The organism is Xanthomonas hyacinthi (assembly GCF_009769165.1).
Taxonomy (GTDB): domain Bacteria; phylum Pseudomonadota; class Gammaproteobacteria; order Xanthomonadales; family Xanthomonadaceae; genus Xanthomonas_A; species Xanthomonas_A hyacinthi.
The window spans coordinates 4662180-4717888 of record NZ_CP043476.1 but is presented as its reverse complement, the minus strand read 5'-3'; the positions used below and the strand labels follow the sequence as shown (position 1 = coordinate 4717888).

The following is a 55709-nucleotide window of genomic DNA, read 5'->3' as shown; positions in this document are numbered from 1 at the left end:
GATGTCGCCCTTGGCGACTACCGGGCCGGTGGCGACGCCGCCGGGCGCGCCGCCCGGCGGTTCCATCGTCACCGCCAGCACCGCGGCATCGCTGAGCAATGGCATCAGCGCATCGGGTATGCGCGCCGCGCGCGCCTGCGCGGCGTCGAACACGCCCATCGAGCGCGCCTTGCCGTCGGCCGGAATCAGCCACAGCTCCGGCACACGCGCGGCATCGCGGCTGCCGGCCAGCGGGGTCAGGGTGATGCGCTGCTTGTCGGCGTCCATCAGCACCACATAGCCAGGCTTGCCGTCGTTCCGCATCAGCGTCGAGGTCATCGCGATGCCGCTGTCGGCGGGCGCTGTCGCGACCGGCGGCGTGGGGGGCTGCGGCGGCAGCGGCTGACGCGCCACCATCAGCGTGAGCATGCAGGCCGCTGCGGTGGCGAAGCCGCCGGCGCTCAACCAACGCCAGGTGCGCACGCTTTCCCAGAAGCCAGGCGACGCGGTCGGCGCACGTGGCGCCGGCGCGTCCAGGCCGAGCGATGCGCGGATGCGCACCCACACACGCTCGGGGACTGCGACCGGCGCGATCTCGTCGGCCAGCGGCATCAGCTGCTGCTGCCATTGCGTCACCGCCGCGGCGAACTCGGCGTCGGCGGCGATGCGTTGTTCGGCGGCGCGGCGCTCGGGCGCATCGAGCACGCCGAGCACGTATTCGCCGGCCAGCACGTCGCGCGGCGGCGGGGTTTCCTGCGGATCGGGCACGGAGGCGTTCATCGTTCCAGGCACGCCTTCAGCTTGGCCAGACCGCGCCGGATCCAGCTCTTGACCGTGCCCAGTGGGGTTCCGCTGCGCTTGGCCAGTTCCTCGTAGGTGATGCCTTCGAAGAACGCCGTGCGGATCAGCTCGCCGCGCGGCGGTTCCAGTTCGCCCATGCACACGTCCAGGCGCCGCCCGGCGACGCGCCATTCGGTCTCGGCCAGGGGATCGCGGCCGTCGTCGTGCAGTTCGCCGACGTCGTCCAGCGCCACCGATTGCCGCGCCGGCGCACGCGCGCGCAGGTGATCGATGGCCTTGTTGCGCGCGATCATGGTCAGCCAGGTCAGGCCGCGCGCGCGCTGCGGATCGAACTGCGCGGCCTTGCGCCAGACCGAGGTGAACACCTCCTGCAGCACGTCTTCGGCTTCGCCGCGCTGCGGCACGATGCGCAGGCACACGCCGAACAGGCGCGGCGACGTGGTCCGGTACAGGCGTTCGAACGCGGCGCTGTCGCCGGCCGCGGTGGCGACCAGCAATTGGCCTGCTTCGTCGTGATCGGGCGTCTCGGTCATGCCGGGGAGCGGTGGCGAAGGTGGCGGCGATGCTACAGGCTTTCGCCGCGCGCGTCGCTCAACGGCGCTGGCCGCGGCAGAGCGCGAGCGCGGCGAGCAGCAGCAGGATTTCGACCGCGGCCAGGCCGGTCGTGGTCGGCCCCACCGGCCATAGCCGCAGCAGGCTGGCGCTGCGGTAGAGCACGATCGGTACATAGAAGGCGAGTGCCAGCAGCAAGCCGCTACGAATCTGCCCGCTGCGCGCGAAATAGCCGAACAGGAACGCCATGCCCAATTGCAGGCCGCCGTAGATGACCAGGTATTCGGACTGCCCGGAGCGGTCCAGGCCGATATAGCCGACCGCGGCGGCGGTCTGCGCCGGCAGCAGCGTGCACCACAGCGCCAGGATCGCGTACAGCGCGGCGTTGAACCACAGGTAGGCCTTGGCCATGGATGTTCCTTGTCGGGAGATGGGCGATGCGGTTGCATGGGTGTAGCGGCCGCGAGGGACGCGGGCGTGAAGACGGCGCCGGCGCGCTTCAGCGCGCGCCGCATTGCGCGACCAGGGGTTGCTGCAGCGCCTGGTTCCATGCGGTGTCGTCGGCCTGGCCGCGCAGCCGCTCAGGAAAATCGATACGCACCTGCGCGTAGCGGCCGCGCGCGTCGCGGACGTTGCCGATGCCGCGGAACTCGAGCAGGCGGCGATCGTCGCGCGTGTAGGCGACCGCGATATTCGGCAGCACGCTGCCGTAGCAGGCGTCCATCGACAGGGTGTAGCGCTGCACGCCGGCGTCGGCGGCCGCGGGCTTGATCTGGAACTCCAGCGTGCGCAACGCACTCGGCAACACGAAGGCGATGCGCTGCGGCGTGCCCTGGCGCAGCGCGTCCCCGTGCAGGCGCAGATAGGCATCGAACCCGGCATCGATCACCCGCGGTACCTCTGGCCGTCCGGCGCATAGGCCAGGCCGTCGTAGTGCAGCATTGCCTGCGTTGGGGCGGCCGTGCCGAGCACGGCGATGCACAGGGTCGCCACCAGCGGCAGGCGCGCGCGGGCGAGCGGGGCAGGGGTGATCGGCGTGGGCATGCGCAGCGCTTCCGCAGGACGGTGACAGCTAGCGATACGCGGCGGGCGCCGATCCGGATGCGCCTGCGGCCGTGCCTGGTCTGTGGCCCTAGGCCGGGCGCAGTTCGATGCAGTCCACCGGGCAGGCCGGCACGCACAGCTCGCAGCCGGTGCATAGCGGCGCCAGCACCGTGTGCATGTACTTGGCGCCGCCGACGATGGCGTCCACCGGGCAGGCCTGGATGCACTTGGTGCAGCCGATGCAGTCGGCCTCGATCACGAACGCCACCTGCGCCGGTTTGTGCGTGCCGCGGCCGCGGTCGTAGGGTCGCGGCACGCTGCCGAGCACGCGCGCCAGTGCCCGCGCACCGGCGTCGCCACCGGGCGGGCAGCGGTCCACCTGCGCCGCGCCGCGCGCCATCGCCGCGGCGTACGGACGGCAGCCGTCGAAGCCGCACTGGCCGCACTGGGTCTGCGGCAGCAGGCGATCGAGGCGTTCCAGCAGGTTGTCGTGGGTGGGCTTCATGGCGGATTCGGCGCGCCAGCTGCGGCGCGTGGCAATACCAGGGTCAGGCGACGCGGCGGCCGCCGTACCAGCGCTCGTGGGCCAGCGCCAGCATCGGCCGGTCTTCGCGGCTGTCGCCGTAGGCGTAGACGCGCGGATAGGCGGCCACATCGTAGCGCGCGCGGATCAGCCGCGCTTTGTGCGGCCCGCAATCGCCATCGGCATAGCGCCCGGTCAGCCGGCCGTCGCGCGCTTCCAGGCGGTTGCAGATCAGCCCCAGCCCGTGCTGTGCGCACCACGGTTGCAGATACAGGTCCAGCGACGCGGACACCAGCACCACGCTGTCGCCCTGCGCCCGGTGCCAGGCGATGCGCTGCATCATCTCCGGCCGCAGCAGCGTCGGCAGCACCTCGTGCGCATATGCCCGGGCGTGCGCGGCGATCTCCCCTGCGGCCCGGCCGGCGAACACGATCCGCGTGACCCGCCTGCGGATCGCCTGCGCCGACACCAGGCCCAGCCGATAGCCGGCCAACCACGGCCCCACCGACCACTTCGCCTGCGCCAGCTGCTGCGGTGTGGCCACGCGGCGCAGGAACCGCGAATAGGTATCGGTGGTGGTGACCGTGTGGTCGAAGTCGAAGAGGGCTAAGTGCATGGGAATGGGGAATGGAGAAACGGGAATGGTGGAAGCCGCTCTATCGGTGCGGACGAGGCTTTGCCTTTTCCCATTCTCGATTCCCGATTCTCCATTCCCAGCTTTTAACGCACTGGCATACCCGGCTGCGCGCCGCCGTCGGCGTCGAGCAGCGCCAGCGCACCGCCGTCGAAGCCGGCCGACAGGATCATGCCTTCGCTGAGGCCGAAGCGCATCTTGCGCGGGGCCAGGTTGGCGATGAACACCACGCTGCGGCCGACCAGTTTTTCCGGCTCGGCGTAGCTGCCGCGGATGCCGGAGAAGATCTGCCGCTTGCCCAGTTCGCCAGCGTCCAGCTCGAAGCGCAGCAGCTTGTCCGAGCCCTCGACGCATTCGCACACCAGCACCTTGCCGATGCGCAGGTCGAGCTTGGCGAAATCGTCGATGCCGATGAGGCCGGGAGTGGGGAGTGGGGATTCGGGAGTCGCAGCGGCCTTGGCTTCGGGCTTGGCCGGCGCCGGCTTGGCGGCGGCGGGTGCGGGTGCGAGGGTGTCCTTGGAGGCGTCGGTCATGGCGTCGATGAGTTTGGGGTCGATTCGGGTGAACAGCGGGGTGTAGGACTGGATGACGTGCGCCAGCAGCGGCGCATCGAGGTCGTCCCAGGCCGCCAGCGGCGCGGACAGGAAGGCTTCGGCTTCGGCGCTGGTGCGCGGCAGCACCGGCTTCAGCGCACCGGCCAGCACGCGGAACAGGTTCAGGCCCTGGGTGCAGACCGCCTGCAACTGCGCGTCGGCGCCGTCCTGCTTGGCGATCACCCAAGGCTTGTGTTCGTCGATGTACTTGTTGGCTTCGTCGGCCAGGGCCATGGTCTGGCGGATCGCGCTGGCCGCGTCGTTGCGTTCGTAGGCCTCGCGGATCGGCGCCAGCGCGGCGACGAAGCGCGCGTACTGCGCCGGGTCCGGCAGCGCTTCGGCGAGCCGGCCGCCGAAGCGCTTGTCGATGAAACCGGCGCAGCGGCTGGCCAGGTTGACGAACTTGCCGACCAGGTCGGCATTGACCCGCGCCACGAAGTCGCCCAGGTTCAAGTCCAGATCGTCGACGCCGCCGGAGGACTTGGCGGCGAAGTAGTAGCGCAGCGCTTCCGGCTCCAGGCCCACGTCCAGGTAAGTGCGCGCCATCACGAAGGTGCCGCGCGACTTGGACATCTTGGCGCCGTCCACCATCAGGTAGCCGTTGACGTGCAGCCGGGTCGGCGCGCGGTGGCCGGTGCCGTGCAGCACTGCCGGCCAGAACAGGCCGTGGAAGTTGACGATGTCCTTGCCGATGAAATGGTGCAGTTCGGTGGCGCTGCCGGCCGCCAGGTGCGGCTCGAACGCTTCGCCCAGGCTCGCGCACAGGTTCTGGAAGCTGCTCAGGTAGCCGATCGGCGCGTCCAGCCACACGTAGAAATACTTGCCCGGCTGGCCGGGGATCTCGAAGCCGAAGTACGGCGCATCGCGCGAGATGTCCCAGGCGCGCAGCCCGCCTTCGCTGTCCAACCACTCCATCAGCTTGGCCTTGACCCCGGGCAGGGCCACGTCGCCGGCCAGCCACTGCCGCAGGAAGCCGTCGAAGCGGCCGACTTCGAAGAAGAAGTGCTCGGAGTCGCGCAGTTCCGGGGTGGCGCCGGAGATCACCGACTTCGGCTCCTTCAGCTCGGTCGGCGCATAGGTGGCGCCGCAGACCTCGCAGTTGTCGCCGTACTGGTCGGCGCTGCCGCAGTTGGGGCAGATGCCCTTGATGTAGCGGTCGGGCAGGAACATGCGCTTGGCCGTATCGTAGAACTGCGCCACCGAGCGCCGCGCGATGTGGCCGCCAGCGTCGAGCCTGGCGTAGAACGCCTCGGTCAGCGCGCGGTTGGCGGCCGAGTTGGTCGAGTCGTAATGGTCGAAGGCCACGCCGAACGCGGCGAAATCGCGCTCGTGGCTGGCCTGGATGTTGGCGATGAAGTTCTCCGGGGTGACCCCGGCCTTCTCCGCGGCGAGCATGATCGGCGTGCCGTGGGTGTCGTCGGCGCAGACGAACCAGGTGCGGTCGCCGCGCAGCCGCCGCGCGCGCACCCAGATGTCGGCCTGGATGTAGCCGACCAGATGGCCCAGGTGCAGCGGGCCGTTGGCGTAGGGCAGGGCGGTGGTGACGAGAGCGGTGCGGGTCATGGCGAACGGCGATCCGGGGGGATCGCGATTATCGCATTACTCGGGAATGGGGAATCGGGAATGGGGAATCGGTCCAGGCAAGAGCAGGCCGCTGGCCGCCGCGCACGAAAAAGGCGCCCTCGCGGGCGCCCTGCTTTGTCGATTCCCGATTCCCGGTTCTCGATTCCCGGCTCCTACTCCCTGATCCAGGTCTGCGTCCGCCCCAGCGCCTCGATGCCGATGTAGCCGCGCAGCTGCAGCTTCTTGCCGCCATCGCTGAGGGTGACCTTGGCCTTGTAGGTCTTGCCTTTGGCCGGGTCCAGCACCGAACCGCCGCTCCACACCGCGCTGCCGTCCGGCTTCAGTCCCCACAGGATGGTCATGCCCTTGATCGGCTTGCCCTTCTGCGCGCCGTCGCACTTGGCGCACAGCGGATTGGCCCCCTTGTTCGATTGCAGGATCTCGATCACCTTGCCGCTCAGCGTGCCGTTGCCGGCCTGCTCGATCTGCACGATGGACTTGGGCTTGCCGGTGTCGTCGTCGATGGTCTGCCAGCGGCCGACCGGCGAGGTGTCGGCGGCCTGCGCGACGAGCGCAGCCACGCTCAGCGGCAGGGCCAGCAGCAGGGTCTTGAAGGTGGTGCGCATGTGTCCCCTCCCAGGGTGGGTGCGAAGCGGTCGGCGCGATGCCGACCTGGGGCCGACTGTATACCCAGGCGTATGGTGCTGGGAATCGGCAGCCCTTGCGCGGTTCAGCACGGCCCTGGCGAGCGGCAGCGACCGGGGCGTGCCCGCGCCGCTCAGCCGGTTTCGTACAGTTCCAGCGGCAGCGCGTCCGGGTCGGCGAAGAAGGTGAAGCGGCGCCCGGTGTAGTCGTCGATGCGGATCGGCTCGGTGACCACGCCGTGCGCCTGCAGGTGGGCGACGGCGGCGTCCAGGTCGTCCACGCGCAAGGCCAGGTGGCGCAGGCCGCAGGCTTCCGGGCGGCTGGGCCGCGGCGGCGGTGTGGGGAAGGAGAACAGTTCGATCTGGCTGCCGTCGGGCAGGGCCAGGTCCAGCTTCCAGGAGTCGCGCGTCTCGCGGTAGGCCTCGGCGACCACGCGCAGGCCGAGGATGCGGCAGTAGAAGTCCTTCGCGCGCGCGTAGTCGGAGGCGATGATCGCCACGTGGTGCAGGCCGCGCAGGGTCAGGCTCATCGGCACAGCGCCTGGCCGAACTGCAGCAGGTGACCGTCCGCATCGTGGATCGCGAACTCGCGCATGCCGTAGGCGAAGTCCTCGATCGGATAGGCGATGCGCGCATGCGGCTGCAGCCGCTGCCACCAGGCGTCGACGTCGTCGGTGCGGAAGTACAGCGAGCCGGGGAAACCGGAAACCGCGGCCCCGGCAGGTGCTTGCTGCGCGGCCAGCATCAGCGCCAGTGGGCCGTGCCGCAGCGACGCCCAGCCGGCGTCCACGCCGCCGCCATCGATGCGAAAATCCAGCGTGTCGGTGTAGAACGCCAGCGCTGCGGCAAGGTCGGCGCTGCGCAGCATCGGCGTCAACGCGGTGAAGCTCATGCGCTGCTCCGGGGCTAAGAAAGGGGGCGAGCCATGCGCGGAGCATAGCGCAGCGTCCGGCGTGAGTCTGAGCGATGCCTGGCGGATCGGCGTTCGCTGCGGCGACGCCATGCGCTCCGTGTGCACTACTGCATCGTCGTATGGCGGTGCGTGCGACCGCCCACATTCCGCGCGGCGGCCACTGCCTGACACAATGGCGGCATCGGGTTTCGCCGGCGAGGCCGCGACCATGCCGCGCAGCAACCCCTTGACCGCGCTGCTGGCCGCTGGCCGCTGCATCGTGCTCGACGGCGCGCTGGCCACCGAGCTGGAGGCGCGCGGCTGCGACCTCGGCGATGCGTTGTGGTCGGCGCGCGCATCGCCGCGTTGGTCGCGGCGGGCGTGGACCTGCTGGCCTGATCGACAATGCCGTTGTCAGGAGGGTTTCAACCCCGACCGGGCGTTACCGGCAACGCCCGGTCGGGGCTGAAGCCCCTCCCACGGAGACAGCGTGGGCGATCGCCGCGCTCAGCCCTTCTTGCTCGCCACCCAGCGCTCGATCTTCTCCTGCAGCACGTCCAGCGGCACCGAGCCGTCCTTCAGGATCTCGGCATGGAACTCGCGGATGTCGAACTTGGCGCCGAGCTGGGTGCGGGCGTAGTCGCGCAGTTGCAGGATCTTCATCTCGCCGATCTTGTAGGACAGCGCCTGCCCGGGGATGGCCATGTAGCGCTCGGCTTCGGCCTCGGCATCGGTGCGGCTGGTGGCCGAGTTCTCGAGCATGTAGTCGATCGCCTGCTCGCGGGTCCAGCCCTTGCTGTGCAGGCCGGTGTCCGCCACCAGGCGGATCGCGCGCCACAACTCGTTCTGCAGGTAGCCGAAGTAGTTGTACGGATCCTGGTACAGGCCCAGTTCCTTGCCCAGCGATTCGGAGTACAGGCCCCAGCCTTCGATGTAGGCGGTCTCGCCGCCGAAGCGGCGGAACTTGGGCAGGTTGCGCAGTTCCTGCTGCAGGCCGAGCTGGAAGTGATGGCCGGGAATGGCCTCGTGCAGGTACAGGTCTTCCGCGTCCCAGGTCTTGCGGCTGGGCAGGTCGTAGGTGTTGACGTAGAAGAGGCCCGGGCGCGCGCCGTCCTCGCTGGGCCGCATGTACGCGCCGGCGGCGGCCGATTGCGCGCGGTACGCTTCCACCGGGCGGATCTCGAACGCGGCCTTCGGCTTCAGCGCGAACAGGCGCGGCACCGCCGCGTCCACCCGCGTCTCCAGGCCGCGGTAGTAGTTCAGCAGTTCGTCTTCGCTCCTGAAGGTGAAGCGCTTGTCGGTCTGCATGAACTTGAAGAACTTCGGCATCGAGCCGCGGAACTTCACCTGCTTCATCACCACCTGGATCTGCGCCTGGATGCGCGCCACCTCGTCCAGGCCGATCTGGTGGATCTGCGCCGGGCCGAGGTCGGTGGTGGTGGTGCTCTGGCGCACGTTGTACGCGTACCAGTCTGCGCCGCCGGGCAGCGCGCCGACCCCGGCGGTGCTGCGCGTGGCCGGCAGGTATTCGGTGGCGATGAAGCCACGCAGCGCGCGGTAGGCCGGCATGATCCGGTATTCGATCAAGCGCTTGTAGTCGGCGCTGATGCGCTGCTTGTCGGCCTCGGGCATGTCCGCGGGCAGGTTGCGCACCGGACCCCAGAACAGGCTCTCCTCGGCGGTGGGCTTGATGATCGCGTCCAGCTGCGGCAGCACTTTTTCCATCAGCGCGCGCGGCTGCACCACGCCGGCCTTCATGCCCTCGCGCATGTTGGCGATGGCCTGGTCGAACAGCGCGGGAATGCCCAGCGCGCGCCGCGCCCAGTTGTCGTAGTCCTTGACCGTGCGGAACGGCTGCGCGCCGGTGCCCGAACCGAGCATCACCATGATGCTGCCGACGTTGTAGAACTGGTTCACCGGCTGCATCCAGCTCGGATACGTCTCCGCTTCCAGCGCGTTGCGCGCATCGCTGACGAAGATCTCGTAGCTGAGCAGGTCCTGTCCGCTCAGCCCGTCCTTGCCGATGGCCTCGGCCTTGCCCAGCCACAGCACGGTGAAAGCGTGCGACTGCTGGCGGAACGCGGGGGACAGAAAGTTGGGCAACTGGTCGTTGTAGCGGCTGTCGCCCTGGAACGTGGCCTGCAGCGGATTGAGCTTCAGCGAGGCTTCCCAGTAGTCGTCGTACAGGCGATTGAGCTGCTCGGCCCTGCTGAGCACCACCGGCGCCGGTGGCGGTCGCGGTTTCCTGGCCTTGCTGGCCTTGGTGCGGGTCTGCGCGGTCTGCTGCTTGGCGGTCTTCTTCTTGGCCGCGTCCGCCGGTGCGGCCAGCGACAGGCTCAGGACGGCGGCGACGGCGAGCGACAGCAGGCGGGGAAAGCTGGGCGGCATTGCGGGCTCCAACGACAAGCGAGCACGGGAGCTTGCCCGATCCGTACCGCGGAGGCCACCCACCGCTGCGCGCGCGGTCAGCAAAAGGACGGTACGGCGGATGGCCGCCGCCGCCGCGGCAGCGGCGCGCCGGGGGCGCGGGCCAGGCCGGGCGGTGGTCTGCGGCAGGTGCGCGGGCGCTCCCTGGGCGACCGCACGGCCGCATCGACAACGTCGCTGGCGTGCGGACAGCGCCTATGCCGAAATGCGCAGATCCGGCCGCTGCTGCGCCGGCGCGGCCGCTCCGCGCACTCAGTCGGCCGCGGCTTCCTCGCGCAGTTGCGCGGCGCGCTCGGGGCTGAGGTAGTCGGTGATCAGCCGCCGCATCAGGTACAGCAGCGGGATCAGCAGCACCGCCAGCAGCATCTTGCAGATGTAGTTGAGCGTGCTCACCGCCAGGAACAGCGGGATCGACCAGTGCTGCGGGCCGAGCACGAAGGCGATGTAGATGACCACGAAGCTGTCGATCAGCTGCGACACCGCGGTGGAGCCGGTGGCGCGCAGCCACACGTGCTTTTCGCCGGTGACGTTGCGGATGCGGTGGAACACCGCCACGTCGATCAGCTGCCCGGCCAGGAACGCGACCAGCGAGCCGGCGATGGTCCACAGGCCCTGGCCGAACACCGCTGCGAACGCGGCCTGGTAGTCCGGCACGCCCTGCGTCTGCGCCGCGCCGACCCAGAACCCGGCCGGCGCCAGCGCGATCGCGGCGAACGCGAACAGGAAGCCGTAGCCGATCAGCGCCACCGCCAGCCAGGAGATGAAGCGCACCCCGCGGCGGCCGAAGAACTCGTTGATGGTGTCGGTGAGGATGAACACCAGCGGCCACAGCAAGGTGCCGGCGGTGAAGTTCATCGAGCCGGTCTGGCCGAACAGGTTCCAGTTCAGCGGCGCGATGCCGAGGGTGTCTTCCAGCGCGAAGATCTTGACCCCGATGAATTCGGCCAGCGCGGCATTGACGCAGAAGAACGCGGCCAGGCCGATGAACAGGCGTACGGCGCGATCGTCGAGCGTGCCGTTGCGCATGCGCGTCAGCGATCCACGGTGCGGGTGAACGGCACGCTGTCCGGCGCCACCGCGCCGCCGGAGATGATGAAGCTCATCGCCTGGTCCACGCTCCAGTCGGTGGGGGTCAGCAGCTCCACCGGCACGATCTCCAGATAGCCGGAGGTCGGGTTCGGCGTGGTCGGCACGTACACCGCGGCCAGCTCGCGGCCGGTGCCCTGTTCCTTGATCACCCGCGTCACCAGGCCCACCGACTTCATGTCGCGGTGCGGGAAGTCGATCAGCACCACGCGCTGGGTGCTGCCGGGCTGGGTCTGCAGGATGTCCAGCAGCTTGCGCGCGCTGTCGTAGACCACGCTGGCCAGCGGGATGCGGCGCATGACCGCCTCGAACCAGCGCAGCAGGCGCTGCCCGATCACCCGCCGGCTGAGAATGCCGACCAGCAGGATCACCGCCAGAGTGGCGATCAGCGCGATGGTGTTCTGCACCCACAGCGCGGTGGCCCAGCCCATCTCGTGCGGGAACGAGGCGGCGATGCGCGCCGACAGCGGCAGCACCCACGGGCTGCTGATGCCCGACAGCAGCACGAACACGAACTTGACCACGACCCAGGTCAGCCAGATCGGCAGCAGGGTCAGCAGGCCGGTGAAGAACAGCCGTTGCAGGGACGGGCGGGGGTGCGGGGCGGGGGTATCGGGCGACATCCGCCTAGTGTAGCGGCGCGCCGCGCCTGCCGCTGCGCCGACGGCTAAAATGGCGCATTCCATGCAGGTGCGATTTGGCATCAGGGTGGCGAGGAGTTGCCAGGCAGCAGGCTGCAGCGATGGCGCGGTGCATGCCGGGGCGAGACCGGAGTTCGCTCGCGCACCGGCATGCCGGTCATGTCGCCCACTGCCCCTGTGCAGAAGCGGTTTCAACCGCGACGAACGAAGCGGCGGGCCGTCGGCTGCGAACAGGGTCGGGGCTGAAGCCCCTCCCACAAGGAACATGCAGCCGCTCAGGCAGCATCGCTGGCGTTCGCGCAAGCAAGGCACTGTCGCCATCCGCCGCGGATGGCCAGCGCGCCGGCTTGCGCCTGACCGCTGCTTGCGCGTGCGCGCCACCACCTCGCTGCCGGCCTTGTCCCGGACGTAGCAGGCGCGCGGCCGCGATAGGATGGACCGGTTGCCGCGTTCCGCTCGCGCCCCTCAGAACAGCAGCGCCGACATCTTGCGCCGGTAGCGGCCGACCAGGTCTTCGTCCTCGATCACCCGGAACGCGTCGATCAGCGACTTCCTGGGCAGGCCCTCCTCGAAGCTGCGGTCCTGCCGCAGCATCTCCAGGAATTGCTCCAGCGCCGCCTCGTCGTCGCCGGCGATCAGCCGCTGCACGCCCAGCAGGTAGCGCGCCTTCAGGTCGGCCGGATCCTGCGCGAGCGCCGCCTGCAGCGTCTCCAGCGGCGGCGCCGCCTGCAGCGCGCCGACGAAGCCCAGCCGCGCCCGCGCGCGCACCGCACGCTCGTCGGTGGCCAGGTTGGCCGGCAGCGCGTCGATCAGCGTCTCCGCTTCGGCGGCCGCACCGGTCTTCACCAGCGCCAGCGCCAGGTCCAGCTTCAGTTCGTCCTTGTCCGGCTCGGCGGCCACCGCCTCGCGCAGCCGCAGCACCTCGGCATGCGGGTCCAGCGGCGCGGCGGGCGCGTCTTCCTGCACCTCGGCCGGCGCCGGCAGCGGCGCGATGCCGTGCTGGGTCAGGAACTCGCGCAGCTGGCCCTCGGGCATGGCGCCGGGGAAGCCGTCCACCAGTTGCCCGTCCTTGACCAGGAACACGGTCGGCACCGAGCGGATCTGGAACGCGGCGGCGATCTGCTGCTCCTGGTCCACATCGACCTTGGCCAGCTCGAACGCGCCGTGGTACTCGGCGGCCAGCTTCTCCAGGATCGGGCTCAGGGTCTTGCACGGGCCGCACCAGGGCGCCCAGAAGTCCACCAGCACGGGGATCTGCAACGATTTCTGCAGCACCTCGGCTTCGAAGGTCTCGGTCTTGGCGTCGAAAACGTGGGGCATGTCGGACATGGGGGGCATCGTGGCTGGCGAAGAAGATTCAGTTCTATGGTGGCAGACCGGCGGCGACGCAAGGGTGCGAGCGCCGGCACCGCGCGGAGATGCTGTGGCGAACGCTGCCGTGCCCGTGGGGTGTGCCAGCCGCGGCGGCGGCGGCGATAATGGGCGCTTGGCGCGCCGCGGTGGCGTGGTGGTGCGGGTGCCGGGAGACACGATGGCGAACCGATACGATCAGGCGCTGCGCTATGCAGGGCCGTTGCTGGCGGTGGTCGCGGTGGCCGCGGTGGTGGGCTTCGGACTGGCGCTGCCGGGCTATCTGCCGTGGTCGCATCCGGTGGCGCTGCTCGGCGCCAGCGGCATCGCCCATGCCTGGGCGTTCGACCTGCTGGCCTTCGTGCTGCCCGGGGCGCTGGCGGTGGCGCTGGCGTTGCGCCTGTTGCAGCGCAGCGGCCGTGGCGCGCCCTGGTCGCTGCGCGTCGGCGGCCAGTTGCTGCTGCTGGCCGGGCTGGCCTTCGCCGGCATGGGCCTGCTGCCGCTGGACCCGGCCAACCTGGAATCGCGCGCCACCCAGTTGCATGCCAGCGCCTGGCTGCTATGGGTGGTGGCGCTGGTGGCGGCGGCCAGCCTGCTGGGCGTCGGTGCCTGGCACCCGCCCGGCGCGCGCGGCTGGGCGCGGGCCGCGCTGGCGGTGGCGCTGCTGGCCGCGCTCGGCGCGTTCGCGCTGGACGCGCTGCTGTCCGCGGCGGTGGCGCAGCGCCTGGTGTTCGCGCTGTGGTGGGCCTGGCTGGCGTTGCTGGCCTGCCGGCCCGGCCCGCACGCGCTGCTGCCTGCCGGCTGAGGCCGCCGCCGCTGCGCAATCGGCACCGGTCGCGCAGCGCGTCGAACCTGCCCGGCGCAAGGCCGCCGCGTCGCCGTCCCGCCGCGCCGAACGGCCTGGCGGACGTGGTTTTCCCGGTATCCGCCGCGTTGGCCGCCATGCGCGCGCGGCTCCCCGGGCCGAGCGCAGGCAAGCGCCGCCGGCACCGCTCGTCGCCACGATTGGAGCCGCCTGCTGCGCTGCGGTACCCTTGCCTGCTTTGTTGCCGCCTGGCCCTTGCCCGTTTCCATGTCCGCCGTCGAGCCCACCGCCTACGACCCGCAGCAGGTCGAATCGTCCGCCCAGCAGTTCTGGGACGCCACCCGCGCCTTCGAGGTCAACGAGACCTCCGACAAGCCCAAGTTCTACTGCCTGTCGATGCTGCCGTACCCGTCCGGGGCGCTGCACATGGGCCACGTGCGCAACTACACGATCGGCGACGTGATCAGCCGCTACCAGCGCATGACCGGCAAGAACGTGCTGCAGCCGATGGGCTGGGACGCGTTCGGCCTGCCCGCCGAGAACGCCGCGATCAAGAACAAGACCGCGCCGGCGAAGTGGACCTACGCCAACATCGAGCACATGCGCAGCCAGCTCAAGTCGCTGGGCTATGCGATCGACTGGTCGCGCGAATTCGCCACCTGCCGCCCCGAGTACTACGTGCACGAGCAGCGCATGTTCACCCGGCTGCTGCGCAAGGGCCTGGCCTACCGCCGCAATGCGGTGGTGAACTGGGACCCGGTCGACCAGACCGTGCTGGCCAACGAGCAGGTCATCGACGGCCGCGGCTGGCGTTCCGGCGCGCTGGTGGAGAAGCGCGAGATCCCGCAGTGGTTCCTGCGCATCACCGACTACGCGCAGGAGCTGCTCGACGGCCTGGACCAGCTGCCGGGCTGGCCGGAGTCGGTCAAGACCATGCAGCGCAACTGGATCGGCCGTTCCGAAGGGCTGGAGATCCAGTTCGAGGTGCGCGACGCCGATGGCGCCGCGCTGGATCCGCTGCGCGTGTTCACCACGCGCCCGGACACGCTGATGGGGGTGACCTTCGTCTCCATCGCCAGCGAGCATCCGCTGGCGCTGCATGCGGCCAGGTCCAACCCGCAGCTGGCCGCGCTGCTGGCCGATCTGAAGCAGGGCGGGGTGTCCGAGGCGGAACTGGAGACCCAGGAAAAGCGCGGCATGGACACCGGCCTGGTGGCGGTGCATCCGGTCAGCGGCGAGCGGGTCCCGGTGTGGGTCGCCAACTTCGTGCTGATGGGCTACGGCACCGGCGCGGTGATGGCGGTGCCCGGCCACGACCAGCGCGATTTCGAGTTCGCCAACAAGTACGCGCTGCCGATCCGCCAGGTGATCGCGCTGAAGGCGCCGAAGCACGACGACGAGCGCCATTACGATGCCACCCGCTGGCAGGACTGGTACGGCGACAAGAGCCGCGAGCTGGAGCTGGTCAACTCGGCCGAGTTCGACGGCCTGGACCACCACGGCGCGTTCGAGGCGCTGGCCGAGCGCTTCGAGCGCAAGGGCCAGGGCCAGCGCCGCATCAACTACCGCCTGCGCGACTGGGGCGTCAGCCGCCAGCGCTACTGGGGCTGCCCGATCCCAGTGATCTACTGCACCAGCTGCGGCGCGGTGCCGGTGCCGGAAGACCAGCTGCCGGTGCTGCTGCCGGAGAACGTGGCGCTGAGCGGCACCGGTTCGCCGCTGAAGACCGATCCGGAATGGCGCAAGACCACCTGCCCGCAGTGCGGCGCGGCGGCCGAGCGCGAGACCGATACCTTCGACACCTTCATGGAGTCGAGCTGGTACTACGCGCGCTACACCTCGCCCGGCGCCAAGGACATGGTCGACAAGCGCGGCAACTACTGGCTGCCGGTGGACCAGTACATCGGCGGCATCGAGCACGCGATCCTGCACCTGATGTACTTCCGCTTCTTCCACAAGCTGCTGCGCGACGCGCGCCTGGTCGACAGCGACGAGCCGGCGACCAACCTGCTGACCCAGGGCATGGTGATCGCCGAGACCTACTACCGCGACAACGGCGACGGCTCCAGGGAGTGGATCAACCCGGCCGAGGTCGACGTGCAGCGCGACGAGCGCGGCCGCATCGTCGGCGCCAGCCTGATCGCCGACGGTGCGCCGGTGCAGATCGGCGGCACCGAGAAGATGGCCAAGTCCAAGAACAACGGCGTGGACCCGCAGGCGATGGTCGGCAAGTACGGCGCCGACACGGTGCGCCTGTTCTCGATGTTCGCCGCGCCGCCGGAGCAGTCGCTGGAGTGGAACGAGGCCGGCGTGGACGGCATGGCGCGGTTCCTGCGCCGGCTGTGGGCGCAGGTGCACCGGCACGCCGCCGACGGCGCCGCCCCGGCGCTGGACCCGGCCGCGCTGGGCGCCGAGCACAAGGCGCTGCGGCGCAAGACCCACGAGACCATCGGCAAGGTCGCCGACGACTACGGCCGCCGCCACAGCTTCAACACCGCCATCGCCGCGGTGATGGAGCTGACCAATGCACTGGCCAGGTTCGACGACGTCGGTGCGCAGGGCCGCGCAGTGCGCCAGGAAGCGCTGGAAGCGGCGGTGCTGCTGCTCAACCCGATCACCCCGCATGCCAGCCACGCGCTGTGGCAGGCGCTGGGGCATGCGCCGACGCTGCTGGAAGACCTGCCGTTCCCGCAGCCGGACCCGGCCGCGCTGGTGCGCGACGCGCTGACCCTGGCGGTGCAGGTCAACGGCAAGCTGCGCGGCACCATCGAGGTCGCGGCCGACGCCCCGCGCGAGCAGATCGAGGCGCTGGCCCAGGCCGAGCCGAACACCGCCAAGTTCCTGGAAGGCCTGAGCGTCCGCAAGATCATCATCGTGCCGGGCAAGATCGTGAACCTGGTGGCGGCGTGAACCGCGGCGCTGCAGGCGCAAGCGACGCGGCGGCGCTACATCCGCCGGCGCGCGCTTCGGCACGTCTCAACCCTCGTTCACGCGGCATCCGGCAGGCTAGCTGCCTGTTGCCGCGCCCAGCCGGCTCCCCCAGACTGTGTCCATGACCCGACTCCTGCTCGCCCTCGTCCTCGCGACGACCCTGACCGCCTGCGGCTTCCACCTGCGCGACAAGCTGACCCTGCCGGCCGGCACGCCCTCGGTGAAGGTGGTCTCCTCGGCGCCGTACAGCGAGCTGGTGAAGCTGCTCGAGCGCGGCCTGCGCGCCGCCGGCGCGGAGATCGCGCCGAAAGAGGTCAACACCGGCGTGGCGCGCCTGGAAGTGCTGTCCGAACGCTGGGGCGACCTGCCGATCGCGCTCGACGCCGAGGGCCGCGCGCAGGAATACAGCCTGCGCTACGCGGCGATCTTCGTGTTCCGCCGCGCCGACGGCAGCGTGCTGGTGCCGCAGCAGGTGATCGAGCTGTCGCGCGACTACGTGTCGCCGCCGACCGACGCCACCGGCACCACCACCGAGCGCGAGATCCTCGCCGACGAACTGCGCCGCGAGATGTCGGCCTCGATGCTGCGCCGGATTGACAGCGTGGTGCGCGCCGAAGTGCGCAGCGGCAAGAACGTCAACGAGGCGCCGCCTGCCGCCACCGGCACGCCGGTCGAAGGCAAGCCGGATCCCGGCACGCCGCCGGCGACCTCGCCGCAGCCTTGATCCGTCGGCCACCGCCCGCCGCCCGCCGCTCGCCCGTATGGGGTGATCCGCTGGCGGCGCGCAACAGGCCCTAGGCTGTCGCCATGGAATTGCGTCCCGAACAACTCGTCACCCAGCCGGCCGCGCAGCCGCTGCATCCGGTCTATCTGATCGCCGGCCCGGAAACCCTGCGCGTGCTCGAGGCCGCCGACGCGGTGCGCGCCCGCGCGCGCGCCGAAGGCATCGGCGAGCGCGAGGTGTTCGACGCCGACGGCCGCGAGTTCGACTGGAGCCAGCTGTATTCCAGCTTCAATGCGCCCAGCCTGTTCAGCCCGCGCCGGCTGATCGAACTGCGCCTGCCCAGCGGCAAGCCCGGCAAGGAAGGCGGCGAGGTGATCAGTGCGTTCTGCGCCGATCCGCCGCCGGACGTGGTGCTACTGATCACCTGCAACGAATGGAGCAAGGCGCACCAGGGCAAGTGGGCCGATGCGGTCGGCCGGCTCGGGGTGATCGCGGTGGCCTGGGCGATCAAGCCGCACGAACTGGGCGACTGGATCGAGCGCCGCCTGCGCAGCAAGGGCCTGCGTGCCGATGCCGGCGCGGTGCAGCGCCTGGCCGAGCGGGTCGAAGGCAATCTGCTGGCCGCCGCGCAGGAGATCGACAAGCTGGCGCTGCTGGCCGACGGGCAGAGCCTGGACGTGGCTATGATGGAAACGCTGGTCGCCGATGCCGCGCGCTACGACGTGTTCCGTCTGGCCGAAGCCACCCTGGCCGGGCAGGCGCCGGCGGTCGGGCGCATGCTCGCCGGGCTGCGCGCCGAAGGCGAGGCGGTGGCCGCGCTGCTGCCGATCCTGATCAAGGAACTGCTGCGCACCGCGGCGCTGGCCAAGGTGCAGGCGGCCGGCGGCAACCTGGCCGCGGAAATGAAGGGGCAGGGCATCTGGGAATCGCGCCAGGCGCCGTTCAAGCGCGCCCTGCAGCGGCATGCCGAACCGCGCCGCTGGGAGCGCTTCGCCGCCGAGGCCGGACGCATCGACCGCATCGCCAAGGGCCGCGCCGACGGCGACGCCTGGATCGCACTGGAGCGCCTGCTGCTGGCCATCGCCGAGGCGCGGGCGGTGCGGTTGTTGGTGGTATGAAGGCCGGGAGTGGGGAATCGGGAATCGGGAATGGGAACAGCGGTGCTGCGACCGTGCCGGCCGCGCGCCAGGTGGCGGCTGTGGCTGTTGCCGATTCCCGATTCCCGATTCCCGATTCCCGGCCACTGCAGCTGATCTACGGCGGCACCTTCGACCCCATCCACAACGGCCACCTGGCGATCGCGCGGGCGGGGCGCGATGCGTTCGGGGTGCCGGTGCGGCTGATGCCGGCCGCCGATCCGCCGCATCGCGAGGCGCCCGGTGCCAATGCGCGGCAGCGCTGCGAGATGCTGGCGCTGGCCATCGCTGGCGAACCGGGGCTGCTGCTGGACCGGCACGAGCTGCAGCGCGCGCTGGCGCAGCCGGGCGTGGCCTCGTACAGCATCGACACGGTGCGCGAACTGCGTGCCGAGCTCGGCGCCGCCGCGCCACTGGCGCTGCTGATCGGCGCCGACAGCTTCGTCGGCTTCACCGGCTGGCGCGACTGGCGCAGCCTGCTCGACGCGGCGCATCTGGTCGTCGCCGACCGCGCCGGCAGCGGCTGGGAGCGCGCCTTGCCGGCCGAACTGGCGCAGGCGCTGGCCGGGCGCTGGGCGGCGTCGCCGCAGGCGCTGGCCGGCGCGCCGGGCGGCCTGCTGTGGTGCCTGCGGCAGCCGCTGCGCACCGAATCGGCCAGCCAGGTGCGTGAGCGCATCGCCGCCGGCGAGGACTGGGCGGCGCTGCTGCCGGCCCCGGTGGCGGACTACATCCGCGCCGCCGGACTGTATGCGCCGGCCGCCGCGTCCGCCAGCTGAATACGCGCCTTCGCGTAGTTCCCTATAATTCGCCCATTCCATCGAGTCCGCACCTTTGTCCAGCCAAGCCCACGTCATCAAGACCCAACTGCCCAATCCGCCGCCGCCGTTGCCGGTGCTGCTCGCCCACGTCCGCAACGCGCTGGAGGAACTCAAGGCCAAGGACGCGGTGGAAATCGACGTGCGCGGCAAGTCCAGCGTCACTGACTACATGATCGTCGTCTCCGGCACCTCCACCCGCCACGTCAAGTCGATCGCCGAGGAGGTGATCAAGCACGCCAAGAAGCTGGACGTGATGCCGCTGGGCGTGGAAGGCGAGCGCGAGGCCGAGTGGGTGCTGGTCGATCTCGGCGACGTGGTGGTGCACGTGATGCTGCCGCGGGTGCGCGAGTTCTATGCGCTGGAGCGGCTGTGGACGGTCGGCGACCAGCCGCCGAGCGAGGCGGACGACGGCGTGCGCGATGCCTAAGCGACACGCTGTGCCGCGCGCCGGCGCCGACGCTGCGCAGTCCGTGCAGTTGCGTGCGCAGGATGCCGCGCAGAATCGCACCACGCCGGGGCGCAAGCGCTTCGACGCGCTGGTCCAGCGCCTGGAACGCTGCCGCCTGGAGCTGGTGGCGTGGCGCGAGGCGCTGCCGCGCTGGGAGCAGCGCTTTCACGAACAGGTCGAACCGCTGCTGCTGGCGCGCGATGCGGCGCAGGCGCAGATGGTGTGCGCGCTGGATGCGGCGTATGCCGCGCACAAACTGAGCAAGACCGATCGCGCCGTCTTGTCGGACACGATCTGCGAGTTGGCCGGTCCGCTGCTCGAAGACGGCGGCTTCGAGCAGCTCAAAGCGATCTACGACCGTCACAGCGAGGTCGGGTTCGACCAGGAAATCGCCGAGTCCAACACATTGCTGAAGTCGGCGATCGGTGCCGAATTCGGTCTTGCGCCCGAAGAACTGGAACATATCCAATCGCCGGAGGAGCTGTACGCGCAGGTGCAACGGCGCCTGCACGAGCAGCAGGCGCATGCGGCCGAGCGCGTGCAGAAGGCCGCAAAAAGCCGCCGTGCCGGCGTGCGCAAGGCGCAGGAGACCGCGTTTGATCCGCAGCAGTCGCGGCGCGAGCTGTACCGCAAGCTGGTCGCCGCGCTGCATCCGGACCGCGAGAGCGATCCGCAGCAGCGCGAGCGCAAGACCGAACTGATGCAGCGCCTCAACAGCGCTTATCGCGGCGACGATCTGCTGGCGCTGCTGGAACTGCAACTGGAGATCGGCCAGCTGGATCGGGCCGGGATCGCGGCGCTGAGCGAGGAGCGCATCCAGCACTACAACCGGATGCTGGCCACGCAGCTGAAAGAGGTGGAGCAGGAACTGGCGCAGGTCGCCGCGGTCTTCATGGACAGGTACGACGTGTATGCCGCGCGCCGGCCGAAGCCGCAGCGCCTCGACCCGCTGATGGCGCAGATCAAACGCCAACTGCAGGACGAGATCGAAGGATTCGCCGAAGAACTGCGCTATCTGCAGCAGGCGTCCACGCTCAAGCAATGGCTCAAGCTGCAGCGCGCGCGCAGCGCCGAGCAAGAGCGCCATGCGGCGCTGATGGAGTTCGCCTTTTCCGCCGAGCGCTGGTAGCGCTGGTGATGCGCATGGCACATGGCGGGCAGCGCGGGCCGGGCGCACCGCAGCGATGAGGGCGCGGCTCATCGCCACCGGCGAACGCGCCCCCGCGTGGGTGGCGCAGGGCTTCGCCGAATACCGCAAGCGCCTGTCGCACTGGCTGCCGCTGGAACTGGTCGAGATCGAACCCGGGCTGCGCGGCAAGGGCCGCGATGCGCAGCGCGCGATCGAGGACGAAGGCCGCCGCGTGCTCGCCGCGCTGCCGAAGAACGCGCTGGCGGTGGCGCTGGACGTGCCGGGCAAGGCGTACAGTTCCGAACAGCTGGCGCAGCGCATGGAGCATTGGCGCGGCCAGGGCCGCGACCTGGCGCTGCTGATCGGCGGTCCCGAAGGCCATTCGCCCGAGGTGCTGGCGGTGGCCGGTGAATCCTGGTCGCTGGGTCCGCTGACCCTGCCGCACATGCTGGTGCGCCTGGTCGTGGCCGAACAGCTGTACCGCGCCGCGGCGATGCTGGCCAACCATCCCTACCATCGCGCGTGATCGTTCGATTCGGCTGATTCGCCCGGCGCCGTGCACGACGCGCCGGCTGCGCATCGCCGGCAGCATCGGCGCGCACAAAAAAGCCCGGGCGTGCGCCCGGGCTTTTTTGTGTATCGCAACGCGTTCGATCAGTTGAACGTGTACTTCGCGCCCACGGTGAAGTAGCGGCCGATCGCGCCGCTGTAGTGCAGCGGGTTGTAGTTGACCGCACCGTAGGTGGACGGATCCAGCGGTGCGATGCGATCGAACACGTTCTGCACCGAGGCATTGAGTTCGAACGCGGCGGTGACGTTCCAGCGGCCGGACAGGTCGAAGGTGGTGAACGAGGCGATCTTCTCGACCGGGCTGCCGTCGGCATAGAACGCCAGGTAGTCGCCGCCACGGCTGTCCTTGTTCTCGATGCTGGCGATGTAGTTGACCACGCCGCTGACGCTCCAGCTGCCCTGCTTCCAGGTGCTGCCGACGTTGACCCGGTCCTGCGGGGTGCCGATGCAGTTGGTCACGTCGCAGTTGCCGTGGGTGCCGACGTAGTCGACCGTGGTGTCGCCTTCGGTCCGCTCGAACTTGAGCAGATGGCTCCACTGCAGGTCCATTTCCAGCTGGCCCGGACCGATGTCGAAGGTCTGGCGGATGTCGGTATCGACGCCGCGCACGCGCGAGGAGTTGGCATTCACGTAGGCGGTGTTGACCGCCAGGATGGTGCCGCTGTTGGCCACGCCGCCGATGTCGTTGCTGTCGCGCAGGACGTTGCCGGCGGCGATCGCGTCGGCGGTGCTGCCCTGGGCGATCTCGTTGGTGCGCTTGATCTGCCACGCATCCACGGTCAGCGAGGTGCTGGCGGTCGGCTGCAGCACGAAGCCCACCGAGTAGCTCTTCGACTCTTCCGGCTTCAGCGCCGGGTTCGGGCGGGTGATGATCGCCACCGAGCGCGCGGTGCACTCGTTGGCCGGATCGATCGCGCAGCGCACCGGATCGCGCGCGTTGGAGAACGCGGCCAGGCCGCCGTCGCCGTTCTCGGCCGGGTTCGGCGCGCGGAAGCCCTCGGCGTAGCTGGCGCGCAGGGCGATCCAGTCGGCCGGGGTCCACTTCACGCCCAGCTTCGGCGTGGCCTTGCTGTCGCCGCTCTCGTACTTGTCGTAGCGCACCGCCGCGGACAGTTCCAACTGCTCCAGCACCGGCGCCGACAACTCGGCATAGGCGGCGTAGACGTTCTGGGTGCCGTCGTAGGACGAGTAGCCCAGGCCGATGATGTCGCCGACGTCGGTGTAGGTCTGCGGGGTCAGGCTGTTGCTGGTGCGGCGCCATTCGGTGCCCAGCGCCAGGCCCAGCGGGCCGCCCTGCAGGTCGGCCAGGCTGCGCGAGACGGTGAAGTTGAACATGTCCAGACTGGACTTGGCGCGCGCGCTGATGGTCGGCGAGATGTAGTCGTACAGCGCCTGCGAGTTCAGCCCGGCGTCGTCGCCGATGCGCCAGGTGCCGGCCGCGCAGGCCGGGTTGCCGAGCACGCATTGCACCGCGCTGTAGCGCAGATAGCCGGTGCGCTTGTTGACCAGGTCGGTGCCCGAATGCAGGTAGGCGGTGTCGTAGCTCCACTCGCCCCAGTTGCCCTTGACCCCGGCCAGGAAGCGGTTGAACTCGTTGGTGTTGTCGGTCACCCGCGGACCCACGTCCCAGGCGCTGTAGCGCAGGCGCGCGGCATAGGGCAGGGGATTGTCGGGATGGCCGGCGTAGAGCACGGTGGCGCCGGCGCCGCTGTTGGCGTTGACCGGGCCGCCGGGATAGCCCCAGCCGCCGGACACGCCCGACGGGGTGTTGGAGAACACGGTTTCCTTCTTCGAGTAGCCGATCTCGGTGTAGATCTCGCCGCCCTCGCCGAAGGCGAAGCTGGCGCGGCCGAACACGTTGACGTACTTCTCTTCCGGGCTCAGGTCGCGGTACTGTTGGGCCGGATCCCACAGGCAGCCCTGGGCCTGGGCGGTGGCATCGGTCTGGCCGGGAATGGTGGTCAGGCCGGCGCAACCGGGCAGCGCGACGAGTTGCCCGGTGGTGTCGAACACCGAGCCGTTCGGACCGGTGCCGCCGGCGGTGCCGCCGCTGAGATAGGCGCCGCCCAGGAACTGCGCATCGGCGGCGGCGTAGCCGTAGCGGCGGATGTCGCCGGTACCGATCCACTTGCGGTCCTTGCGGTCGCCGATCTTGATCGCGTCGGTCTTGCCCACGTCCAGGCTGAAGAACGCATTCCAGCCGTCGTTGGCGAGATTGCCGGTGCCGGCGGTCAGGGTCGCCTTGCGTGCGTTGCCGTCGCTGTCGCCGGACATGCCGTAGGAGCCGCGCAGGATCGCGCCTTCGAAGTCGCTGCGCAGGATGATGTTGACCACGCCGGCGATGGCGTCGGAGCCGTAGATCGCCGAGGCGCCGTCCTTCAGGATGTCGATCCGCTCGACCGCGTCCAGCGGAATGGTGCTCAGGTCGGTGAACACCTTCTGGCCGTCGTCGGCCAGGCCGTAGGTGGCCATGCGCCGGCCGTTCAACAGCACCAGGGTGGAGCCGGCGCCCAGGCCGCGCAGCGAGATGCCGGCGCCGCCGCCGGCGAAGCCGTTGCCGAAGGTCTTGGGAATCGAGCCGGCGCCGTCGGAGGTCAGGGTCTGCAGGTATTCGGCCACCGTGCTCTTGCCGGTGCGGTCGATTTCCTGGCGAGAGATCACCTGGACCGGGGACGGGGTCTCGGTGTTGGTGCGGGGGATGTTGGAGCCGGTGACGGTGATGCGGTCGAGGTTGGTTGCCGCTTCCTGTGCGAATGCGGCCGGTGCTGTGGCCGCGGTGGCAAGGATGCCGGCGACGGACGCGCAAAGGATATGGCGGCGGGTTGCACGCCGTTGGTTCTGGGTGTTCACAGTCTCTCTCCTAACTGGAAGCGCAAGTTTCGATTTCTAAGAACAGCAATTGGCGCCGGCTTGTGGTGGCCGGGCGCGTGCCATCTAGGTGTATTTATCGTGAACAAATAGTGAATTTTGAATTAAACGGCCCCGGCGGGCGCCCCACTGCGCCGAGTCCGTTCCCACCGCTCAACGGCCCAGCGAAAAATCCACCGGCACCAGCCCGTAGGCCTGAACCGGGGTTCCTTGTTGCAGCGCGGCATGGAACTTCCAGCGCTTCAGCACCTGCTCGCGCGCGGCCTGGTCGAGGATCCGGTGGCCGCCGCGCTTGGCGATGCCGACTTCCAGCGGCTGGCCGTCGACACCGACCAGCACGCGCAGCAACACGCTGCCCTGCAGGCCGTCGCGCAACGCGGCGGACCCGCGCGCCAGCGCCGCGGCGCGCGATCGCAGGGCGCAGTGCGCAGGAACGACGACGGCGCCCGCAGGCGCCGTCGTCGGACTCCTCGCCAGGACGGGGTTTACTTGCCCAGTTCGAACACCACGTCCAGGTTGACCGACACGCTGCTCTCGCCGGCCGCCACCGGGGTGCTGTCCATCTCCGCCTTCATCGCCATCGTGCGTATCATCGGCATCCGGTGCATGCCGCCGCCGCTGCCTTCGGAGATGCTGACGATGCGGCGCACGCGCAGGCCCAGCGACTTGGCGTAGGTCTGCGCACGGGCCTGCGCCTTCTTCAGCGCATCGACCCGGGCCTGGTCGTACAGCGGTTCCGGATCGTCGATCTCGAAGCTGGGGCCGTTGATCTGGTTGGCGCCCTGCGCGGCCAGCGCGTCCAGCACCTTGCCGAGCTTGGCGATGTCGCGCACTTTCAGGTTGACCGAGTTGCTGGCCTGGTAGCCGAGGATCCGCGGCGCCTGGTTCTCGGCGTACTTGTACTGCGGGCTGAGGTTGACGCCGCTGGTCTGCACGTCCTTGTCGGCGATGCCGGCGGCGCGGATCGCGGCCAGCACCTTGGTCATCTGCGCGGCGTTCTGGCGCATCGCCGCGGCGCTGTCGCCGGCCTGGGTGACCACGCCGGCCGACAGCGTGGCCACGTCCGGCGCGTGCTTGGCCTCGGCCTGCGCGGCGATGTTGAGCAAGGTGCCGTCGACCGGCACGGCGTAGGCCGGCGCGGCGGGTTGGGCATGGGCGGTCATCGCGCCTCCTAGGGCGAGGGTCAGGGCCAGCAGCAGCGGACGGATGGAGGGTGCACGCATCGGATGTTCTCCTTGGAAAGATGTGGCGAGGGTGTTGCCGCGACGATGAACGCGTCGTGATTCGGACCGGGGTCGAGCGCGCGCCGCCGGAATTAGCGATCGTTCAGTCAGGCCCGCCGGGTTATCCTTCAGCCATGCTGTATCTCGCTTCCCGTTCCCCCCGCAGAAACGAACTGCTGACGCGCCTGGGCGTGCCGTTCCGGATCCTCGATCTGGAGGTGCCGGAGGTGCGCGCGGCCGACGAATCGGCGCACGCCTATGTGCGCCGGGTGGCGCTGGACAAGGCCCGCGCCGGCATGGCGCAGCTGGCCGGCACGGCGGATGCGGCAGATGCTGTCGTACTCGGTGCCGACACCGAGGTGGTGCTGGACGATCGCGTGTTCGGCAAGCCGGCCGACGCGGATGTGGCGGCGGCGATGCTGTCCGCGCTGTCCGCGCGCACGCACCAGGCGATCACCGCGCTGGCGCTGGTCGCCGCGGCGCGCGAGGAGGTGCTGCTGGTGCCGACCCAGGTCAGCTTCGCGGCGCTGTCGGCGCAGGACATCGCCGACTACGTGGCCAGCGGCGAACCGATGGGGCGCGCCGGCGCGTACGCGATCCAGGGCGGCGCCGAACGTTTCGTCAGCCGTCTGGACGGCAGCTATTCCGGGGTGATGGGCCTGCCTCTGCATCAAACTTTCCACCTGCTGCGCGCCTTCGGAGTGCTTTGATGTCGCAAGAGATCCTGGTCAACGTCACACCGCGCGAGACCCGGGTGGCCGTCATCGAGAACGGCATGCTGCAGGAACTGCACATCGAGCGCGGCTGGCGCCGCGGGGTGGTGGGCAACATCTACAAGGGCCGGGTGCAGCGGGTCATGCCGGGCATGCAGGCGGCGTTCGTCGAGGTCGGGCTGGAGCGCGCGGCGTTCCTGCATGCCAACGACGTGGTGCGGCCGGCGCCGGTGGCCAACGGCGACACCGACGAGGCGCCGCCGCTGCCGGTGGCGTCGGGGGTGCCGATCGTGGAGCTGCTGCGCGACGGCCAGGACATCGTGGTGCAGGTGGTCAAGGACCCGATCGGCAGCAAGGGCGCGCGGCTGACCACGCAGATCAGCATTCCCTCGCGCTACCTGGTGCTGCTGCCGCAGTCGCGGGTGATCGGGGTGTCGGCGCGGATCGAGGACGAGGCCGAGCGGCTGCGCCTGAAGACCCTGGTCGCCGACCTGGCCGCCAGCCATGGCGGCTTCGGCTACATCATCCGCACCAATGCCGAGGGCCAGCCGGCCGAAGCGCTGGCCGAAGACATCGCCTACCTGTCGCGGGTCTGGAACGTGGTCGAGCGGCGCGGCCGCGACGGCGCCCCGGCCAGCATCATCTACGAGGACCTGAGCCTGCCGCTGCGCGCGGTGCGCGACCTGATCCGCAAGGACGTGGAGAAGGTCAAGGTCGATTCGCACGAGACCTTCGAACGGCTGCAGGCCTTCGTCGCCAAGTACATGCCGATCCTGGCCGAGCGCCTGGAGCTGTACACCGGCGACCGCCCGATCTTCGACCTGTACGGCGTGGAGGACGAGATCGCGCGCGCGCTGGACAAGCAGGTGCCGCTGAAGTCCGGCGGCTACCTGGTCATCGACCAGACCGAGGCGATGACCACCATCGACGTCAACACCGGCTCGTTCCTGGGCCAGCGCAACCTCGAGGAAACGGTGTTCCGCACCAACCTGGAGGCGGCGCAGGCGGTGGCGCGGCAGCTGCGGCTGCGCAACCTGGGCGGCATCATCATCATCGACTTCATCGACATGGACGACGCCGAGCACCGCCGCCAGGTGCTGCGCACGCTGGAAAAGGCCTTGTCGCGCGACCACGCCAAGACCACGGTGTACGAGTTCTCGCCGCTGGGCCTGGTGGAAATGACCCGCAAGCGCACCGTGGAGAGCCTGGAGCGGCAGCTGTCCGAGCCGTGCCCGGAATGCAGCGGGCGCGGCTCGATCAAGACCGCCGAAACCGTCACCTACGAGATCTTCCGCGAGATCACCCGCGCCGTGCGCCAGTTCGACGCGGCGCGGCTGCTGGTGATCGCCTCGAGCAAGGTGGTGGCGCGGATCACCGACGAGGAATCCTCGGCGGTGGCCGAGCTGGAGGAATTCCTCGGCAAGAGCATCCGCTTCCAGGCCGACGAGCAATACCTGCAGGAGCAGTTCGACGTGGTGTTGTTGTGAGGCTGGGAGTGGGGAATCGGGAATGGGGAATGGGGCAAGAGCGTGATGTCGGCCCCGATGCATCCTGGTTTCCATCCACGAAGTCGTTTGCGGGATTGCGCACGGCAGTGAGCTGCCCGCGTCCTGCCTTTCCCATTCCCCACTCCCGATTCCCCATTCCCCGCCTCTAAATGCCTACCCCCCTGCGCCGTCGCCTGCGCCTGGCCCGCCGTTTCGCGTTCTATGCGGCGGCGATCGGTCTGGTGTGCGTGGCGTTGGCGGTCGGGGCGTTGAGCCAGGCGCTGCCGTTCGTGGAGCGGCATCCGCAGCGGATCCAGGCCTGGCTCAGCGAGCGTGCCGGGCGCCCGATCCGGTTCGACCGGGTCGAGACCGCCTGGACCCGGCGCGGTCCGCTGCTGCGCCTGGACGGCCTGCGCGTCGGCGCCGGCGACGGGGTGCGCATCGGCCAGGCCGAGGTGCTGCTGTCGATGTATGCCGGCGTGCTGCCGGGCCGTTCGTTTACCCAATTGCGTCTGCGCGGGCTGGCGCTGACCCTGCTGCGCGGCGCCGACGGCAGCTGGTCGGTGCAGGGCCTGCCGACGGCGGCGCAGGGCGGCGATCCGCTGGACGCGCTGCAGGGCCTGGGCGAGCTGCAGGTCATCGACGGCCGGCTGGCGGTGCATGCGCCCGAGCTGGGCGTGGATGCACGCTTGCCGAAGATCGATCTGCGCCTGCGCGTGGACGGCGACCGCCTGCGCGTCGGCGCGCAGGGCTGGATCGACCCGCAACAGGCACCGCTGACCGCGGTGCTGGACATGGACCGCCGGCGCGGCAGCGGCCAGGCGTATGTGGCCGCGCGCCCGGCCGAGCTGGCCGGCTGGGCGGGGCTGTTGCAGGCCGGCGGGATCCGCGTCGACGGCGGCGCCGGCCAGGTGCAGGGCTGGGCGCAGCTGCAGCGGCATCGGATCGTCGCGGTTAGCGTCGAGGCCACCCTGCGCGAGCTGCGCCTGAGCGGCGCGGCGCTGGCCGCCGGCGGCGCGCGACCGCAGACCGCGTTCACCACGCTGCGCGCCACCGCGCGCTGGCGGCAGATCGACGGCGGCTGGCGGCTGGATGCGCCGCGCCTGCAGATCGGCCAGGCCGGCCAGCCGACGCAGCGCCTGGACGGGCTGACCGTGGCCGGCGGGCGCCGCGTCGCGCTGCTCGGCGAGCGCCTGGACGCGGCCCCGCTGCTGGCGCTGGCCGCGCTCAGCGACGGCCTGCCGCCCGGCCTGCGCGCCTGGCTGCACGCGGCCAGGCCGCGGCTGCAGCTGACCCAGTTGGCGCTGACCGGCCGCGCCGGCGGGCCGCTGTACGGCCAGGGCCGGCTGACCGAACTGGCGTTCGCGCCGGTCGGGCAGTCGCCGGGGGTCAGCGGCCTGCGTGGCCGCTTCGATGGCGACGCGCAGGGCGGGGAACTGGTGCTGGACGCCGCCAGCCCGGTGCGTTTCGACTGGCCCAGCGGGTTCGGCGTGCCTCACGACGTGCAGCTGGCCGGGCGCATCGTGGTGTTCCGCGATGGCGACGACCTGCGCGTGGCGACCCCGGCGCTGCGCGTGCAGGGCAGCGACTACGGCGCCGACGTGCGCGGCGGGCTGCGCTTCCAGGCCGACGGCTCGCGGCCGTGGATCGACCTGGCCGCGCAGCTGCAGGACGCGCCGGTGGTGGTGGCGAAGAAGTTCTGGGTGCATTCGAAGATGAGCAAGGCCGCCACCGACTGGCTGGACGCCGCGCTGCAGGGCGGGCGCCTGCGCGACGGCCATGCGCTGGTCTCCGGCGACCTGGACCAGTGGCCGTTCGTCGACCGCAACGGCCGCTTCGAGGCCAGCGCGCGGCTGGACGACGTCAAGGTGCGCTTCCAGCGCGAATGGCCGGCGGTGGAGAAGGTGGATGCCGATGTCGCCTTCATCGGCAACGGCTTCGAGGTGCATGGCCGCGGCGAGATGGGCGGGGTGCCGGTGGAGCGGCTGTCGGCGACGCTGCCGGACTACAAGCAGGGCCAGCTCAGCGTGCTGGCCAGCAGCCGCGCCGAGACCGGTCAGCTGCTGGCGATGCTGCGGCAGAGCCCGCTGCACAAGCGCTACGGCGACACCCTGGACGCGCTCAGCGCCTCCGGCCCGGCCGACGTCAGCTTCGACCTGCTGCAGCCGTTGCGCCGCGACGTGGGCGGCCACCACCTGCGCGGCAAGGTCGAACTGCGCGGCGCGCGCATCGCCGACCGCCGCTGGGAGGTGGCCTTCGACGACATGCGCGGCAGCGCCGACTACCGCGACACCGGCTTCGAGGCGCCGCAGCTGGCGGTGCTGCGGGACGGCCATCCCGGTGAGCTGGCGCTGCGTGCCGGCGACGGCGTGAGCGATCCGCAGCAGGCGTTCGAGGCGGCGTTGAGCGCATCGGTGGACGCCGACGAACTGCTCGAGCGGGCGCCGGAAATGGCCTGGCTCAAGCCCTACGTGCAGGGCCGCTCGCGCTGGAACATCGGCGTGGCCCTGCCCAAGACCGCCGACGGCGGCGCGCAGCCGCCGACCCGGCTGCAACTGCATTCGGACCTGGTCGGCACCGAACTGCTGCTGCCGGCGCCGATGGACAAGGGCGTGGCCGCGCCGCTGGCGACCTCGGTCACAGTGCCGCTGCCGGTGGGCACCGGCCGCATCGAAGTCGCCTTCGGCAAGCTGATGGCGCTGGTCGCGCGCAGCCAGAACGGCAAGACCGGGGTCAAGGTGGTGATGGGCAGCGATCACGTGGCCGAGGACCCGCCCGGCAGCGGCCTGGTCGTGAGCGGACGCACCGCCGCGCTGAACGCGATCGACTGGATCGGCCTGGTCAGCCGCCCGGATCCGAACACGTCGGCCACCCCGGGCGCCGAAGACCCGATGCCGCTGCGCCAGATCGACGTGCTTGCCGACCACCTGCTGCTGCTCGGCGGCGTGTTCGACAACACCCGCCTGCGTTTGCAGCCGCAGGCCGACACGGTGGCGGTGCACCTGGACGGGCCGGCGCTGGCCGGCGAACTCAGCGTGCCGAGCAAGGACGGCGGGGTGCTCGGCGGGCGCCTGGCGCGAGTGCACTGGCGCGCCGCCCCGGCCCCGGCCGCGGCCGGGGCCGCCAGCGCCGCCAACGCGGCAGCCGATCCCACGCTCGCGGCGGCGGCCGCGGCGGTGCGGCCGCTGGCCGAGGCGCTCGACCCGGCCTCGATCCCGGCGCTGGCGCTGGACGTGGACGACCTGCGTTTCGGCACGATGAACCTCGGCGCGGCCTCGCTGCGCACCCGCAAGCTGGCCGACGGCATGCAGGTGGACCAGCTGCACCTGCGCTCGGACAAGCAGAAGATCGACATCAGCGGCGACTGGCGCGGCAAGGGCGCCGCCGCGCGCACCCAGCTCAGCGCCAGCGTGGACAGCCAGGACCTGGGCGAACTGATGCAGAACCTGGACTTCGGCGGCCAGTTGCGCGGTGGCGAAGGCACGCTCACCCTGCGCGCCGCCTGGCCCGGCGACCCGGCCGGGTTCCAGCTGGCCACCTTGCAGGGCCAGCTCGACGTGGCCGCGCGCAACGGCCAGCTGCTGGAACTGAACCCCGGCGCCGGGCGCGTGCTCGGCCTGTTCAGCGTGGCGCAGCTGCCGCGCCGGCTGATGTTCGATTTCCGCGACTTCTTCTCCAAGGGCTTCGCCTTCAACCGCATCGACGGCCAGGTGCGGTTCGGCGACGGCGTCGCGCGCAGCGAAGCGATGCTGATCGACGGCCCGGCCGCGGAGATCAAGGTGCGCGGGCAGGCCGACCTGCGCGCACAGCAGTTCGACCAGACCATCGACGTCAATCCCAAATCCGGCAACCTGCTGACCGTGGTCGGCGCGGTCGCCGGCGGCCCGGTCGGCGCGGCGGTCGGCGCGGCCGCCAACGCGGTGCTGGGCAAGCCGCTGGGCGCGATCGGCGCGCGCACCTACCGCGTCACCGGCCCGTGGAAGGATCCCAAGGTGGAGGTGATCGAGCGCGAGTCCTCGCGCACGCCCGCGCCGCCGACGCCTTCCAGCCCTCCCTGAATCGGCGCCTGCGCCGTGCCGCCGGCGCTTGCGCTGGGCGCCCCCGTCCCCCATGTTGAGTCCCATGACCGAAACCGCCCTCAGCCTCGCCGAAACCCGCCTGTTGCGTCCCACCGGCCTCGATGCCAGCAGCCTGGAGCGCGCCTTCGGCACGCTGCTTGGCCCCGGCATCGACTTCGGCGACCTGTATTTCCAGCATTCGCGGCGCGAGAGCTGGAGTGTGGAGGACGGCATCGTCAAGGACGGCGCCCACTCCATCGAACAGGGCGTGGGCGTGCGCGCAATCTCCGGCGAGAAGACCGGTTTCGCCTATTCCGACGACATCCACCGCGACGCGCTGCTGGCCGCGGCGCAGTCGGCGCGGGCCATTTCCCGCGACGGCAGCGCGCAGCCGGCGCAGGCGCTGCTGCGCGGCGGCGCGCGCGCGCTGTACCCGGCGCTGGACCCGGTGGACGGCATGGGCAACGACCTCAAGGTCGAGATGCTGCGGCGCCTGGACCAGTTCCTGCGCGCCGCCGACCCGCGCGTGCAGCAGGTGATGGTCGGCCTGTCCGGCGGCGTGGACACGGTGCTGGTGGCGCGCAGCGACGGCGTGCTCGCCGCCGACGTGCGCCCGCTGGTGCGGCTGAACGTGCAGGTGATCGTCGAGCAGAACGGACGCCGCGAGTCCGGCCATGCCGGCGGCGGCGGCCGCTACGGCTACGCGGTGCTGTTCGCCGATGGCCGCCCCGAGGCCTTCGCCAAGGAAGCGCTGCGCCAGGCGCTGGTCAACCTGGAGGCGGTGCCGGCGCCGGCCGGGGTGATGCCGGTGGTGCTGGGCCCCGGCTGGCCCGGGGTGCTGCTGCACGAGGCGGTCGGGCATGGCCTGGAAGGCGACTTCGCGCGCAAGGGCACCAGCGTCTATGCCGGGCGCATCGGCCAGCGCGTGGCCTCGCCGGGCGTGACCATCGTCGACGACGGCACCCTTGACGGCCGCCGCGGTTCGCTGAACGTGGACGACGAAGGCACCCCGACCAACTGCACCACGCTGATCGAGGACGGCGTGCTGGTGGGCTACATGCAGGATTCGCTGAACGCGCGGCTGATGGGCGTGGCGCCGACCGGCAACGGCCGCCGCGAATCGTTCGCGCACCTGCCGATGCCGCGCATGACCAACACCTACATGCTGGCCGGCCAGCACGATCCGCAGGAGATGATCCGCTCGGTGAAGAAGGGCCTGTACGCGGTCAATTTCGGCGGCGGCCAGGTCGACATCACCAGCGGCAAGTACGTATTCTCGGCGACCGAGGCCTATCTGATCGAGGATGGCAAGGTCACCGCGCCGGTCAAGGGCGCCACCCTGATCGGCAACGGCCCGGAGACGATGCAGAAGGTGCGCATGATCGGCCACGACCTGGCGCTGGACGCAGGCGTGGGCGTGTGCGGCAAGGACGGGCAGAGCGTGCCGGTCGGCGTCGGCCAGCCGTCGCTGCTGATCGACGGGCTGACCGTGGGCGGGACGGCTTGAGTGCCGGGAATGGGGAATCGGGAAACGGGAATCGGTAGAGCCGCGCTTGGCGGCCATGGCGATGCCGGTGCGGTTGGCTGCGCTCTCCGGCGGCGTCGCCGGTTGATTCGAGGCGGTATCGGGTCCGATGGCATCGAATGCGGCGCCGCGCGCGGCTGCCGCGGCTGGCGTCGCGGCTCAGTCGCGTTCGTCGGGATCGGTTTCGAGCGCGTCCAGGTCCGCTGCTTCGAGTCCCGAGTCCCCAGTCCCGAGTCCCGAGTCCCCGAGCACCAGCTCGCGCAACTCCCGGAACAACTCCCGATAGGCGTGCGGCGGCTTGTTCTTCAGCCGCTCTTCCTTGGCGTTGCGGATCAGCTGGCGCAAGCGTTGGCGGTCGGCCTCGGGGTATTCGCCCAGCAGCTCGGACAGCGCGCTGTCGCCGTCGGCGAGCAGGCGCGCGCGCCAGTCCTCGACCCGGTGGATCGCCGCCACTTCGCGGCGCGCGCCGTCGCTGTTGACGTCCATGGCTTCGCGGATCGCGTCCAGGGTCGCATCGTCCTCGCGGCGCATCTGCTTGGCCAGGAACGCCAGCTGCCGCTTGTGCGCGATATGCGAGGTGATGCGCTTGGTTTCGGCGATATGCGGGATCAGCGCGTCGGGCACCGGCAGCCTGGCCAGCTGCGCCGGGGTCAGCGCCACCAGCTTCTCGCCCAGGGTCAGCACTTCCAGCGCCGCGCGGCGCTGCTGGCTGCGGCTGTCGCCGCGGAATTCACCGGTGTCTTCGTCGCGTCCGCGCATGGTCTTTTGGTCTTTCCAATTCGAATTTTCCGCTCCGCGTTGCGCGGAGCCGTGACCTCTACAGGATAAAGCATTGAACGCGATCACCTCCGAACTGCGCCGCGACGACAGCCTGGAACGGCTGGAGCGCCTGTCCGCCATCGCCGAGCGGCTGCTGGCGCGCGCGCGCGAACTCGGCGCCAGCCAGGCCGAGGTCAGCTGCAGCGAAGACCGCGGGCTGGACGTCAACGTGCGCCTGGGCGCGGTGGAAACGGTCGAGGCCACCCGCGACCGCGGGATCGGCGTCACCGTCTACTTCGGCCAGCGCAAGGGCAGCGCCAGCACCGCCGACCTGCACGAATCCAGCCTCGAGGCGACCGTCGCCCAGGCCTGCGCGATCGCCCGCTATACCGAGGACGACGTCGCCGCCGGGCTGGCCGACGCGGCGCTGATGGCGCGCGAGCTGCCCGAGCTGGACCGCTGGCATCCGTGGGCGCTGGAGGCGGAGGAGGCGATTGAACTGGCCCTGGCCTGCGAGGCCGCCGGGCGCGGGGCCGACCCGCGCGTGGCCAATTCCGACGGCGCCTCGGCCGGCAGCAGCGAAAGCCTGTCGGTGTACGCCAACTCGCACGGCTTCGTCGGCCGCGAGCGCAGCACCCACCATTCGATCGGCTGCGCGCTGATCGCCGGCCACGGCGACGGCATGCAGCGCGACGGCTGGTACAGCAGCGCGCTGGCGCGCGAAGACCTCGAACAGCCGGCGGCGATCGGCCGCCGCGCCGCCGAGCGCACCGTGGCCCGGTTGCAGCCGCGCTCGCTGCCGACCGGCGAGCTGCCGGTGCTGTTCGCCCCGGAGATGGCGCGCTCGCTGGTCGGGCACCTGCTCGGCGCGGTCTCCGGCGGCGCGCTGTACCGCCGCGCCAGCTTCCTGCTCGACAGCGTCGGCAGCCGCCTGTTCCCGGACTGGTTCGCGATCGACGAATTGCCGCACCTGCGCCGCGGGCTGCGTTCGGCCGCCTTCGACGGCGAGGGCGTGGCCACCCGCGCCGCGCCGTTGGTCGCCGGCGGGGTGCTGCAGCGCTACGTGCTGGGCAGCTACTCGGCACGCAAGCTCGGCCTGCAGACCACCGCCAACGCCGGCGGCGTGCACAACCTGCAGGTGGCGGCCAACGCGGACGACCTGGCGTCGATCGCCGCCGGCATCCCGCGCGGCCTGCTGGTCACCGAACTGATGGGCAGCGGCGTCAACCCGGTCACCGGCGACTATTCGCGCGGCGCCGGCGGTTTCTGGATCGAGAACGGCGCCATCGCCTACCCGGTGGACGAGGTCACCATCGCCGGCAATCTGCGCGAAATGTTCCAGCGCATCGAGGCGGTCGGCCGCGACATCGACGTGCGCTCGCACGTGCACATCGGCGCGGTGCTGGTCGGCAAGATGACGGTGGCCGGCAACTCCTGACGCCGCGCGGGCGGTGTTATCGCCATCGATGGCCACTGCGGCGTGGAGATTGGCGGCCGCAGGCAGCATGCCGGGGCGCAGGCCCCGGCATGTCCAGAACGGTCGATTTCGGCGGCGTATGCGGTCCCCGGCGGCGAGCGGCACGGCAGCGCGGACCCGGATCGGCACTGCGACGGCTTGACAGGCTTGCGCCGGCCGCCGAGAGTGGCGCGCCAAGCGCCTTTGCCCACTCACCACCATAAGGAAGGGAATACCGATGAGCGAATTCGACAACGTGACCGCCCCGCCGCCGCCGCCGGCTGGCGCCGGCCCGCAGGAAGACCGCACGGTCGCCTTGATCACCCATCTGTCGGGCATCATCGCCGGCTTCATCGTGCCGCTGATCATCTGGCTGATCAACAAGGACAACCCGGCCAAGTCGTTCCTCAACGACCAGGCCAAGGAAGCGCTGAACTTCCAGATCACGGTCGCCATCGCTTATGTGATCTGCATGGTGCTCAGCATCATCGTGATCGGCGGGCTGCTGATGCCGGTGGTGTGGGTGGTGAACCTGGTGTTCTGCATCCTGGCCGGGCTCAAGGCCAACGAAGGCGTGGCCTACCGCTACCCGTTCGCGCTGCGCCTGATCAAGTAAAAAGCGCGCGGTCTGGTTCGCAAAGAAGGCCCGGCATTTGCCGGGCCTTCCTTATTGCGATTGCGGCTGCTTGGCAACCGGCGGTTCAAGGCCAAGTCCCGGCGTCGCGGCGACGGCCGCGGCCACGAAGTCCATCACCGCACGCACCGCTGCCGAGCGCCGCAGATCGCGGTGCACGACCAGCCAGATATCGCGCGAGAACATGGCACCCGCGTGCTCCAGCCGCAGTATTGCCGGTTCTGCATCGCCCAGAAAGCACGGCAGGCCGGCGACCCCGGCCCCGGCCCGCGCCGCGGCCAGGTGACCGCCGATATCGCTGAGCTCGCAGCCCACCGCCCGGCTGCCGGCGATGTCCAGTAGCCACTGTTGCTGCGGCATGTCGGCGAATCGCGCGTCGTAGGCGATGAAGGTCCAATCTTCGGGGCGGTGCGCCGCCGCGTAGTTGCGGCTTGCGTACAGCGCAAACGGCATCTGCGCGAGCTTGCGCACGACGCTGCTGGCTTCGGTGGGGCGCACCAAGCGCAATGCGACGTCGGCCTCGCGCCGGCTGAGCGAGACCTGCTGCGCCTGCGCCACAACGGAAAGGCGGATGCCAGGGTAGTCGTTGCGGAACTCGGGCAGCCGTTGTGCCAGCAGGTGGGTCGCCAGCACCGGCGGCGCGCTGAGCGTCACCGTCCCATTCAACGGCGTCTGCCCGGCACGGGTCAGGCGCTCCACCGCGAACGCGGCGGCTTCCATTGTCTTGGCCTGTTCGTAGACGTGCACCCCCATCGGGGTCAGGCGGCAGCAGCGTGGCAGGCGCTCGACCAGCGCCGCCTGCAGTTCGGCTTCGAGCGCGCTCAGGCGCCGGCTGACCGTGGCATGGTCCACGTGCAGGCTGCGGGCGGCGCCGGACAAGGTGCCGGCGCGCGCGACCGCGAGGAAATGACGGAAGTTCTCCCAATCGAACATCTGTGCATTTTCTCCAGTCTGGATGGCGATTCCAGAGAATTTACGCCGATAGGGGCGCTGCCTAGCATGGGCCTCATCGGTTTTTTCGGACGCCTTGCATGCCTTCGCCTTCTCCCTCCGCGCGCGGCACGCTGCTGGCCGCCGCGCTCGGCTTCGTGGTCGTGTTGCTCGACGTCAGCGTGGTCAATGTGGCTTTGGACACCTTGCGCCAGCGCTTCGCCACCGATGTGGCCGGCCTGCAATGGGTGGTCAACGCCTACACGCTGGTGTTCGCCGCCTTGCTGCTGAGCAGCGGCGCGCTCGGCGACCGCTACGGCGCACGGCGGATCTTCCTGTTCGGCTTCGTGGTGTTCACCCTGGCATCGGCCGCCTGCGGCCTGGCCGGCAGCCTGCCGCTGCTGATCGCCGCGCGCCTGGTGCAGGGCCTGGGCGCAGCGCTGCTGGTGCCCAACTCGCTGTCCATGCTGCAGCAGGCGTTCCCGGATCGCGAGCAGCGTAGCCGTGCGCTGGGCTGGTGGGGCGCCTGCGGCGGCATCGCGCTGGCCGCCGGGCCGGTGCTGGGCGGCGTGCTGGTGACGCAGCTGGGCTGGCGCAGCATTTTCCTGCTCAACCTGCCGATCGGCCTGATCGGGATTTGGCTGACGCTGCGGTACGTGGCCGGGGATGGCGGCAGCCATCGGCGCAGTCTCGACTGGGCCGGGCAGGCCACGGCCATCGTGGCGCTGGCCGCGATGACCGTGGCCTTGACCGAAGCCGGTCCGCTGGGCTGGGCGCATGGCCTGGTCCGCGGCAGCCTGCTGCTGGCCATCGTTGCGGGACTGGGTTTCCTCTGCATCGAAGCGCGCAGCCGTTCGCCGATGCTGCCGTTGGCGCTGTTCCGGATTCCGACCTTCGCCGCGGCCTCGCTCGCCGGCGTGGCGGTGAACTTCGCCTACTACGGCTTGATCTTCGTCTTCAGCCTGTTCTTTCAGATCCAGCAGCAACTCTCGCCGCAACGGGCGGGCCTGGCCTTCCTGCCGATGACGCTGGTGCTGATGGCGGTCAACGTGCTGGCGGGGCGGCTGATCACGCGCATGGGCAGCCGGCGGCTGATGGTCATGGGCTTACTGCTGGCGGCACTGGGCTATGCGCTGCTGCTGCCGGTCAGCATCGATGGCGCCTACTGGCTGCTGGTGTTGCCGATGCTGCTGGCGGCCAGCGGCATCGCGCTGATGGTGCCGACCATGACCAATGCGACGTTGTCGTCGGTGGACGCGTCGCGCGCGGGGATCGCCTCGGGCGTGCTCAATTCCGCACGTCAGGTCGGCGGCATGCTGGGCGTGGCCATCTTCGGCTACCTGATCCGCGATACCGCAGCGGCGGCCTTCATGCGCGGCATGCATGCGGCGATTGGGATTTCCGTGGCGCTGCTGCTGTGCGCAAGCGCGCTATGCCGGTTCGGCATCCGGTCGGATCGCGCGTCGGCATGACCGGCATTCGGCGTTCGCGCGAATACAGCCCCAGCAGCTCAAGGTCGGCGGGCCCGTCGACCGCGGGCGCGGCCTGGGTGCCGTCATCGCGCATGCGCATGCCGCCGGCACGCCGCTGGATTCATCGCCGCCCACACCTATGGCGTGGACGGCGGCTTCCTCCTGGACGAGAAGGGCGAGAGCGACACCAAAATCGCGTCAGTGCGCGCGATCCACCGCCAGCCGCGCCAGCGCCGCCAGCGCGTCGGCGCGGACGCCGTGGCCGTGCAGGCTGTCGCGCATCGCCGCCGCCAGTTCGGCCAGTTTGGCCTTGGCGCCGTCCATGCCGAGCAGCGCCGGATAAGTGGACTTGGCCTGCGCCGCGTCCTTGCCGGCGGTCTTGCCGAGCTGTTCGGAACTGGCCTCGATGTCGAGGATGTCGTCGCGGACCTGGAACGCCAGGCCCAGTGCGGTGGCGAAGGCGTCCAGCTGCGCGAGTGCGGCAGTGTCGGCGCCGCCGGCCAGCGCGCCCAGGCGCACGCTGGCGCGGATCAGCGCGCCGGTCTTCAATGCATGCATGCGCTGCAGGTCGGCCAGCGGCTGCACCGCGCCGGTGGCGTCGATGTCCAGCGCCTGGCCGCCGCACATGCCGGCCGCGCCCGCGGCGTCGGCCAGGGTCTGCAGCCAGCGCACGCGCAAGGCCGCATCGGCAGTGTCGGCGCCGGCCAGCAGGGCGAAGGCCAGGCTTTGCAGCGCATCGCCGGCCAGGATCGCGGTGGCCTCGTCGAAGGCGATGTGCACGGTGGGGCGGCCGCGGCGCAGGGCGTCGTCGTCCATTGCCGGCAGGTCGTCGTGGACCAGCGAATAGGCGTGGATCAGCTCCACCGCCAGCGCCGGCGCATCCAGCTGCGCTTCGTCGGACTCGAACAGCGCGCCGCTGGCGTAGACCAGCAGCGGACGCATGCGCTTGCCGCCGCCGAGGGTGGCATGGCGCATCGCCGCGTGCAGGCGGCGCGGCGCGGTCGCGGCGCTGGGCAGGTGCGCGTCCAGGCCGGCTTCCACGCGCTGGCGCCAGCGCGCGAACGCGGCGTCAGCCGCCATGGAGCGGGGCGGGATCGAACGGCTCGGCGGCGTCGGGCTGCTCCGGATCGCTGAGCAGGCGCACGCGCAGTTCGGCCTGTTCCAGCGCCTGCTGGCACTGCCGGTACAGGCCGACGCCGCGTTCGTAGGCGCTCAACGACTGCTCCAGGCTCAGGTCGCCGGTTTCCATCTTCTCCACCAGCACTTCCAGCTCCTCGAGCGATTGCTCGAAGCGGGCGACCGGGGAGGCTTCTTCTAGCGACTTCTTGGGCATCGTGGCAGTGTGCGCGGCGTCGGCGGCAGGGTCAATGCGAGGCAGGTGACGATGGCGTGGCGGCGGTGTCCAGCGCCAGCCGCGCGCGCCGTGCCTGCAGCCAGGCGTGCAGCGGCGCGGCGACGATCTGGTCGCCGGCGGCGAGCAAGCGCTCGGCGTCGAACAGCAGCGGCAGGCGCGCGCGCTGCCAGGGTGGCACGGCGCGCTCCTGCAGCACCTGCTTGAGTGCCTGCGAATGCTGGCGTCCGGGCAGCAGGATGCGTTCGCCGCCCTGGCGCAGCCGCACCAGCAGCGGCGCGTCGAAACCCAGTGGCGCGTCGGCGCGCAGCCGCAGGCGGCGGCCGTCGGGCAGCGCCAGCGGCGCGCGGCCGTCCCAGGGCGCCTGCCAGTCGGCGGGCAGCGGCGGCGGGTCGCGCTCGGCGTACAGCGCGTCGCGCCAGCAGCGCAGCGTCGCGCCATGCCAGGCGAACTGCGCGGACGCGTCGCCACGTGCGTGCAGCAGGGAGCGCTCGATCGCCACCAGGCCGGCCGCCGGCAGCGGCGGCAGCCCCGCTTGCGCGACCCAGCGCCGCAGCACGCGCGCGCGGCGCGGCGCCGGCAGCGCGCGCAGGCGCGGCAGCGACAGCGTCGCCGTGGCAGCGTCGCCGCCGCGCAGCGCATCGAGCGCGGCCTGGTCGCCGTCGTCCAGCAGCGCGCCGGCCTCGCCGCACAGCTGCGCGCTGCGCGCCAGCGCGGCATCGGCATGCGGCCAGCGCTGGCGCAGCAGCGGCAGCAGCTGCAGGCGCAGGAAATTGCGGTCGAAGCCGGGGTCGGCATTGCTCGGGTCTTCGATCCAGCGCAGCGCGTGCCGCTGCGCATAGGCATGCAGGTCGCTGCGCGGCAGCGCCAGCAGCGGCCGCCACAGCATGCCGTGGGCGAAGTCGCGCAACGGCTGCATCGCCGCCAGTCCGTCTGCGCCGGAGGCGCGCAGCGCACGCAGCAGGAAGGTCTCGGCCTGGTCGTCGCGGTGCTGTGCCAGCGCCAGCCACTCGCCGGCGGCCAGCGCCTGGGCGAAGGCCGTGCGCCGTGCCTGCCGCGCCGCCGCCTCCAGGCCGTGGCCGCCGTCGCGCGGCACCTGCACGCGCCGCACCTGCAGCGGGATCGCCAGCGCCGCGCAGAATGCGGCGCAATGGTCGGCCCAGGCATCGGCGTCGGCATGCAGGCCGTGGTGCACGTGCAGCGCGCGCAGCCCGGCGCGACGGTACTGCGGCTGTTGCGCGAGTGCATGCAGCAGCACGCTGGAATCCAGCCCGCCGCTGAGGCCGACCAGCACCGCGGCCGGCGCCGGGTCGGGCAGCGCGGCGCGCACGGGGCAGGGCGGGGCGGTATCGGAACGGCTGCTCATCGCGTCACTTTAGAGGCTGGCGACGCGGCAGCGAAGTGGTTGCGGCCCGTGCGGCGCGCGGCGCAGCGGATTGCGGGAGAGGGCGCTCCAGGGCACACGCGCCCGCGGCGCGCAAGCCGTGCCTTGTCGCCCCGGGGGAGAGGGGCTCGGTCTGCCTACTGTTTTGTTGGCAGGCCGACGCTGCCGCACTCCGCGGTGCCCGCGCTCAGCGCTGCGGTTCTGGAACTTCGCGGTTGTTGCGCTCGATGGCCTACCAGCGTCCGCCTTGCATCGGCGTGTGCCCGTCGCCATCGGGCGTGCCGCGCCGGCCGCCGTCGCAGACCCGGGCCACGCCGCGCTCGAACGGCCAGGCGAAGTCGTGCACCGGCGCGATCACTTCGCGTAGCTGCAGATCGTGGAAACCGACGCGGCCATGGCGCCAAAGAGCTGCGCCGCGCCGCAGTCACTTGGCGCTGGCGGCGTTGGCCACGAACGCGTCCGGCTTCGGCAACTGCACCGGCACGCCGTCGCCATTGCAGGTGCCGGCCTGGCACAGGCGCCCGCGCAGCTTCGGCGTGGCCTGCACGATCACGTGGTAGATCACGTTCTCTTCCAGGCTGCCGCGCAACGCATCGCTGCCGGGGCCGCGTGCCCAGATGCCGACGTCGTCGCCGCCATGGGTCTCGGCCTTGGTCGGCACCAGCGCTTCCTGCATGAAGTCCGGCTGCTCGGTGTCGACATGGGTCAGGTCGGGGCGGCCCTTGACCGGCTCGACGCTGCTCGGCGCGTGCGGGAACTGCTTGATCCCGGCCGGCTGCTGGTTGCTGGCGCCGGTGTAGCCGGGGCCGTTGGCATAGCTGAGCGTGGCGTACGGCTGGCCGTTGCCGTCCAGCGCCAGCTCGCCGGTGTTGGCGTCTTCGCCGCTGGTGCCGCGCACCTTGCCCAGGATCGGGTTGCCGCGCTGCGGGTAGCCGACGAAGTTCAGCGTGTGCGAATGGTCAGCGGTGACGATGATCAGCGTGTCCTCGGCCGAGGTCGCCTCCGCCGCGGCCTGCACCGCCTGCGACAGGGCGATGGTCTCGTCCAGCGCGCGGTAGGCGTTGCCGGCGTGGTGGGCGTGGTCGATGCGGCCGCCCTCGACCATCAGCACGTAGCCGTCCTTGCCACGCGACAGGGTGCGGATCGCGGCGCGGGTCATCTCGGCCAGGCTCGGGTCGCCGGCCGCGCCCTGGTCGCGGTCGTGGTCGAACTGCATGTGGTCCGGCTCGAACAGGCCGAGCAGCGCCGGGGCGTTCTGCGCCGCTTCCAGCTGCCCGCGGTTCCAGACATAGGCGCCCTGCGGATGGCGCTGGCGCCATTCGCCGACCAGGTCGCGGCCGTCCAGGCGCAGGCCGACCTTGTCGTCGTATTCCGGGTCGCGCTGCTCGACCGTGGTGAACTGGCTGCGGCCGCCGGCCAGCATCACCTGCGGGCCGCGGCCGAAGCGCGCGCTGACCATCTGCTGGGCGATGTCGCGGCAGCCTTCGGCCAGCGCCTTCGCGGGCAGGTCGGTGTCGCTTTCCCAGTTGCGTTCGGGGGTGTGCGCGTAGGTCGCGGCGGGAGTGGCGTGGGTCAGCCGGGTGGTGGTGACGATGCCGGTGTTGAGGCCGGCGCTGTCGGCCAGTTCCAGCCAGGTCAGCAACTGCTTGCCGAGGCTGTCGGCGCAGGCCTCGCGCTTGCCGGCGGCCACGCCGATCGCGCCCATGTGGGTCTTCACGCCGGTGGTGATCGCGGTCATGGTGCCGGCCGAGTCCGGCGTCTGCGAGTCGGTGTTGTAGGTCTTGCTCAGCGCGGTGGCCGGGAACGCTTCCCACGACAGCTGGTTCTCCTCGCCGGAGGCGCCCTTGCGCTGGCCGTCGAGGATGCGCGCGGCGGCGACCGTGGTCAGGCTCATGCCGTCGCCGAGGAACAGGATCACGTTCTTGGCCTTGCCGCGCATCGCGCCGTTGTTGGCCGCCTTGGCCGCGCCGCTGCGGTACCACCAGTCGGGCGTCTCGCCGCCGGGATGGGCCACGGCGGGCACGGCGATGGGCGCAATGGCGGCGCTGGAAGGCGCGCGCGGGGCGCTGGCGCAGGCCGCCAGCAGCAGGGTGGAGGCGGCAGCGAAGGCGGGAACGAGGTAGCGCATGCGAGGAACGGCCCCTGGGCACGATGTCCCGCGCATTATGCCGGCTGCGACAAGGCACGCCGATGACATCGCGCCTTTCCAGCCATGGCGTCGTCGCCCGCGCCGGCTTGCGCTATGGTGCAGGACCCCGAGATTTTCTGGATAGCAGCGATGACATTGGTGAGCGCCTGGTTGCGCATTCCGTTCTGGCAGCGGGTGGTGGCCGGCTTCGTGCTCGGTGCGCTGGCCGGCTGGGCGCTCGGGCCGGCGGCGGACACCTGGTTCGGGCCGCTGGGCGACCTGTACGTGACCCTGATCAAGATGATCGCGGTGCCGCTGGTGTTCTTCGCGGTGATCAACGCGATCTCCTCGCTGCACGGCCAGCAATCGGTGGCCAGGCTGGGCGGGCGCACCTTCCTGTGGTTCGTGCTCACCGCCGCGCTGGCGGTCGGCGTCGGCCTGGGCGTGGGCACGCTGCTGCAGCCGGGCGCCGGCCACTTCGGGCTGAGCGTGGACAGCGCCTGGAAGCCGCGCGACGTGCCCAGCCCGATCCAGGTGCTGCTGGACGTGGTGCCATCCAATCCGTTCTACGCGCTGACCGGCATCGGCACCCGCACCAACACGGCCGGCGAGACGGTGCTGGCGGCCGGGCGTGGTTCGATCCTGCCGGTGATCTTCTTCGCAGGCCTGCTCGGCTTTGCGATGGTCAGGCTCGGCGAGCGCGTGGCGCAGGCGCGCCAGCTCACCGCGCAGATGAGCGACATCATGATCCAGGTCACCCGCTTCGTGCTGGAGATGACCCCGCTCGGCACCTTCGGCCTGATCGCCTCGCTGGTCGGCAGCTACGGCTTCGAGAAGCTGCTGCCGTTCGGCAACTTCGTGCTGGCGCTGTACCTGGCCTGCGCGATCCACATCCTGGTGGTGTACAGCGGCCTGCTGCTGGCGCACGGGCTGAACCCGTGGAAGTTCTTCCGCGGCGCCGCGCCGGGCATGCAGGTGGCGTTCGTCAGTTCCTCCAGCTTCGCTGCGATGCCGGCGGCGATGCGCTCGATCACCCACAACCTCGGCGTCAACAAGGACTACGCCGCGTTCGCGGTGCCGCTGGGCGCCAGCATCAAGATGGACGGGTGCGGTGCGATCTTCCCGGCGCTGTGCGCGGTGTTCATCGCCCAGTACACCGGCGTGCCGCTGACCGGCAACCAGTATTTCGTGGTGCTGATCGCCTCGGTGCTGGGCAGCTTCGGCACCGCCGGCGTGCCCGGCACCGCGGTGGTGATGGCCACGGTGGTGCTGAGCGCGGCCAACCTGCCGCTGGAAGTGATCGGTTACCTGTACGCGATCGACCGCATCCTGGACATGATGCGCACGATGACCAACGTCACCGGGCAGATGCTGGTGCCGGTGCTCGTGGCCCAGGAGACCGGCCTGCTCGACCGCAGCGTGTACGCGGCGGCGTCGAGCAACCTCGGTCTGGAAGATCTGCCGGCCGATGGTGCCGGCCAGGCGCGTTGATTCCCCGGTGAGCACGCCCGCGACGCGCTTGCGCGAACAGCTGCAACTGCTTCCCGGGCTGGCACCGATCGACGGCGTGCTGGTGCAGCGGGCGCCCGCCGCCGTTCCGTTCGAGCGCCAGTACCTTGCGGTCAGGCAGCAGGCAGGCCGCGTCTGCTAGCGACGCGCAGCTGCGCGCGCTGCGCCGGCCGCAGCCGTTCTTCCCGTGGCTGTGCCGTGACTGTGCATCCGCAAGCGGGATCGGAATGCGGGCGCCGCCCGGCGAGGCGAGGGCGCCTGGTGTTCGCCGTTCCCGCGCGGCGGCGTCGCCGGCCCTGAACCGCACATTCGCGCGTTGCAGCGTTGCATCGCCTCGGGCATCCGTGGCATCGGTACGTGGCAGACTTGAGCGTCTTCCCCCCTTCCCTGGAGTCCCGATGAGCGGCACGCAACGTGAACTGACCTTCCGCTTCCTGGCCGAGCCGATCGACGTCAACTACGGCGGCAAGGTCCACGGCGGGGTGGTGATGAAGTGGATCGATCAGGTCGGCTATGCCGCGGCGGTGGGCTGGAGCGGGCGCTACAGCGTGACCGTGGCGGTCGGCGGGATCCGCTTCGTCTCGCCGATCCGGATCAGCGACATGGTCACGGTCACTGCCAAACTGGTCTATACCGGCAGCACCAGCATGCATTTCGCGATCGACGTGCGCGCGCGCGACCCGATGGGCGGCGACTCGCGGCTGTGCACCCATTGCATCATCGTATTCGTGGCCCTGGACAAGGAGGAAGGCAAGCCGACGCCGGTGCCGTCGTGGCAGCCGGACACCCCGGAGGACCAGCGCCTGTCCGAGTACGCACTGAAGGTGATGGAGCTGAGCAAGGGCATCGAGCACACCATCTCCCACTACCAGGCCTGAGCCTGGCGCGGCCGCGGGTCCCGGGCCGGCCTGCGACCGTCCGCAGCGCGCCGGCGGCCTGCGGCAACGCAAGGCCGCTGTCCCCAGCGGCCTTGCGTTTGCCGGCATTGCGCGTGGCTTACATCGCCACGCGCCGCGCCTGCACGAACTTCTCGCCCCAGTAGCCGCTGGTCAGCGTATCCACGCGCACGTCCTTGCCGCGGCTCGGCGCGTGCAGGAAGCGGCCTTCGCCGACGTACAGGCCGACATGGTCGACGCGGCCCTTGCGGCCGAAGAACACCAGGTCGCCCGGCGCCAGCGCGTCGCGGTCCTTGATCAGCTCGGCATTGGCCTCGTGCGCCATCTCGCGCGACACGCGCGGCAGCTCGATGCCCAGCGCGGTACGGAACACGTAGCCGACCAGGCCGCTGCAATCGAAGCCTTCGGTGTCCTCGCCGCCCCAGCGGTAGGGCGTGCCGAGCAGCGCCATGGCGCGCTTGAGCACCGATTGCACCTTGTCGCCGCCCGGGACCACGCCTTCGCGCAGCGGAGCCTGAGACACGTCGTAGTTGGCCAGCAGGCGGCTGATGTCGCCGGCGAACATCGCCGAGCGGTCCATCAGCGGGATGGTGTCGTTGGCCGCCAGATGCGGCAGCAGCGCGGCCAGGGTGGCGGTGGCGGCGGCGTCGGCCTTGCTGCGGGCCGTGGCCGGCGTCTGTGCGGCGGCCGGCTTGGCGGTCGCGGGCTGCGTAGTGCTGGGAGTGGTGCCGGCGGCGGTCACCTGGGCCGGTGCGACGGTGGCGATCGCCTCGGGAATCACGCTGTCGGCCGGAGCCGACTGGGCCAGGGCCGGAACGGCCGAGAGGCAGAGCGAGGCGGTGCAAATGAGGCGGAAGGCGGCCCGGCGGGGGACGGTGGTCTTGCCTGGAGAGGTCTTGGCTTCGGTCGTCACGCTTCGATCACAAAATCAAACGATGGGGGATCATGCCCTGTAGACAGCAAAAGGAAGTTCAAATAACGTTAATATTTCGTAATTATGAATGTGAGCAAAACCACACTTCAGTGCAAAACCCGCTTGGCGCCGGTGTAGTGGTCGCGCCAATAAGTCCCGTCCAGATAGTCCAGGCGGACCGTTCCGCCGGTGCTGGGGGCGTGCACGAAGCGGCCTTCGCCGACATAGATGCCGACATGGCTGACCGCGCCGCCGCTGCCGAAGAACACCAGATCGCCGGTGCTCAGACGCTGCGGATCGATCCGCGGGCCCTGCACCGCGGCCAGTTCGCGCGAGGTGCGCGGCAGCTGCAGATCGAGCATGTCGCGGTAGACGTAGGCGACCAGGCCGCTGCAGTCGAAGCCGGATTCGGGGGTGTTGCCGCCATAGCGGTAGGGCGTGCCGACCAGGCCCAGCGCGCGCATCAGCACGGCGTTGGCCGCGGCCGGATCGGCCGGCGCCACCTGCGGCCAGCTGCGCACCGCCACCGGTGGACGCGACGGGCGCACTTCCTGGCGCCCGCAGGCGGCCAGCACGGTCATGCAGAGCAGCGCCGCCGCGCATGCAAGACGGCGCCGCGTGGACGCTGAAACTGGCGTGTTGTGCATGGAGCCTGGATAATGCGCGACCTCAGATGGCCGCCATCATGGCGGCGCACCCGGCGGCCGACAAGCCGTCCACACCGTCTGCCATCGGCAGCCATAGCGCAGAGTTGCACATGAAGATCGAAAAAGACCGCGTCGTCCGTTTCCACTACACCGTTTCCGAAGCCGGCCAGGCGCCGATCGAGACGTCCAAGGACCGCGATCCGCTGGTGATCCTGATCGGCCACGGCAACATCATCCCGGGCCTGGAGACCGCGATGCTGGACCAGCAAGCCGGCGCCAGCTTCGGCGTGGACGTGGTTGCCAAGGACGCCTACGGCGACTACCGCGAAGGCCTGACCCAGCGCGTGCCGAAGAAGCATTTCGGCGCGACCAAGCTGCAGCCGGGCAGCCAGGTGGTGCTGCAGACCAATTTCGGCCCACGCGCGGTGACCGTGCAGAAGGTCGGCATGAGCGTGGTCGATGTCGATCTGAACCACCCGATGGCGGGCAAGGACCTGCATTTCGACGTGGAGATCCTCGAGGTGCGCGAAGCCAGGCCGGAAGAAATCGAGCACGGCCACGTGCACGGCGAAGGTGGTCACCAGCATTGATCGAGCGCGGCGCGGGTCCGGCTCGCGGGATCCGTCTCCGCCGTGCGGGTGCGCGCTGCGCCGCCGCCGCTGCCTGATCGGCTTCGCCGAGCGGCGCTGCGGCGCTCGCCGTTCGTCCCTATGTGTCCTTCGCGATGCGCCTTGGCGCATGCGCGCCGCGGCGATGGATAATCGCCGGTCTTTCGCCCGGTGCCACGCCTTGGCTTCCTCCGCTCCCGTGCTGCAGCCCGTCGCGCCCGCAGAACGCATCGTCGCCCTGGACGTGCTGCGCGGTTTCGCGCTGCTCGGCATCCTGCTGATGAATATCGAGGCTTTCGTCGGTCCGCTGGATACGGCGACGACCGGGCTGGATCCGCTGTTGCGCGGTGCCGACCGCATTGCCGATGCGGCGGTCTACCTGCTGGTGCAGGGCAAGTTCTATACCTTGTTCGCGTTGCTGTTCGGCATGGGCTTTGCGGTGATGGCGCAGCGCGCCGAGGCGGCGCGGCGCGCGTTCGGCGGTTTCTTCGTGCGCCGCAGCGCGGTGCTGCTGCTGATCGGCGCGCTGCATGCGCTGTTGCTGTGGTCCGGCGACATCCTGGTCAGCTATGCGCTGCTGGCGTTCCTGCTGCCGGCCTTCCGCGAGGCGCCGACGCGCTGGCTGCCGTGGATGGCGCTGGCGGTCTACCTGTGCTCGCCGCTGCTGTCGCTGCTGACCGGCGCGATCGGCTCGGCGGCGCAGGCCGATCCGCACGCGGCCGTGCAGTGGCGGCAGGACATGGCGGAGCAGGCGCAACGCGCGGCGGCGGCGCTGGCGCAGCAGCGCCGGGTGTTCGGCCATGGCAGCTACCTCGAGGCCACCGCGCAGCGCCTGCGCGAGCTGGTCGATACGCTGGGCCTGCTGGTGTTCAATGCGCCGACCATCTTCGGCATGTTCCTGCTCGGCGCGTGGTGCGTGCGCAGCGGCCTGGCGCTGCAGCCGCAGCGGCGACCGCGGCTGCTGGCGGCGCTGCGCTGGGGCGTGCTGCCGCTGGGCCTGGCGCTGATGCTGCTGAGCTTCCGGCTGGAGCCGTGGATGGATCCGGCGCGCCTGGACCTGCGCCTGGCCAGCGCGTTCGCCTTGTCCACACTGGCCAACGGCATGATGGCGCTGGGCTACGCGGCCTGGCTGTTGCGCTGGGTGCACGCGCTGCGCTGGCTGGCGCCGGCCGGGCGCATGGCGCTGAGCAACTACCTGCTGCAGTCGCTGCTGTGTACCACGCTGTTCTACGGCTATGGCCTGGGCTATTTCGAACGCCTGCCGCGGGCCTGGCAGATCCCGTTCGCGTTCGCGCTGTTCGCGCTGCAGGTGGCGCTGTCGCAGCTGTGGCTGCGGCATTTCCGCTTCGGTCCGGCGGAATGGCTGTGGCGCTGCGCGAGCTACCTGCGCTGGCAGCCGCTGCGCCGTCGCGACGCATCCTGCTGAACCGGCGCGGTGCACACTCCCCCGCAAGACGATGTGCTGATCGTCGGCGCCGGCGCGATCGGGCTGGCCACCGGCCTGGCGCTGCTGGAGGCCGGCCGCCAGGTGCGGATACTGGACGCAGGCGCGGTCGGCGGCGCCACCTCGCACGGCAACTGCGGCACCATCACCCCCAGCCACGCACCGCCGCTGGCCGCGCCCGGCGTGCCGTGGCGCGCATTGCGCTGGATGCTGCGCCCGGATGCGCCGCTGTACATCCGCCCGCGCCTGGATCCGGCGCTATGGCAGTGGCTGTTGAACTTTCGCGCGCGCTGCAATGCGCACGACTGGCTGGCCAGCGCACAGGCGCGCGCGGCGCTGCTCGACGATGCGCGCACGCGCCTGGTCGGCTGGATCGAACGCTATGGGCTGGACTGCGAATTCGGCGCGGACGGGCTGGACTACGTGTTCGGCGACCGGCGCAACTTCGAGCACTACGCAGAGGAATGCGTGGCGCTGGAACGGCTCGGCATCCGCACCCGGGTGATCGACGGCGCCGACTACCTGCGCCAGCAGCCGGCATTCCGCGACGTGGTGGTCGGCGCGGTGCATTTTCCCGGCGATGCGCACCTGCGCCCGGACCGCTACACCGCCGAACTGGCGCGCGCGCTGCGCGAGCGCGGAGGCACGATCGAGGAACACTGCCGGGTGCAGGCGCTGCAACCGGACGCCGATGGCGTGCGCGTGGACACCGCGCACGGCCCGCGGCGCGCACGCGAACTGGTGCTGGCGGCCGGGCCATGGTCGCCGGCACTGGCCGCGACGCTGGGACTGCGCCTGCCGATCCAGGCCGGCAAGGGCTATTCGATCACCTACACGCGGCCGACGCTGGCGCCGACGCGACCGGTGGTGCTGAAGGATCCGCAGGTCTGCGTCACCACCTGGGGCAGCGGCTTCCGCCTCGGCAGCACGATGGAATTCTCCGGCCACGACACACGCTTGAACGAAGTGCGCCTGGCCGCCTTGCAGCGCGCGGCGCGGCGGTACCTGCACGAGCCGGAAGGCCCGCAGCTGCGCGAGCGCTGGTACGGCTGGCGGCCGATGACCTGGGACGACCTGCCGGTGCTCGGGCGTTCGCCGCGGCATCCTCACGTCTGGCTGGCGGCCGGCCATGGCATGCTCGGCATCAGCATGAGCAGCGCGACAGGACAATTGATGGCTGACCTGATATGCGGGCAGTCGCCCGCGATCGACCCCACGCCCTACCGCGTGGAGCGTTTCCAGTGAGCGATGCCGTCTACGACTACGACCTGCTGGTGCTCGGCGGCGGTTCCGGCGGCCTGGCCACCGCGTTCCGCGCCGCCGGCCTCGGCGCGCGCGTGGCGATCCTGGAGCCGAACGAGCTCGGCGGTACCTGCGTCAACGTCGGCTGCGTGCCGAAGAAGGCGATGTGGCTGGCCGCCGATCTGGTCGGGCGCATCGACCTGGCGCGGGCCATCGGCTTCTCGATTCCCAGCGCCACGCTGTCGTGGCCGGAACTGGTGGTCCATCGCCAGGGCTATATCGGCAACATCCATGGCAGCTATCGGCGGCGCCTGGACGCCAACGGCGTGGTGCTGATTCCGCAGCGCGGCCGCCTGCTGGATGCGCATACGGTCGAATGCGGCGACGGCGTCCGCGTCAGCGCCGCGCACGTGGTGATCGCCACCGGCGCGCATGCGCTGCGGCCGCCGATCGAGGGCGCCGAGCTGGGCCTGGTGTCGGACGATTTCTTCACCCTGCGCGAGGCGCCGGCGCGGGTGGCGATCGTCGGCGGCGGTTATATCGCGGTGGAGCTGGCCGGCCTGCTGCAGGCGCTGGGCAGCCGCGTCGACGTGTTCGTGCAGGGCGCGCGCCTGCTGCAGCGCTTCGATGCGGAACTGGCCCGGCAGCTCGGCGAGAACCTGCGCCACCAGGGCGTGCGCCTGCATTTCGGCTATCGCACCAGCGCCTTGCGCCGCGGCGACGACGGCCTGCGGCTGTACGACGCGGACGCGGCGCCGAGCGAAGCGTTCGAGCAGGCGTTCTTCGCGATCGGGCGCCGCCCCAACAGCCGCGACATCGGCCTGGAAGCCCTGGGTGTGCGGCTGGGCGAGAAGCGCGAAGTGCTGGTCGACGACTACCAGAACACCGACGTGCCCGGGCTGTACGCGATCGGCGACGTGGCCGGCAAGATCGGCCTGACCCCGGTGGCGATCGCCGCCGGGCGCAAGCTGATGGATCGCCTGTTCGGCGACCAGCCGCAGGCGCGGCTGGACTACGACAACGTGCCCAGCGTGGTGTTCTCGCATCCGCCGCTGGGCCAGGTCGGCCTGGGCGAGGAGCAGGCGCGGGCGCGCTACGGCGAGGCGGTGACGGTGTACCGCAGCAATTTCCGGCCGATGCTGCATGCGCTGGCCGCCTCGCCGCAGCGCAGCCTGTTCAAGCTGGTCTGCGTCGGCGAAGACGAACGGGTGGTCGGCTTCCACCTGCTCGGCGATGGCGCCGACGAGATCCTGCAGGGCTTCGCGGTAGCGCTGAAGCTGGGCGCGACCAAGCGCCAGCTGGAGGACACGGTGGCGATCCACCCGACCTCGGCCGAGGAAGTGGTACTGATGCGCTGAGCGCCGCCTGCCGCGGGACCGAACGAGCGCATGCCGGTCGTTGCGTCGGCTTCAGCTGTGCAGGGATGCGTCATGCGTCGGGCTGTGCGTGGTCAGCTGTTCGGCACTTGCGTCCTGCGCGGGCGGAGTCGCTTCTTCTTCGGTGATCTCGGTGATCGTCACGCCTGACGCTTGAGCCGTGGCCATCGGGGCCAGCTGCAGCGCGCCGGCATTCTCTATGGCCTGCTGAATGCTGCTCCCTGCCATGAGCTCGTACTCGCGTTGCTGCTCGGGACTCAGGCGCGCAATGTAGTCCTGCAGTCCGGCGGCGTTTTCATGCAGCTCTTCTGGAGAGGCCGGTACGCGTGTGGCCAGCGTGGCACCGTCTGGTCCTTTGAACAGGCCTATGATCTTTGCGCCGCCCCAGTTCATCGCCAACTCGGCGCCGCGCGCCATCGGGCCGGGCATCGTCATCGACATGATGGTCATGATGAGACCTGCGTAGTAGGGCGCTGTCGGGGACGATTCGATCAGGCCCTTGGGCGTGAACGCCTTGGAGAGCTTGTCCGCGCCCAGCGCCAGCGCCATCACCATGCTGACGGCGCTCATGGCCTTGAAGCGTTCCATCGCATCTTGCCGGGTTGCCTGTTTGTTCCAGGCCGATTGCGCCATCACCGACGTCACCACCAACGAATCGGCAACCAGGTCGGCGGTGCCGATCTTGTCGGGCTGGATTAAAAAGACGGTGGATCCGGTGACGGCCGCCCCCAGGATGGTCAACGCCAGTTTGGAAGAGAAATCGGAATTTTTGTTGACGCGTTGGGTTATGCCGGCCTCTGCGTGATCCAGCCCCAGCGCGCTGCTGAAGCGCGTGGTGCACGCGTGCAAGGTTTCCAGCAAGTGGGTGCACTGGGAGTTGAGTGTCCGGGTGAGTTCGCGCCCGCCGCCGGGTTCGGTGAACTCCCGGCGGCTCTGTTCGAACGCCACTCGTCCGTTCTCCAGTTGGAGCCAGATATCGTTCAATCGCGTACGCAGTTCGTCACTGACCTCGGCGGGGCTGAGTCGGTAGCGCAACTGCTCTGCTCTGCTGTTCAGACCGACCAGCTCCGCGCCGGCGGCACCTGCGCGCAGCGCATGGTCGCGGATGCGGCCTGCGATCTGTTTGACATTGCTCCACACGAATGGGGTCAGCAGCACGGCAGCGGCCGCGACGGCGGCTGTCGAACGGAAGTACGTGCTGTTTTCGATCTTCTCGGCCTGGTGTTTCACCGATTCGGAGCCGTATTTCTTCGGCAACTCGGTGGCAAGAAAGATCCCGTTGAGCAGCGCCGCATAAAAATGCATTTCATTGGCCTCCCTGCCCAGTTCGCCTCCGGTCAGCGGGAAGGGCAGGCCGTCCGCGGTCGAACGCAATGCCGACATCGAGAGACTGAGCACGCCCTTGGTGGCGCCGGCGATCGAATAGGCAAAGGTCTTGGCCTGATTGGCGAGCAGCGGACTGGGGACCAACAGCGGCCAGGCGTTGACCAGGTTGGCCAATGCCTTCAGCGCCCGTCCCGTTGCCGGGGTGCCATGCGCGAGCGGGGCGATCGCCTGTTCCACCGCTTCGATGTCGCTCAGAATCGCGTGACGGAAATGCGGCTGCAGATCCTGCGCCGTTGCGCATAGATTGCGCAGCTGAAGCAATTGCTCGCGGCACGAGGCCAAGGTGTGGGTGGATGGCTGCTCTGGATCGGTTCCGCGCAGAATCGCCAGGAATGCCGGATCATGCGCCTGCAGCTGCAGCATGGTGCGCAGGTCGCTCAGCGTCCATAACTCTTTGGCCGCCCATGCGATGTTGGAGGAGCCGCTGTGCAATGCCGAGGCGACCTGGTTGAGCGTATGCGACAGCGCCCTGCGCACATGCGGCAGGGGCGAGGCGGTGGCGCTGTCGCCGGTCGCTGCAGGTTCTGCGTGCGCAGGCGTTTGCGCATGCTGCGCCGGCACGATTGCCGGTGTGTCGGCATCGCTGCTACGGCGTGGCGCCCGCTCCAGCAAGGGGCTGGGCGGGGACGAATCGGCTGACGGCGGCGCAGTCGTTTCATGCGTCGATGCGGGTGCTGCTTCGGCGGAAGCCGCGTGTAGCGCGACGCTTTTCGATGCGGTAGCGGATTTTGCTTGCATGTGAATCGGGTCCTCTGCAGTGAACCTGGCGGGGCGGGGCTGTGAAGCCACAGGCGAGTCCTTCATCTCGCGTGAAGCGGCGCTGTGTCCGCGGCGATGCCGGCGCTCGGCATGACGCGATGTCCGCCGTCCCTTGCCTGCACCGTGCATGAGCAACGATGGCGTGTGTCTGCTGGGCGATGGACGGCACGCCATTGGGCAAATCTAAAAGACGATTCCGGTGTCAAGGCCCGTCGGAGCGAAATCATGGTGCGTTACAGGAAGTGGGCAGGGACGCAGCTGCCGGTATGCGCGGCCGCACGTGTTACGCGAGCCGATGGCGCCGTACTGGATCCGCGGCCGATCCGGGTTCGTGCGGTTGTCGCAGTTGTGCCAATCCCTGTGCGATTGCGATGCGTGCGACCGCCGACGCGGTCCCCGCGCAGCGCCCGCAGCACTGGGCAGGGCAGTGCGGCCGTAGAATGAGCGGCATGCACGATGTCCGTTCCCGCCGCGGCGCCGGTCCGCGATGAACGCGCCGGGGCGCTCGACTCCCGTTGCGCTGGCGACCGCGCCTGCCGACCTGGGCGGCGTGCTGCTCGCCTTCGGCCACGGCCTGCAGGTCGGCCGGGCATGAGCGGGCGCCGCGCCGTGCCCGCCGCCGAGGCATCGGCGGCGGCCCAGGCCCGCATCCTGGCGGCGATCCGCGCGATTCCGTCCGGCCAGGTGCGCGGCTACGGCGAGGTGGCGATGCTGGCCGGACTGCCTGGCCGTGCGCGCCTGGTCGCGCGCGTGCTCGGCGGCAACACCGATCCGACGCTGCCCTGGCACCGGGTGCTGCGCAGCGACGGGCGCATCGCCTTCCCGGACGGCTCGCACGGCTTCCGCGAACAGTGCCAGCGGCTGCGCGGCGAAGGCGTGGCGGTGCAGGGCGGACGGGTGAAGCGCGCCCCAACGCCGGCGCGCGACCTCGACGCGGCGTTATGGGGGCCGCAATAGCGAGCGGCTATGATGGTCGGCAGTTGCCACGGACACGACCATGTTCCCCAGACTTCCGCCCGTTACCCAAGCCCTGCTGATCGGCAATGTAGTGGTGTTCCTGCTGCAGCTGTTGCTGGGCGACGACACGTTCGCACCCTTCATGCTGTGGCCGATCAGCGACTTCGACGCGTTTTCGCCGGGGCAGAACTTCCAGATCTGGCAGCTGCTGACCTATGGCTTCCTGCATGGCGGCTTCTCGCACCTGTTGTTCAACATGCTGGCGCTGTACATGTTCGGCGGGCCGCTGGAGCAGACCTGGGGCAACAAGCGCTTCCTGACCTATTACCTGGTGTGCGTGGCCGGCGCCGGCCTGTGCCAGCTGCTGGTGGGCTGGTGGATGGTGAGCAACGGCGGCGATCCGTATCCGACCCTGGGCGCCTCCGGCGGCATCTTCGGCCTGCTGCTGGCGTTCGGCATGCTGTTCCCGAACCAGCGGGTGATGCTGCTGTTCCCGCCGATTCCGATGAAGGCGCGCACCTTCGTGATCGTGTTCGGCGCGCTGGAGCTGATCATGGGCTTCACCGGTTGGCAGCCGGGCGTGGCGCATTTCGCGCACCTGGGCGGCATGCTGTTCGGCTGGCTGCTGATCCGCTACTGGCGCGGACAGCCGCCGTTCGGCAAGCGCAAGCCGCCGCGGCCGCGGATCGTGCGC

The 55709-nt window shown here is 70.4% G+C and carries 50 protein-coding genes and 3 pseudogenes (2 of these 53 cut by a window edge); 25 read left to right on the top strand and 28 right to left on the bottom strand.

Features of this window, described 5'->3' with window-relative positions; translation table 11 throughout:
* The 11 genes from FZ025_RS20660 to FZ025_RS20615 form a co-directional block, all read right to left on the bottom strand.
* Positions 1-759: the 5' portion of an anti-sigma factor gene (locus FZ025_RS20660; RefSeq protein ID WP_046978262.1), read on the bottom strand. 24 nt of this gene lie to the left of the window's left edge; the window shows 759 of its 783 coding nt (coding positions 1-759); it begins with the start codon at positions 757-759; its stop codon lies beyond the left edge, outside the window.
* Complete coding sequence (locus FZ025_RS20655) at positions 756-1313, bottom strand: sigma-70 family RNA polymerase sigma factor (RefSeq protein WP_046978263.1); 558 nt, start codon at positions 1311-1313, stop codon at positions 756-758. Before FZ025_RS20655 ends, FZ025_RS20660 begins: the two co-directional genes overlap by 4 nt.
* Positions 1314-1371: 58 nt before the next feature.
* A complete protein-coding gene (locus FZ025_RS20650) occupies positions 1372-1743 on the bottom strand; it encodes a hypothetical protein (RefSeq protein ID WP_046978264.1) in 372 nt (123 codons plus the stop codon).
* An 88-nt stretch (positions 1744-1831) separates the two neighbouring features.
* Positions 1832-2221, bottom strand: coding sequence for a hypothetical protein (locus FZ025_RS20645; protein WP_244292423.1), 390 nt, complete (start codon positions 2219-2221; stop codon positions 1832-1834).
* Positions 2218-2376: a hypothetical protein gene (locus FZ025_RS22605; RefSeq protein ID WP_244292422.1), complete on the bottom strand. Its 159-nt coding sequence runs from the start codon at positions 2374-2376 to the stop codon at positions 2218-2220. Before FZ025_RS22605 ends, FZ025_RS20645 begins: the two co-directional genes overlap by 4 nt.
* A gap of 88 nt (positions 2377-2464) precedes the next feature.
* Positions 2465-2881, bottom strand: a complete 417-nt coding sequence (gene rnfB, locus FZ025_RS20640; RefSeq protein WP_053057176.1) for an Rnf electron transport complex subunit RnfB — start codon at positions 2879-2881, stop codon at positions 2465-2467.
* A 43-nt stretch (positions 2882-2924) separates the two neighbouring features.
* Positions 2925-3515 carry an HAD family hydrolase gene (locus tag FZ025_RS20635; protein WP_046978265.1) on the bottom strand — a complete coding sequence of 197 codons (591 nt, stop codon included), beginning with the start codon at positions 3513-3515 and terminating at the stop codon, positions 2925-2927.
* A gap of 104 nt (positions 3516-3619) precedes the next feature.
* Positions 3620-5689 (bottom strand): methionine--tRNA ligase, encoded by a 2070-nt coding sequence (gene metG, locus FZ025_RS20630; protein ID WP_046978266.1) that lies wholly within the window; start codon positions 5687-5689, stop codon positions 3620-3622.
* A gap of 173 nt (positions 5690-5862) precedes the next feature.
* Complete coding sequence (locus tag FZ025_RS20625; RefSeq protein WP_046978267.1) at positions 5863-6315, bottom strand: DUF2147 domain-containing protein; 453 nt, start codon at positions 6313-6315, stop codon at positions 5863-5865.
* Positions 6316-6467: 152 nt separating this feature from the next.
* Positions 6468-6857: an SMU1112c/YaeR family gloxylase I-like metalloprotein gene (gloA2, locus tag FZ025_RS20620; RefSeq protein ID WP_208803840.1), complete on the bottom strand. Its 390-nt coding sequence runs from the start codon at positions 6855-6857 to the stop codon at positions 6468-6470.
* A 2-nt stretch (positions 6858-6859) separates the two neighbouring features.
* Positions 6860-7225: a VOC family protein gene (locus FZ025_RS20615; protein ID WP_046978269.1), complete on the bottom strand. Its 366-nt coding sequence runs from the start codon at positions 7223-7225 to the stop codon at positions 6860-6862.
* A gap of 229 nt (positions 7226-7454) precedes the next feature.
* On the opposite strand from FZ025_RS20615, the pseudogene FZ025_RS20610 reads away from it, so the two are divergent.
* Positions 7455-7580: pseudogene (locus FZ025_RS20610) on the top strand (homocysteine S-methyltransferase); the annotation flags it as partial.
* Positions 7581-7732: 152 nt separating this feature from the next.
* Here FZ025_RS20610 and FZ025_RS20605 read toward each other — a convergent pair.
* The 4 genes from FZ025_RS20605 to trxA all read right to left on the bottom strand — a co-directional run bounded on the left by FZ025_RS20605 (position 7733) and on the right by trxA (position 12708).
* Positions 7733-9613 carry a DUF885 domain-containing protein gene (locus FZ025_RS20605; RefSeq protein WP_046978271.1) on the bottom strand — a complete coding sequence of 627 codons (1881 nt, stop codon included), beginning with the start codon at positions 9611-9613 and terminating at the stop codon, positions 7733-7735.
* A 291-nt stretch (positions 9614-9904) separates the two neighbouring features.
* A complete protein-coding gene (locus FZ025_RS20600) occupies positions 9905-10678 on the bottom strand; it encodes a queuosine precursor transporter (protein WP_046978272.1) in 774 nt (257 codons plus the stop codon).
* Positions 10679-10683: 5 nt separating this feature from the next.
* On the bottom strand, positions 10684-11361 hold the full coding sequence (locus tag FZ025_RS20595; RefSeq protein WP_104558700.1) for a DUF502 domain-containing protein: 678 nt from the start codon (positions 11359-11361) through the stop codon (positions 10684-10686).
* A gap of 483 nt (positions 11362-11844) precedes the next feature.
* Complete coding sequence (gene trxA / locus FZ025_RS20590; protein ID WP_046979849.1) at positions 11845-12708, bottom strand: thioredoxin; 864 nt, start codon at positions 12706-12708, stop codon at positions 11845-11847.
* Between the two features lie 202 nt (positions 12709-12910).
* On the opposite strand from trxA, the gene FZ025_RS20585 reads away from it, so the two are divergent.
* The 8 genes from FZ025_RS20585 (at position 12911) to rlmH (ending at position 21246) form a co-directional block, all read left to right on the top strand.
* The gene (locus tag FZ025_RS20585) at positions 12911-13534 is read left to right on the top strand and encodes a DUF998 domain-containing protein (protein WP_046979852.1); all 624 of its coding nucleotides are present in this window, start codon (positions 12911-12913) and stop codon (positions 13532-13534) included.
* Positions 13535-13801: 267 nt separating this feature from the next.
* The gene (gene leuS / locus FZ025_RS20580; RefSeq protein WP_104558701.1) at positions 13802-16444 is read left to right on the top strand and encodes a leucine--tRNA ligase; all 2643 of its coding nucleotides are present in this window, start codon (positions 13802-13804) and stop codon (positions 16442-16444) included.
* Between the two features lie 142 nt (positions 16445-16586).
* On the top strand, positions 16587-17189 hold the full coding sequence (locus FZ025_RS20575; RefSeq protein WP_046979847.1) for an LPS-assembly lipoprotein LptE: 603 nt from the start codon (positions 16587-16589) through the stop codon (positions 17187-17189).
* A gap of 83 nt (positions 17190-17272) precedes the next feature.
* On the top strand, positions 17273-18307 hold the full coding sequence (gene holA / locus FZ025_RS20570) for a DNA polymerase III subunit delta (protein ID WP_046979846.1): 1035 nt from the start codon (positions 17273-17275) through the stop codon (positions 18305-18307).
* Complete coding sequence (gene nadD / locus FZ025_RS20565; protein WP_104558702.1) at positions 18304-19101, top strand: nicotinate-nucleotide adenylyltransferase; 798 nt, start codon at positions 18304-18306, stop codon at positions 19099-19101. Before holA ends, nadD begins: the two co-directional genes overlap by 4 nt.
* A gap of 55 nt (positions 19102-19156) precedes the next feature.
* A complete protein-coding gene (rsfS, locus tag FZ025_RS20560) occupies positions 19157-19570 on the top strand; it encodes a ribosome silencing factor (protein WP_046979845.1) in 414 nt (137 codons plus the stop codon).
* Positions 19563-20720 (top strand): J domain-containing protein, encoded by a 1158-nt coding sequence (locus FZ025_RS20555; RefSeq protein WP_046979844.1) that lies wholly within the window; start codon positions 19563-19565, stop codon positions 20718-20720. Before rsfS ends, FZ025_RS20555 begins: the two co-directional genes overlap by 8 nt.
* A 55-nt stretch (positions 20721-20775) precedes the next feature.
* Positions 20776-21246, top strand: coding sequence for a 23S rRNA (pseudouridine(1915)-N(3))-methyltransferase RlmH (gene rlmH, locus FZ025_RS20550; protein WP_046979843.1), 471 nt, complete (start codon positions 20776-20778; stop codon positions 21244-21246).
* A 128-nt stretch (positions 21247-21374) separates the two neighbouring features.
* Here rlmH and FZ025_RS20545 read toward each other — a convergent pair whose 3' ends face one another.
* The 3 genes and pseudogenes from FZ025_RS20545 to FZ025_RS20535 all read right to left on the bottom strand — a co-directional run bounded on the left by FZ025_RS20545 (position 21375) and on the right by FZ025_RS20535 (position 25381).
* Complete coding sequence (locus FZ025_RS20545; RefSeq protein ID WP_244292557.1) at positions 21375-24101, bottom strand: TonB-dependent receptor; 2727 nt, start codon at positions 24099-24101, stop codon at positions 21375-21377.
* Between the two features lie 210 nt (positions 24102-24311).
* Positions 24312-24539, bottom strand: a pseudogene (locus FZ025_RS20540) (energy transducer TonB); the annotation flags it as partial.
* Between the two features lie 104 nt (positions 24540-24643).
* Positions 24644-25381: an SIMPL domain-containing protein gene (locus FZ025_RS20535; protein WP_046979841.1), complete on the bottom strand. Its 738-nt coding sequence runs from the start codon at positions 25379-25381 to the stop codon at positions 24644-24646.
* Between the two features lie 134 nt (positions 25382-25515).
* Here FZ025_RS20535 and FZ025_RS20530 point away from each other — a divergent pair, with 134 nt between their 5' ends.
* The 4 genes from FZ025_RS20530 (at position 25516) to tldD (ending at position 33146) form a co-directional block, all read left to right on the top strand.
* Positions 25516-26091 carry a Maf family nucleotide pyrophosphatase gene (locus FZ025_RS20530; RefSeq protein ID WP_046979840.1) on the top strand — a complete coding sequence of 192 codons (576 nt, stop codon included), beginning with the start codon at positions 25516-25518 and terminating at the stop codon, positions 26089-26091.
* Complete coding sequence (rng, locus tag FZ025_RS20525; RefSeq protein WP_046979839.1) at positions 26091-27581, top strand: ribonuclease G; 1491 nt, start codon at positions 26091-26093, stop codon at positions 27579-27581. The genes FZ025_RS20530 and rng overlap by 1 nt, the downstream gene beginning before the upstream one ends.
* Positions 27582-27751: 170 nt before the next feature.
* Positions 27752-31639, top strand: coding sequence for a YhdP family protein (locus tag FZ025_RS20520; protein ID WP_104558703.1), 3888 nt, complete (start codon positions 27752-27754; stop codon positions 31637-31639).
* A gap of 64 nt (positions 31640-31703) precedes the next feature.
* Positions 31704-33146 carry a metalloprotease TldD gene (gene tldD, locus FZ025_RS20515; RefSeq protein ID WP_104558704.1) on the top strand — a complete coding sequence of 481 codons (1443 nt, stop codon included), beginning with the start codon at positions 31704-31706 and terminating at the stop codon, positions 33144-33146.
* A gap of 177 nt (positions 33147-33323) precedes the next feature.
* On the opposite strand, the gene yjgA is transcribed toward tldD, so the two are convergent.
* On the bottom strand, positions 33324-33923 hold the full coding sequence (gene yjgA / locus FZ025_RS20510; RefSeq protein WP_046981038.1) for a ribosome biogenesis factor YjgA: 600 nt from the start codon (positions 33921-33923) through the stop codon (positions 33324-33326).
* Between the two features lie 73 nt (positions 33924-33996).
* On the opposite strand from yjgA, the gene pmbA reads away from it, so the two are divergent.
* Both pmbA and FZ025_RS20500 read left to right on the top strand, forming a co-directional pair.
* Positions 33997-35361, top strand: a complete 1365-nt coding sequence (gene pmbA / locus FZ025_RS20505) for a metalloprotease PmbA (protein ID WP_046981039.1) — start codon at positions 33997-33999, stop codon at positions 35359-35361.
* A gap of 256 nt (positions 35362-35617) precedes the next feature.
* On the top strand, positions 35618-35995 hold the full coding sequence (locus tag FZ025_RS20500) for a DUF4870 domain-containing protein (protein ID WP_046981040.1): 378 nt from the start codon (positions 35618-35620) through the stop codon (positions 35993-35995).
* A gap of 51 nt (positions 35996-36046) precedes the next feature.
* Here the strand turns inward: FZ025_RS20500 and FZ025_RS20495 are convergent, their stop codons facing one another.
* Positions 36047-36946, bottom strand: a complete 900-nt coding sequence (locus tag FZ025_RS20495) for a LysR family transcriptional regulator (protein WP_046981041.1) — start codon at positions 36944-36946, stop codon at positions 36047-36049.
* A gap of 98 nt (positions 36947-37044) precedes the next feature.
* Here FZ025_RS20495 and FZ025_RS20490 point away from each other — a divergent pair, with 98 nt between their 5' ends.
* Positions 37045-38415 carry an MFS transporter gene (locus FZ025_RS20490; protein ID WP_046981042.1) on the top strand — a complete coding sequence of 457 codons (1371 nt, stop codon included), beginning with the start codon at positions 37045-37047 and terminating at the stop codon, positions 38413-38415.
* 198 nt (positions 38416-38613) lie between these two features.
* Here the strand turns inward: FZ025_RS20490 and FZ025_RS20485 are convergent, their stop codons facing one another.
* The 5 genes and pseudogenes from FZ025_RS20485 to FZ025_RS20465 form a co-directional block, all read right to left on the bottom strand.
* Positions 38614-39495: a polyprenyl synthetase family protein gene (locus tag FZ025_RS20485; protein ID WP_046981043.1), complete on the bottom strand. Its 882-nt coding sequence runs from the start codon at positions 39493-39495 to the stop codon at positions 38614-38616.
* Entirely contained in the window at positions 39485-39748 is a 264-nt protein-coding gene (locus FZ025_RS20480) for an exodeoxyribonuclease VII small subunit (RefSeq protein WP_046981044.1), read from the bottom strand. Before FZ025_RS20480 ends, FZ025_RS20485 begins: the two co-directional genes overlap by 11 nt.
* A gap of 31 nt (positions 39749-39779) precedes the next feature.
* The gene (gene tilS, locus FZ025_RS20475; protein WP_104558705.1) at positions 39780-41132 is read right to left on the bottom strand and encodes a tRNA lysidine(34) synthetase TilS; all 1353 of its coding nucleotides are present in this window, start codon (positions 41130-41132) and stop codon (positions 39780-39782) included.
* 250 nt (positions 41133-41382) lie between these two features.
* A pseudogene (locus tag FZ025_RS20470) lies at positions 41383-41541 on the bottom strand (WG repeat-containing protein); the annotation flags it as partial.
* A 33-nt stretch (positions 41542-41574) separates the two neighbouring features.
* Complete coding sequence (locus tag FZ025_RS20465) at positions 41575-43278, bottom strand: alkaline phosphatase family protein (protein WP_046980936.1); 1704 nt, start codon at positions 43276-43278, stop codon at positions 41575-41577.
* Between the two features lie 150 nt (positions 43279-43428).
* Between FZ025_RS20465 and FZ025_RS20460 the strand changes: the two genes are divergently transcribed.
* From FZ025_RS20460 to FZ025_RS20450, 3 genes are all read left to right on the top strand, one after another.
* Complete coding sequence (locus FZ025_RS20460) at positions 43429-44769, top strand: dicarboxylate/amino acid:cation symporter (RefSeq protein ID WP_046980937.1); 1341 nt, start codon at positions 43429-43431, stop codon at positions 44767-44769.
* A 7-nt stretch (positions 44770-44776) separates the two neighbouring features.
* Positions 44777-44929: a hypothetical protein gene (locus FZ025_RS20455; RefSeq protein ID WP_244292420.1), complete on the top strand. Its 153-nt coding sequence runs from the start codon at positions 44777-44779 to the stop codon at positions 44927-44929.
* Between the two features lie 256 nt (positions 44930-45185).
* Positions 45186-45665, top strand: coding sequence for an acyl-CoA thioesterase (locus tag FZ025_RS20450; RefSeq protein WP_046980939.1), 480 nt, complete (start codon positions 45186-45188; stop codon positions 45663-45665).
* A gap of 118 nt (positions 45666-45783) precedes the next feature.
* Here FZ025_RS20450 and FZ025_RS20445 read toward each other — a convergent pair whose 3' ends face one another.
* Both FZ025_RS20445 and FZ025_RS20440 read right to left on the bottom strand, forming a co-directional pair.
* Positions 45784-46596 carry a C40 family peptidase gene (locus tag FZ025_RS20445; protein WP_046980940.1) on the bottom strand — a complete coding sequence of 271 codons (813 nt, stop codon included), beginning with the start codon at positions 46594-46596 and terminating at the stop codon, positions 45784-45786.
* A gap of 107 nt (positions 46597-46703) precedes the next feature.
* A complete protein-coding gene (locus FZ025_RS20440; protein WP_104558706.1) occupies positions 46704-47177 on the bottom strand; it encodes a C40 family peptidase in 474 nt (157 codons plus the stop codon).
* Positions 47178-47353: 176 nt separating this feature from the next.
* On the opposite strand from FZ025_RS20440, the gene FZ025_RS20435 reads away from it, so the two are divergent.
* The 4 genes from FZ025_RS20435 to gorA all read left to right on the top strand — a co-directional run bounded on the left by FZ025_RS20435 (position 47354) and on the right by gorA (position 51895).
* The gene (locus tag FZ025_RS20435) at positions 47354-47833 is read left to right on the top strand and encodes an FKBP-type peptidyl-prolyl cis-trans isomerase (RefSeq protein ID WP_046980943.1); all 480 of its coding nucleotides are present in this window, start codon (positions 47354-47356) and stop codon (positions 47831-47833) included.
* A 163-nt stretch (positions 47834-47996) separates the two neighbouring features.
* Complete coding sequence (locus FZ025_RS20430) at positions 47997-49277, top strand: DUF418 domain-containing protein (RefSeq protein WP_167523892.1); 1281 nt, start codon at positions 47997-47999, stop codon at positions 49275-49277.
* Between the two features lie 9 nt (positions 49278-49286).
* Positions 49287-50540 (top strand): NAD(P)/FAD-dependent oxidoreductase, encoded by a 1254-nt coding sequence (locus FZ025_RS20425; RefSeq protein WP_104558708.1) that lies wholly within the window; start codon positions 49287-49289, stop codon positions 50538-50540.
* On the top strand, positions 50537-51895 hold the full coding sequence (gorA, locus tag FZ025_RS20420) for a glutathione-disulfide reductase (protein ID WP_046979606.1): 1359 nt from the start codon (positions 50537-50539) through the stop codon (positions 51893-51895). Before FZ025_RS20425 ends, gorA begins: the two co-directional genes overlap by 4 nt.
* A gap of 51 nt (positions 51896-51946) precedes the next feature.
* Here the strand turns inward: gorA and xopX are convergent, their stop codons facing one another.
* A complete protein-coding gene (gene xopX, locus FZ025_RS20415) occupies positions 51947-54037 on the bottom strand; it encodes a XopX family type III secretion system effector (RefSeq protein ID WP_046979607.1) in 2091 nt (696 codons plus the stop codon).
* 612 nt (positions 54038-54649) lie between these two features.
* On the opposite strand from xopX, the gene FZ025_RS20410 reads away from it, so the two are divergent.
* The gene (locus FZ025_RS20410) at positions 54650-55015 is read left to right on the top strand and encodes an MGMT family protein (protein WP_046979608.1); all 366 of its coding nucleotides are present in this window, start codon (positions 54650-54652) and stop codon (positions 55013-55015) included.
* A 40-nt stretch (positions 55016-55055) separates the two neighbouring features.
* Positions 55056-55709: the 5' portion of a rhomboid family intramembrane serine protease gene (locus FZ025_RS20405; RefSeq protein ID WP_046979609.1), read on the top strand. It continues 3 nt past the right edge of the window; 654 of the gene's 657 nt are visible here — the first part of the coding sequence; the start codon lies at positions 55056-55058; its stop codon lies off the right edge, out of view.

Bases quoted from the DNA above. Each gene is read 5' to 3' on its own strand.
- FZ025_RS20655 (WP_046978263.1), bottom strand. From the start codon at position 1,313: ATGACCGAGACGCCCGATCACGACGAAGCAGGCCAATTGCTGGTCGCC.
- FZ025_RS20650 (WP_046978264.1), bottom strand. From the start codon at position 1,743: ATGGCCAAGGCCTACCTGTGGTTCAACGCCGCGCTGTACGCGATCCTG.
- FZ025_RS22605 (WP_244292422.1), bottom strand. From the start codon at position 2,376: ATGCCCACGCCGATCACCCCTGCCCCGCTCGCCCGCGCGCGCCTGCCG.
- rnfB (WP_053057176.1), bottom strand. From the start codon at position 2,881: ATGAAGCCCACCCACGACAACCTGCTGGAACGCCTCGATCGCCTGCTG.
- FZ025_RS20635 (WP_046978265.1), bottom strand. From the start codon at position 3,515: ATGCACTTAGCCCTCTTCGACTTCGACCACACGGTCACCACCACCGAT.
- metG (WP_046978266.1), bottom strand. From the start codon at position 5,689: ATGACCCGCACCGCTCTCGTCACCACCGCCCTGCCCTACGCCAACGGC.
- FZ025_RS20625 (WP_046978267.1), bottom strand. From the start codon at position 6,315: ATGCGCACCACCTTCAAGACCCTGCTGCTGGCCCTGCCGCTGAGCGTG.
- FZ025_RS20615 (WP_046978269.1), bottom strand. From the start codon at position 7,225: ATGAGCTTCACCGCGTTGACGCCGATGCTGCGCAGCGCCGACCTTGCC.
- FZ025_RS20605 (WP_046978271.1), bottom strand. From the start codon at position 9,613: ATGCCGCCCAGCTTTCCCCGCCTGCTGTCGCTCGCCGTCGCCGCCGTC.
- FZ025_RS20600 (WP_046978272.1), bottom strand. From the start codon at position 10,678: ATGCGCAACGGCACGCTCGACGATCGCGCCGTACGCCTGTTCATCGGC.
- FZ025_RS20595 (WP_104558700.1), bottom strand. From the start codon at position 11,361: ATGTCGCCCGATACCCCCGCCCCGCACCCCCGCCCGTCCCTGCAACGG.
- trxA (WP_046979849.1), bottom strand. From the start codon at position 12,708: ATGTCCGACATGCCCCACGTTTTCGACGCCAAGACCGAGACCTTCGAA.
- FZ025_RS20585 (WP_046979852.1), top strand. From the start codon at position 12,911: ATGGCGAACCGATACGATCAGGCGCTGCGCTATGCAGGGCCGTTGCTG.
- leuS (WP_104558701.1), top strand. From the start codon at position 13,802: ATGTCCGCCGTCGAGCCCACCGCCTACGACCCGCAGCAGGTCGAATCG.
- FZ025_RS20575 (WP_046979847.1), top strand. From the start codon at position 16,587: ATGACCCGACTCCTGCTCGCCCTCGTCCTCGCGACGACCCTGACCGCC.
- holA (WP_046979846.1), top strand. From the start codon at position 17,273: ATGGAATTGCGTCCCGAACAACTCGTCACCCAGCCGGCCGCGCAGCCG.
- nadD (WP_104558702.1), top strand. From the start codon at position 18,304: ATGAAGGCCGGGAGTGGGGAATCGGGAATCGGGAATGGGAACAGCGGT.
- FZ025_RS20555 (WP_046979844.1), top strand. From the start codon at position 19,563: ATGCCTAAGCGACACGCTGTGCCGCGCGCCGGCGCCGACGCTGCGCAG.
- rlmH (WP_046979843.1), top strand. From the start codon at position 20,776: ATGAGGGCGCGGCTCATCGCCACCGGCGAACGCGCCCCCGCGTGGGTG.
- FZ025_RS20535 (WP_046979841.1), bottom strand. From the start codon at position 25,381: ATGCGTGCACCCTCCATCCGTCCGCTGCTGCTGGCCCTGACCCTCGCC.
- FZ025_RS20530 (WP_046979840.1), top strand. From the start codon at position 25,516: ATGCTGTATCTCGCTTCCCGTTCCCCCCGCAGAAACGAACTGCTGACG.
- rng (WP_046979839.1), top strand. From the start codon at position 26,091: ATGTCGCAAGAGATCCTGGTCAACGTCACACCGCGCGAGACCCGGGTG.
- FZ025_RS20520 (WP_104558703.1), top strand. From the start codon at position 27,752: ATGCCTACCCCCCTGCGCCGTCGCCTGCGCCTGGCCCGCCGTTTCGCG.
- tldD (WP_104558704.1), top strand. From the start codon at position 31,704: ATGACCGAAACCGCCCTCAGCCTCGCCGAAACCCGCCTGTTGCGTCCC.
- yjgA (WP_046981038.1), bottom strand. From the start codon at position 33,923: ATGCGCGGACGCGACGAAGACACCGGTGAATTCCGCGGCGACAGCCGC.
- FZ025_RS20500 (WP_046981040.1), top strand. From the start codon at position 35,618: ATGAGCGAATTCGACAACGTGACCGCCCCGCCGCCGCCGCCGGCTGGC.
- FZ025_RS20495 (WP_046981041.1), bottom strand. From the start codon at position 36,946: ATGTTCGATTGGGAGAACTTCCGTCATTTCCTCGCGGTCGCGCGCGCC.
- FZ025_RS20490 (WP_046981042.1), top strand. From the start codon at position 37,045: ATGCCTTCGCCTTCTCCCTCCGCGCGCGGCACGCTGCTGGCCGCCGCG.
- FZ025_RS20485 (WP_046981043.1), bottom strand. From the start codon at position 39,495: ATGGCGGCTGACGCCGCGTTCGCGCGCTGGCGCCAGCGCGTGGAAGCC.
- FZ025_RS20480 (WP_046981044.1), bottom strand. From the start codon at position 39,748: ATGCCCAAGAAGTCGCTAGAAGAAGCCTCCCCGGTCGCCCGCTTCGAG.
- tilS (WP_104558705.1), bottom strand. From the start codon at position 41,132: ATGAGCAGCCGTTCCGATACCGCCCCGCCCTGCCCCGTGCGCGCCGCG.
- FZ025_RS20465 (WP_046980936.1), bottom strand. From the start codon at position 43,278: ATGCGCTACCTCGTTCCCGCCTTCGCTGCCGCCTCCACCCTGCTGCTG.
- FZ025_RS20460 (WP_046980937.1), top strand. From the start codon at position 43,429: ATGACATTGGTGAGCGCCTGGTTGCGCATTCCGTTCTGGCAGCGGGTG.
- FZ025_RS20450 (WP_046980939.1), top strand. From the start codon at position 45,186: ATGAGCGGCACGCAACGTGAACTGACCTTCCGCTTCCTGGCCGAGCCG.
- FZ025_RS20440 (WP_104558706.1), bottom strand. From the start codon at position 47,177: ATGACCGTGCTGGCCGCCTGCGGGCGCCAGGAAGTGCGCCCGTCGCGT.
- FZ025_RS20435 (WP_046980943.1), top strand. From the start codon at position 47,354: ATGAAGATCGAAAAAGACCGCGTCGTCCGTTTCCACTACACCGTTTCC.
- FZ025_RS20430 (WP_167523892.1), top strand. From the start codon at position 47,997: ATGGATAATCGCCGGTCTTTCGCCCGGTGCCACGCCTTGGCTTCCTCC.
- xopX (WP_046979607.1), bottom strand. From the start codon at position 54,037: ATGCAAGCAAAATCCGCTACCGCATCGAAAAGCGTCGCGCTACACGCG.
- FZ025_RS20410 (WP_046979608.1), top strand. From the start codon at position 54,650: ATGAGCGGGCGCCGCGCCGTGCCCGCCGCCGAGGCATCGGCGGCGGCC.